This window comes from Citricoccus zhacaiensis, assembly GCF_014645315.1.
Lineage (GTDB): Bacteria > Actinomycetota > Actinomycetes > Actinomycetales > Micrococcaceae > Citricoccus > Citricoccus zhacaiensis.
Genome location: NZ_BMLQ01000011.1, coordinates 1 through 55,936, shown reverse-complemented (window position 1 = coordinate 55,936; position 55,936 = coordinate 1). Strand labels below are relative to the sequence as shown.

General features: G+C 67.4%; 53 protein-coding genes and 1 pseudogene (1 of these 54 cut by a window edge). 31 read left to right on the top strand and 23 right to left on the bottom strand.

Going from position 1 to position 55,936, the window contains the following annotated elements:
- The 3 genes from IEX49_RS15225 to IEX49_RS15215 form a co-directional block, all read right to left on the bottom strand.
- Positions 1-68 carry the 5' end (the start) of an MFS transporter gene (locus tag IEX49_RS15225; protein ID WP_229672770.1) on the bottom strand. 1,126 nt of this gene lie to the left of the window's left edge, so 68 of the gene's 1,194 nt are visible here — the first part of the coding sequence; it begins with the start codon at positions 66-68; the stop codon falls past the left edge of the window.
- Between the two features lie 105 nt (positions 69-173).
- The gene (locus tag IEX49_RS15220; RefSeq protein ID WP_188806956.1) at positions 174-2,687 is read right to left on the bottom strand and encodes an S-layer homology domain-containing protein; all 2,514 of its coding nucleotides are present in this window, start codon (positions 2,685-2,687) and stop codon (positions 174-176) included.
- A gap of 212 nt (positions 2,688-2,899) precedes the next feature.
- Positions 2,900-3,670, bottom strand: coding sequence for an IclR family transcriptional regulator (locus IEX49_RS15215; protein WP_188806955.1), 771 nt, complete (start codon positions 3,668-3,670; stop codon positions 2,900-2,902).
- A gap of 87 nt (positions 3,671-3,757) precedes the next feature.
- On the opposite strand from IEX49_RS15215, the gene IEX49_RS15210 reads away from it, so the two are divergent.
- Together IEX49_RS15210 and IEX49_RS15205 are read left to right on the top strand one after the other, a co-directional pair.
- A complete protein-coding gene (locus tag IEX49_RS15210) occupies positions 3,758-4,774 on the top strand; it encodes an ABC transporter substrate-binding protein (RefSeq protein WP_188806954.1) in 1,017 nt (338 codons plus the stop codon).
- 14 nt (positions 4,775-4,788) lie between these two features.
- A complete protein-coding gene (locus IEX49_RS15205; protein WP_188806953.1) occupies positions 4,789-6,066 on the top strand; it encodes a cytochrome P450 in 1,278 nt (425 codons plus the stop codon).
- 96 nt (positions 6,067-6,162) lie between these two features.
- On the opposite strand, the gene IEX49_RS15200 is transcribed toward IEX49_RS15205, so the two are convergent.
- Entirely contained in the window at positions 6,163-7,203 is a 1,041-nt protein-coding gene (locus tag IEX49_RS15200) for an ABC transporter substrate-binding protein (protein ID WP_188806952.1), read from the bottom strand.
- 137 nt (positions 7,204-7,340) lie between these two features.
- Positions 7,341-7,832: a MarR family winged helix-turn-helix transcriptional regulator gene (locus IEX49_RS15195; protein ID WP_188806951.1), complete on the bottom strand. Its 492-nt coding sequence runs from the start codon at positions 7,830-7,832 to the stop codon at positions 7,341-7,343.
- 49 nt (positions 7,833-7,881) lie between these two features.
- Here IEX49_RS15195 and IEX49_RS15190 point away from each other — a divergent pair, with 49 nt between their 5' ends.
- The gene (locus tag IEX49_RS15190; protein ID WP_188806950.1) at positions 7,882-9,564 is read left to right on the top strand and encodes a dihydroxyacetone kinase family protein; all 1,683 of its coding nucleotides are present in this window, start codon (positions 7,882-7,884) and stop codon (positions 9,562-9,564) included.
- Positions 9,565-9,597: 33 nt separating this feature from the next.
- Here IEX49_RS15190 and IEX49_RS15185 read toward each other — a convergent pair whose 3' ends face one another.
- Complete coding sequence (locus IEX49_RS15185) at positions 9,598-10,800, bottom strand: cytochrome P450 (RefSeq protein WP_188806949.1); 1,203 nt, start codon at positions 10,798-10,800, stop codon at positions 9,598-9,600.
- Positions 10,801-10,868: 68 nt separating this feature from the next.
- Positions 10,869-11,834 carry a LysR family transcriptional regulator gene (locus IEX49_RS15180; protein ID WP_188806948.1) on the bottom strand — a complete coding sequence of 322 codons (966 nt, stop codon included), beginning with the start codon at positions 11,832-11,834 and terminating at the stop codon, positions 10,869-10,871.
- 139 nt (positions 11,835-11,973) lie between these two features.
- Between IEX49_RS15180 and IEX49_RS15175 the strand changes: the two genes are divergently transcribed.
- Both IEX49_RS15175 and IEX49_RS15170 read left to right on the top strand, forming a co-directional pair.
- Complete coding sequence (locus IEX49_RS15175; RefSeq protein WP_188806947.1) at positions 11,974-12,303, top strand: 2Fe-2S iron-sulfur cluster-binding protein; 330 nt, start codon at positions 11,974-11,976, stop codon at positions 12,301-12,303.
- 3 nt (positions 12,304-12,306) lie between these two features.
- Positions 12,307-13,662, top strand: coding sequence for an NAD(P)/FAD-dependent oxidoreductase (locus IEX49_RS15170; protein ID WP_188806946.1), 1,356 nt, complete (start codon positions 12,307-12,309; stop codon positions 13,660-13,662).
- A 34-nt stretch (positions 13,663-13,696) separates the two neighbouring features.
- On the opposite strand, the gene IEX49_RS15165 is transcribed toward IEX49_RS15170, so the two are convergent.
- Together IEX49_RS15165 and IEX49_RS15160 are read right to left on the bottom strand one after the other, a co-directional pair.
- Positions 13,697-15,139, bottom strand: coding sequence for a GntP family permease (locus IEX49_RS15165; protein ID WP_188806945.1), 1,443 nt, complete (start codon positions 15,137-15,139; stop codon positions 13,697-13,699).
- Positions 15,140-15,302: 163 nt separating this feature from the next.
- On the bottom strand, positions 15,303-16,832 hold the full coding sequence (locus IEX49_RS15160) for an aldehyde dehydrogenase family protein (protein WP_188806944.1): 1,530 nt from the start codon (positions 16,830-16,832) through the stop codon (positions 15,303-15,305).
- 387 nt (positions 16,833-17,219) lie between these two features.
- On the opposite strand from IEX49_RS15160, the gene IEX49_RS15155 reads away from it, so the two are divergent.
- The 11 genes from IEX49_RS15155 (at position 17,220) to IEX49_RS15105 (ending at position 28,270) form a co-directional block, all read left to right on the top strand.
- On the top strand, positions 17,220-18,083 hold the full coding sequence (locus IEX49_RS15155; RefSeq protein ID WP_268237735.1) for a transketolase: 864 nt from the start codon (positions 17,220-17,222) through the stop codon (positions 18,081-18,083).
- Between the two features lie 2 nt (positions 18,084-18,085).
- On the top strand, positions 18,086-19,084 hold the full coding sequence (locus tag IEX49_RS15150) for a transketolase family protein (protein ID WP_188806942.1): 999 nt from the start codon (positions 18,086-18,088) through the stop codon (positions 19,082-19,084).
- Positions 19,081-20,172 (top strand): zinc-dependent alcohol dehydrogenase, encoded by a 1,092-nt coding sequence (locus IEX49_RS15145; protein ID WP_188806941.1) that lies wholly within the window; start codon positions 19,081-19,083, stop codon positions 20,170-20,172. The genes IEX49_RS15150 and IEX49_RS15145 overlap by 4 nt, the downstream gene beginning before the upstream one ends.
- Positions 20,169-21,698, top strand: a complete 1,530-nt coding sequence (locus IEX49_RS15140; RefSeq protein ID WP_188806940.1) for a sugar ABC transporter ATP-binding protein — start codon at positions 20,169-20,171, stop codon at positions 21,696-21,698. Before IEX49_RS15145 ends, IEX49_RS15140 begins: the two co-directional genes overlap by 4 nt.
- Position 21,699: 1 nt before the next feature.
- Positions 21,700-22,707: an ABC transporter permease gene (locus IEX49_RS15135; protein ID WP_188806939.1), complete on the top strand. Its 1,008-nt coding sequence runs from the start codon at positions 21,700-21,702 to the stop codon at positions 22,705-22,707.
- An 80-nt stretch (positions 22,708-22,787) separates the two neighbouring features.
- A complete protein-coding gene (locus tag IEX49_RS15130) occupies positions 22,788-23,789 on the top strand; it encodes a sugar ABC transporter substrate-binding protein (protein ID WP_188806938.1) in 1,002 nt (333 codons plus the stop codon).
- Between the two features lie 93 nt (positions 23,790-23,882).
- Positions 23,883-24,728, top strand: a complete 846-nt coding sequence (locus IEX49_RS15125; RefSeq protein WP_188806937.1) for an SDR family NAD(P)-dependent oxidoreductase — start codon at positions 23,883-23,885, stop codon at positions 24,726-24,728.
- 30 nt (positions 24,729-24,758) lie between these two features.
- Positions 24,759-25,538: an SDR family NAD(P)-dependent oxidoreductase gene (locus IEX49_RS15120; protein ID WP_188806936.1), complete on the top strand. Its 780-nt coding sequence runs from the start codon at positions 24,759-24,761 to the stop codon at positions 25,536-25,538.
- Position 25,539: 1 nt separating this feature from the next.
- The gene (locus tag IEX49_RS15115) at positions 25,540-26,424 is read left to right on the top strand and encodes a sugar phosphate isomerase/epimerase family protein (protein ID WP_188806935.1); all 885 of its coding nucleotides are present in this window, start codon (positions 25,540-25,542) and stop codon (positions 26,422-26,424) included.
- Between the two features lie 37 nt (positions 26,425-26,461).
- Positions 26,462-27,148, top strand: coding sequence for an NrtR DNA-binding winged helix domain-containing protein (locus IEX49_RS15110; RefSeq protein ID WP_188806934.1), 687 nt, complete (start codon positions 26,462-26,464; stop codon positions 27,146-27,148).
- Positions 27,149-27,157: 9 nt separating this feature from the next.
- Positions 27,158-28,270: an NAD(P)-dependent alcohol dehydrogenase gene (locus IEX49_RS15105; RefSeq protein ID WP_188806933.1), complete on the top strand. Its 1,113-nt coding sequence runs from the start codon at positions 27,158-27,160 to the stop codon at positions 28,268-28,270.
- Between the two features lie 88 nt (positions 28,271-28,358).
- On the opposite strand, the gene IEX49_RS15100 is transcribed toward IEX49_RS15105, so the two are convergent.
- From IEX49_RS15100 to IEX49_RS15090, 3 genes are all read right to left on the bottom strand, one after another.
- Positions 28,359-29,375 carry a sugar phosphate isomerase/epimerase family protein gene (locus IEX49_RS15100; RefSeq protein WP_188806932.1) on the bottom strand — a complete coding sequence of 339 codons (1,017 nt, stop codon included), beginning with the start codon at positions 29,373-29,375 and terminating at the stop codon, positions 28,359-28,361.
- A 71-nt stretch (positions 29,376-29,446) separates the two neighbouring features.
- Positions 29,447-30,595: a Gfo/Idh/MocA family protein gene (locus tag IEX49_RS15095; protein ID WP_188806931.1), complete on the bottom strand. Its 1,149-nt coding sequence runs from the start codon at positions 30,593-30,595 to the stop codon at positions 29,447-29,449.
- Positions 30,596-30,719: 124 nt separating this feature from the next.
- Positions 30,720-31,763, bottom strand: coding sequence for a substrate-binding domain-containing protein (locus IEX49_RS15090; RefSeq protein ID WP_188806930.1), 1,044 nt, complete (start codon positions 31,761-31,763; stop codon positions 30,720-30,722).
- A 151-nt stretch (positions 31,764-31,914) separates the two neighbouring features.
- Between IEX49_RS15090 and IEX49_RS15085 the strand changes: the two genes are divergently transcribed.
- The 3 genes from IEX49_RS15085 to IEX49_RS15075 all read left to right on the top strand — a co-directional run bounded on the left by IEX49_RS15085 (position 31,915) and on the right by IEX49_RS15075 (position 35,783).
- Positions 31,915-33,435, top strand: a complete 1,521-nt coding sequence (locus IEX49_RS15085) for a sugar ABC transporter ATP-binding protein (RefSeq protein ID WP_188806929.1) — start codon at positions 31,915-31,917, stop codon at positions 33,433-33,435.
- A complete protein-coding gene (locus IEX49_RS15080) occupies positions 33,432-34,502 on the top strand; it encodes an ABC transporter permease (protein ID WP_188806928.1) in 1,071 nt (356 codons plus the stop codon). Before IEX49_RS15085 ends, IEX49_RS15080 begins: the two co-directional genes overlap by 4 nt.
- Before the next feature lie 63 nt (positions 34,503-34,565).
- Entirely contained in the window at positions 34,566-35,783 is a 1,218-nt protein-coding gene (locus IEX49_RS15075; protein WP_188806927.1) for an ROK family transcriptional regulator, read from the top strand.
- A 353-nt stretch (positions 35,784-36,136) separates the two neighbouring features.
- On the opposite strand, the gene IEX49_RS15070 is transcribed toward IEX49_RS15075, so the two are convergent.
- The gene (locus IEX49_RS15070; RefSeq protein ID WP_188806926.1) at positions 36,137-36,754 is read right to left on the bottom strand and encodes a nucleotidyltransferase domain-containing protein; all 618 of its coding nucleotides are present in this window, start codon (positions 36,752-36,754) and stop codon (positions 36,137-36,139) included.
- Between the two features lie 96 nt (positions 36,755-36,850).
- On the opposite strand from IEX49_RS15070, the gene IEX49_RS15065 reads away from it, so the two are divergent.
- On the top strand, positions 36,851-38,134 hold the full coding sequence (locus tag IEX49_RS15065; RefSeq protein ID WP_188806925.1) for a pyridoxal phosphate-dependent aminotransferase: 1,284 nt from the start codon (positions 36,851-36,853) through the stop codon (positions 38,132-38,134).
- A 35-nt stretch (positions 38,135-38,169) separates the two neighbouring features.
- Here the strand turns inward: IEX49_RS15065 and IEX49_RS15060 are convergent, their stop codons facing one another.
- Entirely contained in the window at positions 38,170-38,889 is a 720-nt protein-coding gene (locus IEX49_RS15060; RefSeq protein WP_229672767.1) for a hypothetical protein, read from the bottom strand.
- Between the two features lie 83 nt (positions 38,890-38,972).
- Positions 38,973-39,563, bottom strand: coding sequence for a DapH/DapD/GlmU-related protein (locus IEX49_RS15055; protein ID WP_188806924.1), 591 nt, complete (start codon positions 39,561-39,563; stop codon positions 38,973-38,975).
- A 212-nt stretch (positions 39,564-39,775) separates the two neighbouring features.
- Here IEX49_RS15055 and IEX49_RS15050 point away from each other — a divergent pair, with 212 nt between their 5' ends.
- Positions 39,776-40,675: a helix-turn-helix transcriptional regulator gene (locus IEX49_RS15050; RefSeq protein WP_188806923.1), complete on the top strand. Its 900-nt coding sequence runs from the start codon at positions 39,776-39,778 to the stop codon at positions 40,673-40,675.
- Here IEX49_RS15050 and IEX49_RS15045 read toward each other — a convergent pair.
- Together IEX49_RS15045 and IEX49_RS15040 are read right to left on the bottom strand one after the other, a co-directional pair.
- Positions 40,647-41,399: an SDR family NAD(P)-dependent oxidoreductase gene (locus IEX49_RS15045; protein WP_188806922.1), complete on the bottom strand. Its 753-nt coding sequence runs from the start codon at positions 41,397-41,399 to the stop codon at positions 40,647-40,649. The two genes, IEX49_RS15050 and IEX49_RS15045, sit on opposite strands and share 29 nt — an antisense overlap.
- Positions 41,396-42,439, bottom strand: a complete 1,044-nt coding sequence (locus IEX49_RS15040) for a Gfo/Idh/MocA family protein (RefSeq protein ID WP_188806921.1) — start codon at positions 42,437-42,439, stop codon at positions 41,396-41,398. Before IEX49_RS15040 ends, IEX49_RS15045 begins: the two co-directional genes overlap by 4 nt.
- Before the next feature lie 178 nt (positions 42,440-42,617).
- On the opposite strand from IEX49_RS15040, the gene IEX49_RS15035 reads away from it, so the two are divergent.
- The 5 genes from IEX49_RS15035 (at position 42,618) to IEX49_RS15015 (ending at position 46,809) form a co-directional block, all read left to right on the top strand.
- A complete protein-coding gene (locus IEX49_RS15035; protein WP_188806920.1) occupies positions 42,618-43,478 on the top strand; it encodes a sugar phosphate isomerase/epimerase family protein in 861 nt (286 codons plus the stop codon).
- 13 nt (positions 43,479-43,491) lie between these two features.
- A complete protein-coding gene (locus IEX49_RS15030) occupies positions 43,492-44,037 on the top strand; it encodes a TRAP transporter small permease (protein ID WP_188806919.1) in 546 nt (181 codons plus the stop codon).
- A 3-nt stretch (positions 44,038-44,040) separates the two neighbouring features.
- Positions 44,041-45,315 (top strand): TRAP transporter large permease, encoded by a 1,275-nt coding sequence (locus tag IEX49_RS15025; protein ID WP_188806918.1) that lies wholly within the window; start codon positions 44,041-44,043, stop codon positions 45,313-45,315.
- A 71-nt stretch (positions 45,316-45,386) separates the two neighbouring features.
- On the top strand, positions 45,387-46,424 hold the full coding sequence (gene dctP / locus IEX49_RS15020) for a TRAP transporter substrate-binding protein DctP (RefSeq protein WP_188806917.1): 1,038 nt from the start codon (positions 45,387-45,389) through the stop codon (positions 46,422-46,424).
- Positions 46,425-46,518: 94 nt separating this feature from the next.
- Positions 46,519-46,809: a Dabb family protein gene (locus IEX49_RS15015; protein WP_188806916.1), complete on the top strand. Its 291-nt coding sequence runs from the start codon at positions 46,519-46,521 to the stop codon at positions 46,807-46,809.
- Between the two features lie 132 nt (positions 46,810-46,941).
- On the opposite strand, the gene aroQ is transcribed toward IEX49_RS15015, so the two are convergent.
- A complete protein-coding gene (gene aroQ / locus IEX49_RS15010; RefSeq protein WP_188806915.1) occupies positions 46,942-47,403 on the bottom strand; it encodes a type II 3-dehydroquinate dehydratase in 462 nt (153 codons plus the stop codon).
- A gap of 190 nt (positions 47,404-47,593) precedes the next feature.
- Between aroQ and IEX49_RS15005 the strand changes: the two genes are divergently transcribed.
- The 3 genes from IEX49_RS15005 to IEX49_RS14995 all read left to right on the top strand — a co-directional run bounded on the left by IEX49_RS15005 (position 47,594) and on the right by IEX49_RS14995 (position 49,644).
- Entirely contained in the window at positions 47,594-48,409 is an 816-nt protein-coding gene (locus IEX49_RS15005; protein WP_188806914.1) for an IclR family transcriptional regulator, read from the top strand.
- 51 nt (positions 48,410-48,460) lie between these two features.
- Positions 48,461-49,306: an aldo/keto reductase gene (locus IEX49_RS15000; RefSeq protein WP_188806913.1), complete on the top strand. Its 846-nt coding sequence runs from the start codon at positions 48,461-48,463 to the stop codon at positions 49,304-49,306.
- Positions 49,307-49,431: 125 nt separating this feature from the next.
- Entirely contained in the window at positions 49,432-49,644 is a 213-nt protein-coding gene (locus IEX49_RS14995; RefSeq protein WP_188806912.1) for a hypothetical protein, read from the top strand.
- Between the two features lie 40 nt (positions 49,645-49,684).
- Here the strand turns inward: IEX49_RS14995 and IEX49_RS14990 are convergent, their stop codons facing one another.
- Entirely contained in the window at positions 49,685-50,731 is a 1,047-nt protein-coding gene (locus IEX49_RS14990) for an NAD(P)-dependent alcohol dehydrogenase (RefSeq protein ID WP_188806911.1), read from the bottom strand.
- Positions 50,732-50,967: 236 nt separating this feature from the next.
- On the opposite strand from IEX49_RS14990, the gene IEX49_RS14985 reads away from it, so the two are divergent.
- Positions 50,968-51,915: an aldo/keto reductase gene (locus IEX49_RS14985; RefSeq protein ID WP_188806910.1), complete on the top strand. Its 948-nt coding sequence runs from the start codon at positions 50,968-50,970 to the stop codon at positions 51,913-51,915.
- Here IEX49_RS14985 and IEX49_RS14980 read toward each other — a convergent pair.
- The 3 genes from IEX49_RS14980 to chcB1 form a co-directional block, all read right to left on the bottom strand.
- Entirely contained in the window at positions 51,912-52,808 is an 897-nt protein-coding gene (locus tag IEX49_RS14980) for an NAD-dependent epimerase/dehydratase family protein (RefSeq protein ID WP_188806909.1), read from the bottom strand. The genes IEX49_RS14985 and IEX49_RS14980 overlap by 4 nt on opposite strands.
- Positions 52,809-52,837: 29 nt before the next feature.
- Positions 52,838-53,923, bottom strand: a complete 1,086-nt coding sequence (locus tag IEX49_RS14975) for an MBL fold metallo-hydrolase (protein ID WP_229672766.1) — start codon at positions 53,921-53,923, stop codon at positions 52,838-52,840.
- A gap of 141 nt (positions 53,924-54,064) precedes the next feature.
- On the bottom strand, positions 54,065-54,886 hold the full coding sequence (gene chcB1, locus IEX49_RS14970; RefSeq protein ID WP_188806908.1) for a trans-4-hydroxycyclohexanecarboxylate dehydrogenase: 822 nt from the start codon (positions 54,884-54,886) through the stop codon (positions 54,065-54,067).
- A 92-nt stretch (positions 54,887-54,978) separates the two neighbouring features.
- On the opposite strand from chcB1, the gene IEX49_RS14965 reads away from it, so the two are divergent.
- Positions 54,979-55,776 carry an IclR family transcriptional regulator gene (locus tag IEX49_RS14965; protein ID WP_188806907.1) on the top strand — a complete coding sequence of 266 codons (798 nt, stop codon included), beginning with the start codon at positions 54,979-54,981 and terminating at the stop codon, positions 55,774-55,776.
- Between the two features lie 40 nt (positions 55,777-55,816).
- On the opposite strand, the pseudogene IEX49_RS16930 reads toward IEX49_RS14965, so the two are convergent.
- Positions 55,817-55,936, bottom strand: a pseudogene (locus IEX49_RS16930) (IS110 family transposase); the annotation flags it as partial.

Sequence of the window (55,936 nt, the reverse complement as noted above, 5' to 3'; positions counted from 1 at the left end):
GCGATGGAGACGGGCACGCGTTGGGGCGCGCCGCCGTCGGGCATCTGGGGGTTCTTCGGGGGCCTCACCAGGACAAGCTACGCCACGCCACCCCCACATCCCTTAAAACACGAGAGCGCTACTTGTCGATGACACCGGGGTGTCTCGACAAGTAGCGCTCTCGTGATGGTGGATCAGTCCAGCATGAACACGTCCAGGACCTCCGGCTGCGCGTCCGGGTTCTTGGTGTCCAGGATGAACGACGTCACCGAGCCGGCCTGGGTGTCCAGGTTGGTGAAGATGCTGTAGTCGTTCGAGGCGACGTACGGGGCGTCCTGGTCCGGGTCCACCAGGGACGCGAACGGGCGCTCGGACGGGACGATCGGCTCCAGGCCACCCGGGCTGCCCTGCTCCACGTAGTTGTCCGCGTTCCACGGCGCACCCGGGACCGGACGGGAGTCGCCGGAGAGTTCGTGGTAGGCGCCGTAGGAGTTGCCCACGTTGGAGGTCTCCAGGTAATTCACGCCGTGCTCGGACTCGAAGCGGTTCCACAGGTGGGAGTGGCCGTTGAACACCAGGTCCACGGTGGTGCCCTCGGCGTCGATCAACGGAGTGAGGTCGGTGAGGAGCTTGTTGTTCTTAGCCTCGTACTCGTAGCGGATGCCGGTGACGTTGCCCTCGGCGTCCTTCTCCTCGATCTTCGTCGGCTCCGCGAAGGCGGGGGTCACGTTGTCACCCAGGCCCTGCGGTCCCTCGTGCATCATGACGACCACGTTCTCGGCCTCGGTGGTGGCGTCCGAGGCCAGCTCGTCCTGCAGCCAGCGGTACTGGTCCGAGTCCACGGCCAGGGTCTCGAAGATGAACGAGCCGTGGCCCTGGGCCATCGGGTCGTCCAGCGTGTCCGCGGCCTCTTGGAAGCGCGAGGCGGCCTGGCGTGCCGCCGGGTCGGAATCGGCGGTGCCGGAGCGCCAGATGCGCGTGGAGTAGAGCGAGATCAGGCGGGTGTTACCCACGGTGGTGGCGTAGTACTGCTCACCGCCGGCCTCGGACTCGGGCAGCGAGAAGAGCTCCTCGTAGGTGGTGGTGGAGAAGGAGTTGTCCTCGATCCACTGCTCCTTGACCTGCTCGTCACCGGACGGGTTGACCTCCCCTGCGACCTTCTCGTACTCAGCCTCGGCGACCTCGCGGGGGACCGGGGAGTTGAAGGACTCGTTCAGGGAGGTCATGCCGTCGATCCGGCCCTGGACCTCATGGTTGCCGATGGCCGTGTAGAGCGGGGCGTGCTGGATGATCTCGCCGCCGTCATAGGTCTCGCCGTTCGGGGCCTCGAATCCGGCGTTGCCCTGCAGGCCGGGGAAGAAGGCCAGGCCGTTCTCGGAGTCGAACCACTCGGAGGCGCGGTCCGGCACGTTGGCCAGGTCGCCGGCCATGAACACGGCATCGATGCCGCCGGGGCCGAAGACGGTCTCGGCCCACTCGAGGTTGGCCGGGGTGTTGTTCTTGGCCTGGTGGTCCGAGGTCAACAGGATGTTGGCGTCCTCCTCGGCGGTCTTGGCGTCCTCGAGGGTGAATGTCTCGGACAGCACCGGCTTGCCGTCCAGCAGCGACACCACCCGGTATTCGACCTCCCCGGCGTCTTCGAGGCCGGTCACGGTGGCCTCATGGCGGAAGATGTCCCGGGATACGATGCCGTCTTCCTTTGCCGGGGCGTCGGAGAGCACCGAATCCGCGTCCTCGGCGGTGCGGGACAGCTGCGTGGTCTCGGCCTTCGTGACGGTGAACTGCGTGTTGTTCGCTTCGGACTGGAAGACGCCGGAGCGGGAGTTGGTGGCCTTGTCCACGGTGGGCATGAGGTCCTCAGCGGTCAGCCCGTAGACGTCGCCGGTGATGACCCAGTGCTGACTGCCCTTGAGCTCGGTGAACCACGCGACGTTGGTCTGGCCGACCTCGGGGACCTGCAGGAACGGGTCGGTCAGCAGGACCGGCTCGCCGGCGGGCATCTCCGGCTCCGGAACCTCGGGGTCCGGTGTGCCCGGGTCCTCGGGGTTGATGACGCCGTCGAGGCGGCTCATCAGGGCGGCGACCTCGCCGCGGGTGATCGGATCCTTGGCCTTGAAGTTGCCGTCCTTGTAGCCGGTGGAGATGCCCTCGGAAGCGAGCCAGATGATGGCGTCGTGGTGGGTGTTGGACTCGGCCACGTCCGGGAAGTTCACGTCGGGGTCGGCCTCGGTGGTGGGGTCCAGGGCGCGGTAGAGGAAGGAGGCGAACTCGCCGCGTTCCACGGCACGCTCGGGCTGGAAGGTGCCGTCTTCGTAGCCGGTGGTGATCTCTTCGGCGGCACCCCACTCGATGGCCTCGAAGTGGGTGGAGCCGGCCGGGGCGTCGGGGAAGCTGGCCTCGCCGGGGGTGAAGTCCTCGTTCAGGTAGCGGTAGACGAAGGCCATGGACTCGCCGCGGTCGATGTCGGTGCCCTTGCGGTAGGTGTTGTCGGCGTAGCCGGTGGTGATGCCGGAGCACTGCATCCATCGGACGTGCTCGAAGTACTGAGAGCCGGCCTGGTTGTCGGCGAAGTTCGCCGCGGTGCACTCGGCAGTGGTCCCGGCGGGCTGGCCGGTGGCCGATTCAGTGGGGGTGGCTGTGGCGGGGGTTGCCAGGAAGCCGATGGTCATGAGTCCGGCCAGGGCGGCCGCGGGTAGCTTGCGCTGCATGTTGGGGGCTCCGATGTTCAGGCCTGCGCCTGTCCGTGCGAGAGCCAGGCGCGAGTGATGAGCGGTGGGTGTCCCCACCGTGACCTGGTCAGTTCACCGGTCGCCGTCAACGCGCAGGAGAGCGTTCGGTGAACACCACGCTAAGAACGGTGGACATCGGCGCCATGCCCGTAGCCGGATCCGGTCAGACTCAGGGCTGTACCCGGGCCGGCTCAGGCCCGGCGGCCACTGGTCAGGGCCGCGTAGTCCCGTGCGATCGCCGCGGCGGCGGTCTGCAGGAGGCTGACGTAGGGCAGCACGGGAGCGGCGTCGTTGGGGACGATGACGGAGAGTGCGCCCAGCAGGTCATCCTGATGCCCGCGCAGCGGCACGGCGATGCCGCGCGCGGCCGTGTGCAGGAACCCGTCGTTGACCACGTGACCGGTGCGGCGGATCTCGGCCAGGCGGCGGCGGATCTGGGCCGGGTCCGTCACGGTCATCGAGGTGAATTGCTTCAGCCCGGCGGCCAGGGCGGCCTCCTGTTCCCGCTCCGGCAGCCACGCGAGTTGCACGAGGCCGGAGGAGGAGGCCAGTGCGGGCAACCGCTGGCCGATCACCGAATAGTTCACGACGGCGTCCGGCGCGGACAGGCGTTCGATGAACAGGACGTCGCGGCCCGAGAGGATCCCGATCTGGGCGTGCTGCCGGACGGCATGGTGGACCTTCTGCAGGTGGGGCAGGGCCGCGGCCCGCAGGCCGGCGGCTCCGGGGGAGCGTGCCGACCATTCCCAGATCCGCGCCCCGAGCCGGTAGGTCCGGTCCGGGGCGCGTTCGAGCAGACCGAGCGAGGTGAGCTCACCCAGCAGTCGGTGGGTGGTGGACACCGGGCTGCCGGTGCGTTGGGCGATCTCGGTGGCGGTGAGGAACACCGAGTTGGAGTCGAAGGCGTCCAGCAGGTCCACCGCGCGGCTCAGTGAGGACCGGCCCGCGGACGTTCTGGCCATGCGTTTCCTTTCAAAGGGAGAACTCCGATGAAAACAGTGTGACATGACTCATAGTCGAAGGCATCCCCGTCAATCAAGGAGACCACGATGCCCACACGAGAACTCCTGGATGCCCGGCGCCGCAGCCTGCTGGCCGCCGGCGTCCTGTCCGCCGCCGCGCTGTCCCTGACCGCCTGCGGTTCCGGCTCACCCAGCAGCGCCGAAGCGGACACCGCCGGATCGTCCTCCGCCGCCGGGGCGGGCTCAGGTGCGTTGGAGACCGTCAACATCGGTTATTTCCCGCTCGTGCACACCTCCACCCTCGTCAATGCCGATGAGCAGGGGTACCTCGAGGACGCCGGCATTGATGCCGAGCTGACCCAGACCCAGGGTGGCGCGGCGGCCATCCCGGCTCTGGCCTCCGGCAATGTCGACATTACCTACGCCAACTACACCTCGGCCCTGCTCGCCGCCCAGCAGGGGCTGCCCATCGTCCTGATCGCCGGCAACGATGTCGGTGCCGACGATCACGGCATTTACGTGGGTCCGGACTCCGGTATCGAGGAGATCGCCGACCTGAAGGGCAAGAGCTTCGCCGTGAACAACCTGCAGAACATCGGCACGGTGGCCCTCTACGCCCAACTCGAGGAAGCCGGACTCTCGCCGGCCGACGTCGAGGTGATGGAGATGCCGTACCCGGACATGGCCGCCGCCGTGCAGAACGGCAACGTGGACGCCATCTGGCAGGTCGAGCCGTTCCAGGCAGTCTCCGAGAAGGAGGGGCTGGTGAAGATCGGCAACCTGTTCGCGGGTCCCGCCGAGGAGATGCCCGTGGCCGGATGGATCACCACCCGGGAGTACGCCGACGCCCATCCCGAGGTCATCGACGGGCTGCGTTCGGCCCTGTCCTCGTCGATGGAGGATCTCGACGGCAACCGCGAGGCCTTCAGCGCGCTGGTGCCGGAGTTCACCACGGTCACCGCCGAGGTGGTGCAGGAGATCGAGCTGCCCGTGTTCTCCGCCGAACTGGACCTCGAAAAGCTCCAGCAAGGCGCGGACCTGATGCTCGAATATGACCTGATCGACGAGGCCCTGGACGTCCAGGGCACGGCCTACACCGACTGACAGGAGAAGCCCTCATGACTGACACCACCGCCCTCCCGGCCCGGGCGAATCCGCACGGGGAGCGCCCCGCCCCACCCCTCACGGTTCCTCCCGCTCCCGCTGGCGTCCCGGCGGTTGACCTCGACCCGTTCTCGGACGAGACGCTGACCGATCCCTACCCCATGCACGAGGCCCTGCGGGAAGCCGGGCCCGTCGCCTGGCTGCCCCAATATGGCGTCTACGCGGTGGCCCGGTACGACGAGGTGGTCCACGTGCTGCAGAACCACGAGATCTTCGTGTCCGGACGCGGTGTGGGGCTCTCGGACTACCAGAAGGAGAAGCCCTGGCGGCCGCCGTCACTCTTGCTGGAGGCGGACCCGCCCCAGCACACCCAGGCCCGCAAGGTGGCGACCTCGGTGTTCAACCCAAAGACCATGCGCCAAATCCGGGCGGAGTTCCAGGACACCGCCAACCGGATGGTGGACGATCTCTTCGCCGAGGACTCCACGGTGGAGATCGACGGGGTGGCCGAGCTGGCCGCCGCCTACCCGCTGTCCGTCTTCCCGGACTTCATCGGCCTGTCCGAGACCGGGCGGGAGAACCTGCTGCCCTACGGCAACATGGCGTTCAATGCCTTCGGCCCGCAGAACCACCTCTACGATCGGGCCATGGAGACCGGAGGTCAGGCGGCTCCGTGGATCGTCGAGCAGTGCGTGGTGGGCACCCCGAAGCCCGGGCGATTCGGTGCGACCCTGCATGAGAAGGCCGCCGAGGCGGGGATGGACGAGGACGAAGCAGCGCGGTTGCTGCGGTCCTTCCTGACCGCCGGCGTGGACACCACGGTGCATGGCATCGGTGCCGCGCTGCGCGAGCTGGCCGAGCATCCGGAGCAGTGGGCCGCGTTGCGCCAGGACCCGTCCAAGGCCCGGGCGGCCTTCGACGAGACCGTCCGCTATGTGGCTCCCGTCCAGACCTTCTTCCGCACGGTGAACGAGGACACCGAGGTGTCCGGGGTGCACCTGCCCGAAGGGTCCAAGATCCTGATGTTCCTGGCCGCCGCGAACCGGGACCCACGCCACTGGGAGGATCCGGACACCTTTGACATCAGCCGCCAGGCCTCCGGGCACGTGGGCTTCGGCTTCGGCATCCACTCCTGCGTCGGTCAGATCATGGCTCGGCTCGAGGGGGAATGCCTGCTCGGCGCGCTGGCCCGCAAGGTCGCCTCGATCGAGGTGGTCGGTGAGCCGGAGTTGCAGCTGAACAACACCCTGCGCGGCTGGGAGCGACTCCCAATGCGCCTCACCGCGGCGTAGGCGCGGGAGCACTCCAGGAACGACGACGGGCCGTCCGGTCGGATCGGCAGGATCCGGCCGGGTGGCCCGTCGTGTGGGGGTTGCTGGTGCTCCGGTCTACTCCAGGACGTCCACCACGAGTCCATCGAGTCCGGCCTCGGCATCCTCGATGATCCCGGCCTCCTCTGAGGCCTCTGAGCCGCGCAGCATGGCCTGCTCGGGGAAGCCCCAGCCGAACTTCGTGAGGATCATCGTCTCGGCAGTCTCCGGATCGATCTCCGTGAAGTTGGACAGCTCGGTCCGGAACTCATCCGGGTGCTCCGTGGCATATTCCTGAGACTTCTTGACGACCTCCACGAAGTCCTTGACGAACTCCGGGTCCTGGGCCCACTTCTGCTCCGAGGTCAGGTAGACGGCCGTCACGAACTCCGGGTCCACATCGATGTAGGGGTCCGCGATCAGTCGATGTCCGGCCTCCTTGGCATTGCCGAGGAACGGCTCCGAGGTGGAGATGGCGTCCACGGAGCCGCGCTCCAGGGCCGGCTGCATGTCCGGGAGGGCCAGCTCGAGGAAATTCACCTGGTCGGGGTCTCCGCCGGCCTTCTTCACGGACTGGCGGATAGCCGCCTCGTGGAGTCCCTTGACCGCATTGACGGCCACGGACTTGCCCTCGAGGTCACCGGCATCCTGGATCTCCGAATCCTCCGGGACCACGATGCCACCGTGGTCAGCGCCGGGCTCGCCGGTGGTGCGGCCGCCCTCGGCCACGGCGATCACCGGAAGCCCCTTCTCGCGGGCCTGGAAGGCGTTGACACTGCCGGTGTAGACCACGTCGTACTGGTCCTGCAGCAGGGCCGGGATGGAGATCGAGCTTCCGGTGGTGAACTGGATGTCGATCGTCATGCCCTTCTCGGCGAAGAAGCCCTTCTCCTCGCCGAGATAAATGGCCGCCACGTCAACCACGGGCACGGCGGCCACGCGAACGGTCTTCAGTTCGCCGTCCGCAGTGGTGCCGGAGGCGTCGGAAGTCGCAGTGGAGCCGCTGCCCGTTGCGGTCGCCTCCGAGGAGGCCGCGCCGGAGGTGGTGCCACTGCCGCAGCCGGTCAGCAACAGCATGGAGGCGGCCGCGGTGGCGAGGATGGCGCGAAGTCTGTTCATGGGTACCTGCCTTGGGTGATCCGGAGGGGGTCCGGTGGAGCATGACCGGGAGAGTCACTTTCCGAGTTGCAATTGCAACGAGTGTCGCATCTCACATACGATTCGACAAGTACCAAAAAAGTCGGTGGCGTAGTGCCTCAGGAATTCTCGAGCGAAGGCGGGGTGTTCATCAGAGGAATGTTCTCGTACATCCGCCGCAGGAAGGACTGCAGCTGGGCCCGTTCCTCATCCGAGAAGCCATGCACCATCAGCTCGGCGCGCTCCAGGGCCACGGGCAGCACCGCATCGTGCACCTCGGCACCCTGGGGAGTCAGGAACAATCGGCGGCGGGAGCCCTCCTGCTCCCAACAGATGAGTCCCTTGTCCCGCAGTCGCTGGAGCCGGCGGCTGACCACCGACTTGTCCAGGGCGACCTGCTCCGAGATGTCCACGGCCTGGCATCCCGGGCGGTTGGACAGCGTGGACAGGATGGCGAAGTCCGGCGAGGTGACTCCGAACCGCTCGTTGTAGATCCGCGACCCGCCCCACACGTGGGCGTTGTCCACCAGGGACAGGTAGGCCGGGGGGAAGGTCTCCCGGTCGATCGTGTGCTTGAGTCGGGTGCGGATCGGTTCGGCGGCGGACGTCATGTGGCCCATCAAACCATCAGTAGTGACCAACTCAGAGACGAAGGACAGCATGAAGAAGCTCATCAACAACCCGCGCGACGTCGTGGTCGAATCCCTGACCGGACTGGTACGGATGAATCCGGGCGTTCGGTTGTTGGAGGGCTCCCGCACGGTGGTGGAGGACCGAGCCTCCGAGCGTGGCCGGGTGGCGGTCCTCTCCGGCGGCGGTGCCGGACACGAGCCGGCGCATGCGGGATTCGTGGGCGCCGGGATGCTGACCGGTGCGGTCTCGGGTGAGGTCTTCACGTCCCCCTCGGTGGACGACATCCTGGCCGGCATCCGTGCGGTGGACTCCGGGGCCGGGGTACTGCTGATCGTGAAGAGCTACACGGGCGACCGGCTGAACTTCGGATTGGCCGCGGAGTTGGCCCGCGCGGACGGCATCGACGTACGGATGGTCGTGGTGGCGGACGATGTCGCCCTCGCCGGGTCCAGTGACCACGCAGGGCATCGCGGTATCGCCGGCACGGTGCTGGTGCACAAGATCGCCGGGGCCGCGGCTGCCGCCGGCCAGGATCTGGATGCTGCGGCCCGGGCGGCCCAGTCTGCGGCGGATTCCCTTGCCACCATGGGCGTGGCCCTGGGCTCGTGCACGGTGCCGGCCGCCGGCAGTCCGAACTTCGAGCTCGGTGAGGACGAGGTCGAGTGGGGCCTGGGGATCCATGGAGAGCAGGGGGTGGAGCGCTCTGCGCTGGTCACCGCCACCGAGGCCGTGGACCGGTTGCTGTCGGCCTGCCTGACGGTCGGTCGGATTCCCGACGCCGGCCGGGTCGCCCTGCTGGTCAACAACCTGGGTGGCAGTTCGGCGATGGAGATCTCCCTGGTGGCCGACGCCGCCCTAACCTGGTTGGCGGAGCGTGGCCTCGACGTGGTCAGGGCCTGGTCCGGCACCTTCTTGACGGCCATGGAGATGGAAGGCGTGTCCTTGTCACTCCTGGCCGTGGATGACGACCTGCTGGAGCTCCTGGATGCGCCGGCCGGGACGTCGGCGTGGCCGGCCCTGTCCGGCTGGGTGAACACCGAGCCGTTCCTGGCGGCACCGCCGGCCGAGGCGTTCGGCCTGGAGGGTCCGGCGCTCGCCGGCCCGGGACGGACGGTGCTGGACGGTGTCCTTCAGACGATGCAGGACGCGGAACCTGAGCTCACGGCCATGGACCAACAGGTGGGCGACGGCGACCTCGGCCACAGTCTGCACCGCGGCGCCCGCGCGGTGCTCCAGGAACAGGCCAGTCTGCCCTGCCGTCCGGACCTCCTGCTGCGGCGGATCTCCGCGGTGGCCCGCAAGAGCATCGGTGGCACCTCGGGGCCGCTGTATGCGGTCTTCCTGCTGAAGGCCTCCGAGGCGCTGGCCGGCATCGAGCACCCGGCATCCGCTGACTGGGCCAGGGCACTGGCTGCCGGTCAGCGAGGGATTCAGGATCTGGGCGGGGCCCGCCCGGGGGATCGCACCATGCTGGATGCCCTCGCTCCGGCGGCTGAGGCCTTCGCCGGTGCCGGGTCCGAACCGCTGCCGGTGGCCCTGCGCTTTGCTGCCGACGCGGCCCGGGCCGGCGCCGAGGCCACAGCGGACATGACCCCGCGCCGGGGCCGCTCCAGCTACGCCGGGGACCGCGTCAAGGGGCACCTGGACCCGGGTGCCTGGGCTGTGTACCTGTGGCTGGACGCAGCGGCCCGGGCGGTTGAGCGCGGCTGACGCGGAAGGCGGTTCCCGCTCGGCGCGGGCAAGCTACTTCAGCGTCACCCGCATCGGCATCGAGGTGTAGCCGCGCAGCCAGTGGTTGAGCTTGCGCACGGGTTCGGACGTGACCTCGAGCGAGTCCACGCGGGTGGCAAAGGCCGTCAACAGGCATTCGGCCTCCATGCGGGCCATCATCTGGCCCACGCAGGCGTGGATGCCGTAGCCGAAGGCCGCGTGGCCGCGGACGTCGCGGGTGATGTCAAAGGCCTCCGGGTCGGGCCAGCGGCGCGGGTCTCGGTTGGCGGCGGAGAGGCAGGTGATGATCTTCTGCTCTGGTTCCAGCACCACGCCGCCGAGTTCGGTGCGCGTGCCCACGGTCCGGCCGATGTAGGGACTCGGGGCATGGCAGCGCAGCGTCTCCTCGAAGACCGTGCGCGCCAAGGACGGGTTCTCGCGGAGGGCGGACCAGGCATCCGGGGTTCGGGACAGGGCCAGCAGGGCGTTGCCGATCCCGAGCATGGTGGTGTCCAAGCCGGCGGAGAGGAAGGTCCGCACCAGCAGTCCGGCCGTCTCCTCCGTGATGGCACCCTCGTCCGCCGCGGTGAAGAACTTGCCGGCCAGCTTGGTCTGGTCCAGGTTCTCGCGGCGCATCTGCCACTCCACGTACTCCGTGGCCTCGGCCGCCTGGATCATCGCCTCCTCGTAGAGCGCATCGTCCCGGGGCCCCATGGCCTGGAAGTTCAGGTTGGCGTACTTCAGCAGGTACTGCCGCCCCTCGGGAGCCAGGCCGACGGCGTCCGGCAGCACCCGCAACGGGTAGGCCTCGGCAAGGTCCGTCACGGCATCGAACTCGCCCTGGGCGCAGACCTCGTCCACCACGGCGAAGGCCTCGGCCTGGAAGTCCTCCTTGAGTTGCTTGACGACCTTGAGGGAGAGCACGGAGTTCATGAGCTTGCGCGTGGCGGTGTGCTGTGGCTGGTCCTGTTCCAGGATCACGCTAGGCTTGCGCCAGTTCGCCTCCAGCGCGGTGTTCGTCAGGCCGGTGCCGTGCGAGGAGATGAAGGTCCCCTGGTCCAGGAAGATCTCCTGGACCAGGTCTGCCCGCCCCGTGGCCCAGATGCCGTGGGACTCGAGCCAGACGATCGGGCCGGCCTCGCGGATCGCGTCCTCGACGGGGTGTGGGTCCTGCAGCGAGGGGACGGAGAAGGGGTCCACGTCGAGAGTGGGCGCGCCGCTGGCCACGGTGGTCATGGTCTCTCCTTCACCGGCCCAGAAGCCGCTCGTTGCAATTGCAACTCAGTTTGCCATGAGTCACTACCTCAAGCAATGCCCGAGGTCTTGCGTAGGCGCCGCTCCTCGTCGATCCGGGCGATGTGGGGCGCGAAGTTCGCCTCCGCGAAGGTGACCATCTCGGTGATGCGGCGCGGGGGCCGGCGTCGGGCCTGGGGTTTGAGCCAGGCGATGTGGACGAAGACGTTCCCGTCCTCGACGTGCAGGGGGACCTCGACCACCGGGTGACCGTCCACGGTCCACGGCGAGGCGTCCGGCTGCACCAGGATGGCCACACCCAGGCCCTTGCCCACGAGGGCGCGGGTCAGCGGCAGGGACGAGGTGACCCAGGCGATGCGCTCGTCGTCCTCCGTGGTGTCCAGGTCCCGGAGCGTGTTGGCCTTGCTGGGGGCATCGCCGAGCAGGATGATCTTCTCCCCGGTCAGATCCTGCAGCGTCACGGAGGGCTGGGCCGCCAACGGGTGGTCAGCCGGCATCAGGACGTAGGGCGGCCGCTCGAGGATGGGCTGGTGGTCCACCTCGGCCGGGACCTCATGGAGGTAGGTGAACCCCACGTCGATGGCACCGGAGGTCAGGCCGGCCATCAGCTCGGCATGCTGGACCTCCACGAAGGACAGCTCCACCAGGGGGTGCTCCGCGGCGAAGTCCCCCAGGAGCAGGGGCAGCACGTAGGGGGCCAGGGTCTGGTAGACGCCGATCGTCAACGGGCCGCGCAGCTGACCGTCCCGCTCCTGCAGGATCCGGCCGGCTTCCTGGGCGGTGTGGAGGACGACCCCCGCCTCGCGGTGCAACTGGCGGCCCGCGGCGGTGGGCCAGGCGCCTTGGGCCTTGCGGCGGACGAGGAGACGCTGGCTGACCTGCTTCTCGAGCTCGTCGATCGCGGAGGACACCGAGGACTGGGCCGTGTGCAGGTCACGGGCGGCGGCGGAGAGGGAGCCGGTGCGCACCACGGCATCGAAGATCTCCAGCTGACGCAGGGTGAAGGGCAGGGCCATGCGGCTCCTTTATCGGCAATAGCGATGAACTACCCCTAATCTTCCACTTTGCGCCGATGTGGTGTCCAGCACATTCTGGAGGTCACACCACCCTCAGATCCCGGCACTGCCGCCGGGCCGATCCCCCCAGGAGCCCACCATGCCCACCATCACGTATCACCAGCCCGGCGGCGACACCCAGGTCATCGAGCTCGAGAAGCCCGACCGCATCATGCAGGCGGCGCTGAAGAACAGCGTCCCCGGCATCGTCGGGGAGTGCGGCGGCCAGGCGATGTGCGCCACCTGCCACGTGTACGTCCGCGAGGAGTACCTGGACGCCCTGCCGGAGATCGGCGACGACGAGGAGGAGATGCTCGAGGTCACCGCCTCCGAGCGTGATGAACGCCGCAGCCGCCTGGGCTGCCAGATCGAGGTCGGCGGCAGCGGCCCGGAGGCCATCGAGGTCGATATCCCGGAAGAGCAGGTCTGAGCCATGAGTGCGCACCAGTATCAGGACCAGAGCCAGAACCAGACCCCGTCCTCAGTGGCAGATCCGGACGCCCGCGGCGTCGTCATCATCGGCGGCGGCCAGGCCGGACTGCAGGCCGCAGCGTCTCTGCGCTCCGAGGGCTTCACCGGCAAGGTCACCATCGTGGCCGAGGAGCCAGGCCTGCCCTATCAGCGGCCGCCGCTGTCCAAGGACTACCTGAAGGCCAGGCTCACTGACGGTGCTGACGGTACTGACGGTTCAGGCGGTACCTCGGCCGCGCCCCTGCCCCTGCGCGGTGCGGCGTTCTTCGCGGACCACGCCATCACCCTGCTCACCGGCACCGCCGCCACCAGCGTGGACCGGCAGGCCAAGACCGTCACCCTCGCTGACGGCACGGTGCTGGGCTACGACTCGCTGGTCTTCGCCACCGGCGCCCGCAACCGCGAGTTGCCGACCCCGGGCATCGACCTGCCGGGCATCCACGGACTGCGCACCCTGGAGGACGCCGAACAGCTCGGCGCCGCGCTGGAGACCGCGCAGAACGTGGTCGTGGTCGGCGCCGGATTCATCGGCCTGGAATTCGCGACGGCGGCCCTCGCCCGCGGCTGCCAGGTCACCGTCCTGGAGTTCGCGCCCCGCCCGATGGGCCGCGCGCTCACCCCGCTGCTGGGCGACTGGTTCGCCGGCGCCCACCGGGATCTGGGTATCGACCTGAGGCTGAACGAGGGCATCGCCTCCTTCGAGGCCGGCGACGACGGCCGGGTCGCCTTCGCGGTCTCGACCACCGGGGACCGGTACCCGGCAGACCTGGTGGTGGCCGGCGTCGGGGTCCAGCCGAACGACCAGCTGGCCGCCGAGGCCGGGCTGGAGACCGCCAACGGGATCGTGGTGGACGCGAACCTGCGCACCGCTGACCCGGACATCTACGCGATCGGGGACTGTGCCGCGTTTCCCTGCGTGCACGCCGGCGGGCCGTTCCGGCTCGAATCCGTGCAGAACGCCACCGATCACGCCAGGCACGTGGCCGGCGTGATCCTCGGCGCCGACGCCCCGTATGCGGAGCTGCCGTGGTTCTGGTCCACCCAGGGGCCGTTCCGGTTGCAGATGGCCAACATCGTGCGGGCGGACGACGAGACCGTGATGGTGGGGGACCCGGATCCTGCCCACCCGAAGTTCTCCGTGTTCTGTTTCCGCGACGGGATCCTGGCAGCCGTGGAGTCCGTGAACATGCCCAGCGACCACCTCTCGGCCCGAAAGATCCTCGCTGCGGGCCTCGAGATCACCCGCGAAGAGGCCCTGTCCGAAGGGTTCTCCCTCCGGGCCGCCTATAAGGAGCGGACCCAGCCCGCGGCGGTGTAGCCGGCACCCGACACGTCCGCCGCCACCGACTGGACTAGGCGGGAAGCACCAGCGCGAGGACCACCACGATCGGCAGCGAGATGACCGAGGAGATGGACGTGGACATGGTGAGCGTCTTGAGGGAGCCCTTGGTCGTGAGGCCGAGCAGCGAGTTGAACATCCAGAAGAAGTTGCTGTTCACCTGGAGCGCGAACATCGCACCGGAGGCGATGGCCAGGCCCATCGCGATGGGACTCACGGCCACCGCGCCGAGCACCGGTGCGATGATGCCGGCCGCCGCGATGGCTGCGACGGAGACCGAGCCGATGGCCAGGTGCAAGAGCGCCGCGACGAACCAGGCCAGCACGATGATGAGGACCGTCGGCATGCTCTCATCGGCCGTGAACAGACCCGCCAGGAGCTGGTCGAGACCCGAGGCGCCGATCACGGCACCGAGCGAACCGCCCACACCGGTGATGAGCAGGATCTCGCCGGTGGTGTGGAAACCGGACTGCAGAGCCTCCTGCGTGGTGTCATTGCCGTTCGTGATCCGGGACAGCAGGTAGGCGCCGAGCAGGCCGATGAACAGGGCTATATTGGCGTCCCCGAAGAACTCGATGACCGGATTGGTGAACTCGAAGAGGCCCGCGAAGGCCCCGAAGGCGATGAGGACCAACGGCACGATGATCGGCAGAAACAGGACGATCAGCGGCAGTTCACGCGCCGCCGTCGCCGTGCCGGCAGAGCCGGCCGTTCCGTTCGAATGGGTGGACCCGGCACCGCCAGCATCGGTGGTTCCGCCGTGACCGGTGGAGCCCGAGTGAGCCGCCTGGACGCGCGCCTCCTCGAGCTCCGACGCGGGCGCCGTGCCCTCGTCGGTCGCGGGCTTCCAGTAGTTCGTCCGCAGGATGAGGCGCATCACGAGCGTGGTGAGGAGAGCCGTGACCGGCCCCAGGACGAGGCCGTAGAGCAGCCATTGACCCAGCGGGATGCCCATGAGCCCGGTGATGGAGATGGCTGCCAGACCCGGGACGACGAATACGTAGCCCGAGAAGATGCCCGTACCGAGTGCCGCCGCCAGGAGGGGTAGACCGTGCTTGCCGATCTTCGGAGCAGCGGATCGTGCCACGGGGGCCGCGAGGACCACCTGGACATCCACGTAGATGGACGGCATCACCACGGACAGCAACGCCGCCAGCGAATACGGCAGCCGATGCGCGCCCACCGTCCGCACGAGGACCGTCACGAGTCGGGTGAAGGCGCCGCTCGCGTGCAGCTGCGAGCCGATGAGCACGCCGAAACCGATGAGCAGCCCGACCTCGATCATGATCTCGCCGAACCCAGTGGTGATCGCCTCGACGGTGCCAGCCAGGCCCACTCCGGAGGCGATCCCCAGGTACAGGCAACCGAGGACCAGGCTGATGACCGGATCCACCTTGAGGCGGATGATGAGGACGACGATCACCAGGATGGCGATGAGGGTGTGGACGGCGATCATGGTGTTACCTTCCGCACGGGATGGAGGCGTCATTCATCGTGCGGAGTCGAATGGCCCTGGATGCTGCGACTCGCCGACCCTAGCAAGCGAGTGAGCTGCGACACAAAGGAACCCCGCGGCCTCGATCGGGCCGCGGGGTTCCTGACTCGCCTGAGCGGAGGGGTCAGCCGACGGGCGTGCTGTCTGCCTCACCCGACGAGGGCTCCTCCTTCAGCAGGCCCAGGGCGTGTGGCTCCTGGAAGTTCCTCAGGCCGATCGTGCCCATCTCGCGGCCGATGCCGGACTGCTTAATGCCGCCGAAGGGGGCGCGCTGGTCCAGCAGGGCGGGGCCATGGGTGTTGTGGAAGACGTATCCGGCCTGCAGCCGGGAGCCGACCTCGATGGCGGTCTGCTCGTCCGCGGTCCACACGGAGTTGCACAGGCCGTATTGCGTGTTGTTGACCATCCGGATGCCGTCCTCGAGGTCCTCGAAGGTGAGGATCGGGATGGTCGGCCCGAACTGCTCCTCCGTGACCACGCGCAGGGCCGGATCCGGATCCAGCACGAGCGAGGGGCGCATGAAGTGCCCCTCGGCCCATTCGCCGCCCGGTAGCTCGCCGAACTCGCGGACCTCGGCGCCGGAGTCCTTGGCCTCCTGGACCAGGGCCTGCACGAACTCGAGTTGAGCCTTCTGGTGGAAGGGGCCCATGGTGGTGGAGGAGTCCGTGGCCGGACCGAGCTTGACCTGCTCCAGGCGCTGGGTCAGTTCCGCCACCAGCTCATCCTTCTTGGAGGAGTGGACGTAGATGCGCTTGGCGTTCATACAGACCTGGCCGGTGGTGCCGAAGATGCCCATGAACAGCAGGTCCATGCTCTGCTCGGTGAACTCGGCGTCCTCGAGGATCAGCACGCCGTCATTACCCCCGAGCTCCAGGGTGACGTTGGTCAGCGTCTGCGCGGCCATGGACATGATCTTCTTGCCGCCACCGACGGAACCGGTGAAGCAGACCTTGGCGACGTCCTGGTTGGAGACCAACGCCTCGCCGATCTCCGCGTCCTCGCCGGTCACCACATTGAGTACCCCGGCGGGCAGCCGCTCCGCCACGCGCTGCACGGCGCGAGTGGTGGCCAACGGGCAGGAGGGCGGCGGCTTGACCACCACGGTGTTCCCGGCCATCAGGGCGTAGGGCAGGGAGGCGCCGAGGATGGCGATGGGCCAGTTGAAGGGCACGATGATCGTCACCACGCCCATGGGCTGATGGGAGATGCGTACCTCGGTGGGCGGCCCCGGAAGGGTCTCGACGGCGTCCACCTCCTCGGCGAGGCCGATCGCCAGTTCGAAGCGCTGGACCAGGCCCATCAGGTCAAAGGTCGATTCCCCGACGACCTTGCCGTTCTCAGAGGAGAGAATGGCGGCCTCCTGTTCGGAGCCCTCCATGATGGCGGCCGCGGCCGCGGTCAAGGCCTCACCGCGTTCAGGTCCGGACAGGGCGGCCCACGCCGGGAAGGCGTCCTGGGCGACGGCGACGGCGGCCAGCGCCTGCTCGCGCGACGCGGCGGCCGCCTGCCCCACCACCTCGGAGGGTTTGGCGGGATTGACGACGGTCAGCTTGGACTCGCTCTGGTGCTCCCGCCCCCCGTAGTACAACGGCGTGCTGGGACGATCGTGGTCCTCGACGCTGCCCGGCGACGGGGAGGTGGTGGTGTCAGTCATGATGCCTCTTTCAGGGATGATGAATGCGGCCGATCTGAAGTGGAATGCCTAAAGTGAATGCGGTGAAAAACAGTTCCGCGGTGAGACGGTGGGCCCCGGTGACGCAGGCGCGGCAACGTGAGCAACATTACTTCAAGGATAGTGAACCAAAGCCGTTCGGGGTACGTCAAGGAGGGGGCCTCTCCGAGTGGTCGTCTTTGGTGTCACGGAGCCGGGGCGGATGGATTGGTGGGTAAATGGCCACGTCAAACGGCTTTGAACGCAGTTAGCGCAAATTTGCGTGAAATACCCCTTTACGCGGGCCCCTGAGGGAGCCTATGGTCTCCGGAGACATAGATCACATCTCAGCGAAGTGGCTGGGGTAACGCGATTTCCCTGGGGGAACACATGGCGGCAACGATCACCAGACCGGAGACTGACGTTTCCGAGTTGGAAGACCTTTCGTACGAACTGAGGGAGAAATTACTTCTTCTCTGCGGAGAGTATGACGGTTCTGTGCACATAGGCGGCGACCTTTCCTGTGCTGACATATTGACCTTGTTGTTCCAGTACGGGATGCACGTGGACCCACAGGACCTACGCAACCCCGAGCGGGACCGGTTCGTCCTGAGCAAAGGCCACGCAGCGGTCTGCATGTACATCACGATGGCCATCCGCGGGTTCTTCGACTACCGGGAGATCGTGGACACCTACGGCCAGCTCGGCTCCGCCTACGGAATGCACCCGTGCAAGGTTCAGCTGCCCGGTGTGGAGGTGTCCACCGGCTCCCTCGGCCACGGCCTGCCACTGGCCACCGGCATGGCCCTGCACGGCAAGCGCAGCGGCATGGACCACCGCGTCTTCACCCTCATGGGAGACGGCGAGACCGGCGAGGGGTCCGTGTGGGAGGCCGCCCTGGCGGCCCACAGCAACAACCTGGGCAACCTGGTGGCGTTCATCGACCGCAACCGCCAGCTGATGACGAGCTTCTCCGAGGAACGCGTGAAGCTGGAGCCCTATCCGGACAAGTGGCGTGCCTTCGGGTGGAACGTCATCGAGGTGGACGGCCATGACATGGCTGCCCTGGTGCAGGCCTTCGACTCCCTGCCGGCCCCCGATTCGGACGTTCCCACCGTGGTCATCTGCGACACCGTCAAGGGCAAGGGCGTCGACTTCATGGAACGCAACCTCGCCTGGCACGCCGGCTCCCTCAATGACACGGATCTGGCGCGAGCCCTGGCCTCGCTGGCCCACGGACGAAAGGCGGCGTGATCATGTCCACCGCAGCCAAGACAGTCACCGCACCCGGCACGGACCAGATCACCTCCTTCACCTTCGGGGAGCTGCTCTCCTCCCGGACCGTGATCGGCCAGACACTCAAGGAACTCGGCGAGACCCATGACAACCTGTGGGTGCTGACCCCGGACATCGGGGCCACCCTCGTGGAGTTCAGGGACACCTACCCGGACCGTTTCGTGGATGTGGGCCTGTCCGAACAGGCCTGCGTGGGCATCGCCGCCGGCCTGGCCAACGAGGGCAACATCCCCGTGGTCTCCGGCATGCTCCCGTTCCTGAGCATGCGCGCCCTGGAGCAGGTCCGCTCGGACATCTGCTATCCGAACCTGCCCGTGAAGATCGTCGGGACCCACGGCGGGCTCGTCGGCAACGGCGGCTCCACCCACTACGCCGTGGAGGACCTGGGCCTGATGACCTCCCTGGTCAACATGACCGTCACCTCGATCGGGGATCCGCTCATGGTCGGCGAGGTGCTGCGCCAGTCGATGGCCATGACCGGACCGCTGTACATCCGCCTGGCTGTGGGCAAGAAGGACAAAGTGGTCTACGAGCCCGGCTCCGTGCAGATCGAGATCGGCAAGGGCATCACCGCGCGCGAGGGCACCGACCTGACCCTCTTCGCCCACGGCGAGACGGTGTCCCAGGCCCTGGACGCCGCGGGCATCCTGGCCCGCGAGCACGGCATCAACGCCCGCGTGGTGGACATGTTCACCCTCAAGCCGATCGATGAGGACCTCATCCTGCGCTGCGCCGAGGAGACCGGCCGCTTCGTGGTGGTCGAGGACCACCTGACCTACGGCGGGCTCGCCTCGCAGATCGCGGACGTCATCGCGGACCGAGGCATCCGGCTCGACGGTTTCCGCCGCCTGGGCATCCCGCAGGTCTTCGCCGGCTTCGGCGAGGACACCGAGCTTCGGGACAAGCACGGCTACGGGCTGCAGGCCACGGTGGACGCGGCCCTCGCGGTGACAGCATGACGGCCGTCGAGACCGTCGCGGTCACCCGCATCGGCAGCCTCCGGGCGCCCGACGCCGGCCAGCGCGGAACCATCGGCGTCGTCACCTTCCCCGCGGACGAGGTGGGCCCGGAAGACGTGCGCATCACGGTCGCCTACGCCGCGATCTGCGGCTCAGACCCGCACCTGGCCGAAGGGTTCTTCGGCACCGAGGTGCCGATCGGGCTGGGACATGAGCTCTCCGGCGTCGTGGCCGAACTCGGGCCGAAGGTGCGCCGGACGGACCTGCGGGTGGGGGACCGTGTCTCGGGTAACTTCGTCCGCTTCTGCGGTGCCTGCCAGCCCTGCCAGGACAGCCGCCAGCAGTTCTGCGAGCACCTCGGCGACTACAACCGCCCGGGCATGGCCCGCTCCGTCGTGTGGCACGAATCCCAGGTATACAGGCTCCCGGAGGAGGTCTCCCTGCTCAAGGGGTGTCTGCTGGAGCCCACCTCCGTGGCTGTGCGGATCGCGGACAAGTCCCGGGTGCGCCCGGGCGACCGCGTGGCGATCTGCGGTGGCGGACCCATCGGCCAGCTCACTCTGCAGCTCATGGCGCGGTACGGGGCCACCTCGCTCACGCTCATCGAACCGATCGCGGAGCGCCGCGAACTCGCCCGGCGCTTCGGGGCGCGGCACGTGATCGACCCCAAGGACGAGTCCCTGGAGGATCGGACGGGCGAGATCACCGGTGGGGCCGGCTTCGACGTCGTGATCGATGCCTCCGGTTCCCGGCACGCGGTGGCGGGGTTGCTGGACATCGCCGCTCCGGGTGGCACCGTGGTCTATGGGGCCATGTACCCGGAGGACTACGAGCTGCCGCTGAACCTCTCCGACTACCTGTACCGCAAGGAGCTGACCCTCACCGGGGTCTTCGTCTCCCCGTACACGTTCCCGCGGGCCGTGCGGCTCTTGGATGAACTGGACCTGGAGCCCTTCCTGCAGTCGGTCTTTGACCTGGAACAGGCCGCCGAGGCCTTCGAGACGCACGTGGGCGGGGCCTTTCCGAAGGTCATCATCCGTTGCAACGACCTGGCGGACGACGGTGCTGAGAGGGCTGGGCGACGATGAGTGCCTCCACCGCAGAACCCATCGCGCCGCCGGTCGGACAGCTGGCGTTGCAGGCCACGGCCATCTCCAAGCACTTCGACGGTGTGGCTGCACTCACGGACGCCCGGCTCGACGTCCGGCCGGGAGAGATCCACGCGCTGCTGGGTGAGAACGGGGCGGGAAAATCCACCCTGATCAAGATCCTGACAGGCGTGTACCGCCCGGATGCCGGCTCCATCGCCTCGGATGGCGAGCCCGTGCATTTCGCCGGGGTGAAGGACGCCCATCAGGCCGGTGTGGTGGCCCTGTATCAGGAGTTGTCGATCGTTCCGACGATCAGCGTGGCCGAGAACATCCTGCTCGGTGAGCGCACTCCGAATACCGCGGGCCTGGTCCGGTGGCCCGAGGCCAACCGTGAGGCCCGCAGGCACCTGGACCGACTCAACCAGCGCATCCCCGTCCGCCGTCTGGCCGGACAGCTCTCGCCGGTGCAGCAGACGATGGTGGCCGTGGCCCGTGCTCTGGCCGCCGACGCCCGCGTCCTCATCCTGGACGAACCCACCGCCTCTCTGACAGATACCGAGATCAAGGACCTCTTCGCCGTGCTGCGCAGCCTGCGCGACGAAGGAGTCGGGATCGTGTACGTCTCGCACCGACTGGAGGAGGTGTTCGAGCTGTGCGACCGGGTGACGATCATGCGCAACGGATCGACCATCTCCACCCGGGACGTCGCGGACATCACGATCGAGGGTGTCATCTCCACCATGGTCGGCCGCGACCCGGGGGAACTGTTCCCGGACCGGGGTACCGCGACGGACCGCGCTGTGGTGTCGGTCGAGTCGCTGACCGGTCGCCGGGTCCAGGATGTCTCCTTCACTGCACATGCCGGCGAAGTCATCGGTATCGGCGGCTTGGCCGGCTCCGGTCGCAGCGAACTCCTGTGTCTGCTGGCCGGTGCCCAGAAGGCCACCGGAGGCACCATCACGGTGGCGGGGCGGGTACTGCCCGCCAAGGGCGACGTCGGTGCAGTGCTCGACGCCGGCATGGTCCTGGTTCCCGAGGAACGCCGCAGTCAAGGCGTGTCCCTGAACGCCTCGATCCAGGACAACATCGCCCTGGCCAACCTGGAGAAGGTCAGCTCCGGCGGATGGGTGTCAGCCCGCCGCGTGACCGAATTGGCGCGCCGGAGTATGGAGAACCTGCGCATCAAGGCGCGCGGCCCACGTCAGCACGTCGGCTCGCTCTCGGGCGGCAACCAGCAGAAGGTCGTCCTGGCCAAGATGCTGGCCCGGGAGCCGCACGTGCTGCTGCTCGACGAACCCACCCGGGGAATCGACGTCGGCACCAAGGCCGAGATCTACCGGCATATCCGCGAGCTCGCTGCCCAGGGGACCACGATCATCGCCGTGAGTTCCGAACTCCCCGAACTGATCGGTCTCTCCGATCGGATCCTCATCATGCACGAGGGACGGATCTCCGGGCAGGTGCCCGCCGAAGGCGCCGACGAGGAACTCCTTCTCTCCTACTGCTACGGAAGGAATGCCTGACATGGCAACCACCGAAACCGTCTCGGCAGCGCCGTTGCCCCAAGATCGGCCCGACGAAGCCCGTGACGAGCGCAAGTCCCTCTCTCAGATGGTGCTCCAGAGCGGCACCATCATCGCCCTCGTGGGGCTGATCGTCATCTTCGGCATCATGAGCCCCAGTGGATTCCTCAGCCTGGGGAACCTGACGAACATCCTGGCCCAGGTCGCCATCCTGACCATCATCGCGGGAGCCCAGACGATCGTCATGGTCACCGGGCATTTCGACCTCTCTGTCGGCACCACGGCCACCCTCTCCGGAGCCAGCGCCTCGGCTTTCATGCTGTCCGGCCTCCCGGTCCCCGTCGCCATCATCCTGGGGCTGCTGGTCGGCCTGGGAGTGGGCATGATCAACGGCTTCCTGGTGGCCTTCCTGAACATCTCGGCCATCGTGGCCACCCTGGCAACCCTGACCACCGTCGGCGGTCTCGCCTTCATCGTCACGGACGGTACCACGCTGTACGGCATGCCGGAGGTCTTCTACTGGGTTGGCCAATCCCGCATCGCCGGCCTGCCCATGCCCGTGGTCATCGCCGTGGTCGTCGCCCTGGTCATCTGGATCGTGTTGAAGTACACCACGGTCGGCCGCCGCTGGTACGCCGTCGGCGGCAATGCTGACGTCGCCCGGTTGTCCGGCGTCAGCGTGCGCGGCAATGTGTTCTGGGCCTTCGCCCTGGCCGGCCTGGTCTCCGGGATGGGTGGGATCGTCCTGGTCAGCCGACTGTCCAGCGCCAGCGCCACCAGCGCCAACGACTACATGATGCTGGCCGTGGCAGCGGTCTTCCTGGGCATGACGCTCTCCAACTCCGGCCAGGCCAACCTTGGCGGGACCCTCGTAGGCGTTGGCATCATCGGCGTCCTGCAGAACGGCCTGAACATCGTGGGCGTCAACACCTACGTGCAACAGGTGCTGACCGGCATCATCATCGTCGCCGCCGTGCTGCTCTCCTCCTTCAAATCACGCCGGGCGTGACGCCCGTCAGTAGTCATCTCCATCACCCCCTGTCACCCTCTATCCCCACACCACGGTGTGCCCTACCTCGGGAGAAACCCATGCGCACTCGACTGAAGATCATCACCGGCCTCGCTGCGGCCGCCATGCTCGGCCTGACCGGCTGCTCCGGCCCTGGCACCGGCTCCGAAGCAGGTGGAACCTCCGGAGGCTCCGGCGATGACGGCACCTTCAAGGTCGCCGCCTTCACCGCCGGCTACGCGACGCCTGGCGGCAAACTGACCCTGGACAAGTTCGTGGAGGAGGGCAAGGCCAAGGGCTGGGACGTCACCCTCTACACCTCCGACTTTGACTACGACAAGATCAACTCGGACATGCAGTCCGCCATCACCCAGGGGGCAGACGTCATCCTGGCGGGCTTCCCCGATCCACGCCAGATCGCCCCGCTCGTCAACGCCGCCGAGTCCGCGGACATCCCCATCTTCTCCATCGATGGCGGGGTGGAACCCAACGAGGACTTCGTGGAGGACGTCACCTTCGACCAGGACCAGCTCGCTTCACTCACCGTGGGCGCGCTCGAGGAAGCCATGGGCGGCCTCGAGGGCAAGGACGTCATGGTGATCGGCCACGATCCCCACATCGGCATCATGACCCGCAGCAACCTCGCCTACGACATGCTCGAGGAGGCCGGGGCCATCATCGCCGGCGGTGAGATGAAGCAGGCCCTGAACCCGGGCACCTCCCAGGAGGAGGCGCTGAAGTTCGTCACCGACTTCCTGCAGGCCAATCCGGAAGGCTTGGACGGGGTCTGGGTCGGCTGGGACCACGCCGCACTGGGCGCCGCCCAGGCCATCAACGAAGCCGGCCGGGATGACATCTACGTGACCGGCGTGGACGCGCTCGGCGTGGCCGTCGAGGAGATCAAGAAGGACGGCCCGTTCTACGCCTCCGTCCACCAGGACTGGTTCTCCGTCGTCGACGTCGTGGTCGAGGACATCGAGGCCTACCGGGCTGACGGCACCCTGCCCGAGGAGAACTTCGTCGAGGTCGAGGGTGAGCTGATCGACCGCAACAATGCGGCCGACTTCACCCCGTCCATGTGACCCCGGGGGCGTGTCTGACCCGGCGGCAGTTGCACCGCCGCCGGCCGGCCACGCCCCCACCCCCGGAGAACGATGAGAGAGAGGCCCGTATCCATGACGTCCACCACTGAGCATGCCCGACCCGCCCACGGAACCGACCGGCTGCTGGACCTGTTCTCGATGCGCGACGACATCGTCGTGGTCACCGGGGCCTCGAGCGGCATCGGCCGCGCCGCGGCCGAGATCTACGCCGACGCCGGCGCGACCGTCGTCGTCCTCGGCCGGGATCAGCGCCGGCTGGACGAGGTCAGGGACGCGATCGCCGCCACCGGAGGCAAGGCCCACGCCTACGCCGTCGACCTGGCGGCGCCGGGCGCCGTCGACGAGGTGCTGGAGCGGATCGTGGCCGAGGTGGGCTGCCCGACGGTGGTGGTGGCCAATGCCGGCATCGCCGGCGGCGGCAGCTACCGCACGGAGGACGGGGCCATCGGCCGGTACACGGACGAGGAGTGGCGGGACGTGGTGGCCACCAACCTCAACGGCACCTTCGAGACCGTCCGCGCCGCCGCCCGCGTCCTGCCGGACCACGGCCGGATCCTGGTGACCTCCTCCACCGCCGGGCTGCGCACCGACCCGATGGTCTCCTACGCCTACGGCGCCACCAAGGCCGGGATCATCAACCTTGCCCGGCAGGCCGCCCTGGAACTCGCACCCCGCGGGATCCGCGTCAACGTCATTGCCCCCGGCCCCTTCAAGGGCACCCGGATCGGCGGAGACGCCGTGCTGGACGAGGCCGGTGAACGGATGTGGGAGGAGACCATCCCGCTGGCTCGGATGGGCACCATGGCAGAGATCCAGGCTCCGATGCTCTTCCTCGTGGCCCCCGGCAACTCGTTCGTGACCGGGGCAGTCCTGGCTGTGGACGGCGGGGCGCTGGCCCTCTCCCACGGCATGTTCTGACCGATTTCCCCTTCGACCCAAGGAGCTTCCATGACCACCCTGACGGACAAAGTCCTGCTCATCACCGGCGGAGCGAGCGGCATCGGCCGCGCCACCGTGCGCCGCTGCGCCGAGAAGGGCGCCACGGTGATCGTGGCAGACCTGAACCTCGACGGCGCCAAGGCGGTGGCCGATGAGGTCGCCGCAGCCGGCGGGACAGCGCATGCGGTGGCCGTCGACGTCTCGGACTTCGCCGCCGTCGAGCGGGCCGTGCAGTCCGCCGTGGACGCCTTCGGACGACTGGACGGCATCTTCAACAACGCGGGCATCGCCGGCGGCAAGCCGCTGCTGGACCACGATCCCGAACGGGATTATCACCCGATGATCCGGATCGACCAGGACGGCGTGTACTACGGCATCCTGGCCGCCGCACGGCAATTCGTGAAGCAGGGCGGTGGCGGGGTCATCGTCAACACGTCCTCCATCTACGGCGAGCAAGCTGCTGAATTGTCCTTCACCTACAGTGCCGCCAAGGCCGCCGTCATCTCCTTCACCCGCTCGGCCGCCTACGAACTGGCCGAGCACGGTACCCGGGTGCTGGCGATCACCCCGGGGCGCGCGAACACCGCGATCATCCAGCAGTTCCCCCAGCACCTGCGGGACCTCTTCGCCTCCGAGCAGCTGCGCAACGTCATGACCGAGCCGGAGGAGATCGCCAACGTGGTGGCCTTCCTGTTCTCCGAGGAGTCCAACGCCATGAACGGCACCGTGGTGAACGTGGATGACGGCTACTCGGTGTTCAAGCACCGCTTCGAGCTGCCGGAGTTCTGAGATGTCGCTGCCCGCCTCAGCCGCCGAACCGCTACAGGATTCCAGGGTGCGGGTGGACCTGGCCTGCCAGAGCGCGGCCTTCACCACGGACCCCTTCAGCATGGAGTTCGCCGCGTCCCTGCCCGTGCTCCGGGATGCCGGCTACCGGCGGGTGGTGCTCGGGCCGCTGGATCCGTCCAGTCGCGGGATCGAGTCCCTCGGACAGCGGATTCACGACGCCGGCCTGGCCCCCATCACGATGGCCGTCCAGTCCCCCGAGGCGAACGTCATGTCTGACGAGCCGACCGTGCGCCGGCGCGGGTTCGAGCAGCTGCGCCGGTTCGTGGACATGACGGGGCGGATGGGTGGGGACCAGCTCAACGGGGTGCCCTACGGCGTCCACGGTGACACCACGGCTCGGCCCGCGGAGGGAGCACTCGCCAACACGGCGCAGCTGGTGGGTGACGTGGCTGATGAGGCCGCCGCCGCCGGGATCCTGATGACCTTCGAGGTGGTCAACCGGTACGAGACCTCCGTGCTGAACACGGCGTCCCAGGCCGTGCGGTTCGTGGAGCTCTCCGGGTCGAGGAACCTGAGGATCCACCTGGACACCTTCCACATGGCCATCGAGGAGACGGATCTGCTCGGGGCGGTCGCCCACGCCCTGCCGCACCTGGGGTACCTGGAGTTCGGGCAGTCCTCCCGCGGGCTGCTCTCCACGGGTTCCCTGGACCTGCCCCGGATCCTGGAGGAGGTCGAGGCCCTGGGTTATGCCGGGAGGTTCGGCGTGGAGGGGTTCAGCCGTGCCGTCATGCAGGAACCGGTGGCCGATGCGCTGAAGATCTGGGACACCACCTTCCGCACGGGCGAGGAGTTCGTCCGTGACGCTGCCGCTCTCTTCGCCTGACGCGGGCCCGGCCCCCGGGCTGGATAGATTGGGAGGCATGTCCCCGGAACGCGATGACCTGCTGGCCTATCCCCGCCCGTCCGTGGCGGCCGACGTCGTACTCCTGACCGTGGCCGACGGGGAACTGAACGTGGTCCTGCGGAGGCGGGACCAGGGCAGCCATGCGGGGGAGTGGATGCTGCCGGGCACCATGCTGCGTGAACGCGAGCGGCTGGGTGACGCGGTGCTGCGGTGCCTGGACACGCGGATGCACATCCAGGGCCGCTCGCCAAGACAGCTCCATGTCTTCGACGATCCCGGGCGGGACGAACGTGGCTGGGTCCTCACCGTCACCCACCTGGACGTGCTGCCGTTGTCCGAGTTGACGCTGGGGCTGGAGCACGGCCACGGCCAACTGCGGCCGGTGTCCGAGGTGCACGGCCTTCCCTTCAGTCATGACGAGATCATCGCGTGGGCCGTGAAGATGGTGCGCTGGGAGTACGGCCAGGCCCCGGACCCGTGGAACCTGCTGGACTCCCAATTCACCATGACCCAGCTTCGCCAGGCCCATGATGCCGTGGCGGGAACCGTCCATCAGAAGGACACCTTCCGGCGGACCATGGAGCCGCTCCTCGAGGCACTGGAGGAGCGGGCCGTGCCGCCGGGTGGCAACGGACTGGGCCGTCCGGCCCGGATCTACCGGAAACGCCCGGACGGGTATCAGCCCGTCCTGATCATGGCTTAGGAGGCCACCGTGAAGATCGAAGCACTGGTTGTCGCAGAGAAGAACGCCCCCTTCGTCCTGGAGGAGCTCGAACTCGAGCAGCCGGGCCCCGGTGAGGTCCTGGTGCGGGTGGTGGCCTCCGGGGTGTGCCACACGGACGCCATCACCCAGGCCGGGGACATGCCCCTGCCGCTGCCCGGCGTGCTCGGCCACGAGGGCTCGGGGGTGGTGGAGGCCGTCGGCGAAGGTGTGGACTCGGTAGCGGTGGGTGACCACGTCATCATGGGCTGGCCCTACTGCGGCCAATGCCGGAACTGCCGCCGTGGCGAGCACCGCTACTGCGACCTGCTCGGTCCGGCCGTGGCCAGCGGACAGCGGTTCATCGGCCCCCAGGCCGGAACCTCCGCATATACCCGTGCGGACGGCTCCACGCTGTCCGGGCACTTCTTCGGCCAGTCCTCCTTCGCGACCTATGCGCTGGCCAACGCCAACTCCCTCGTGACCGTGGACCCGGAGGTCCCGCTGGAGTTGGTGGGCGTGCTGGCCTGCGGCATCACCACCGGTGCGGGTGCCATCCTGAACACCGCCCGTCCCGCCGCCGGGGAGTCCGTGGTCATCTACGGTGCGGGGGCGGTGGGACTCGCGGCGATCATGGCGGCCCGCAACACCCCGGCCACCACGATCATCGCCATTGACCTGCACGATTCCCGCCTGGACCTGGCGACGCGGTACGGCGCCACCCACGTCATCAACTCCGGGCGGGAGAACGCGCTGGAGCGGATTCTGGAGATCTGTGGCGGCCCCGCGGACTATGCCGTGGACTGCACCGGGGTGGTGGCGGTGATCGAGGAGGCCGCCGAGGCAGTCGGGATGCTCGGCACGCTGATCCTGATCGGTGGGGCGCCGGCCGAGGCCCGGTTCAGCCTGGATCACCAGCGGACTCTGTGGGGCAAGCGCGTGGTGGGCACCCTGGGCGGCTCCGGCACCTCGCAGGACCTGATCCCCGCCCTGATTGCGCTCTACCAGCAGGGTCGGTTCCCGTTCGACGAGCTGGTCCGGTACTACGACTTCGACCAGGTGGACCAAGCCTTCGCCGACTCCGCCTCCGGCGAGACCATCAAGCCGGTGCTGCGGATCGGCTGACTCCCAACCAGGGATCACGGCCGCGCCAACTGTCGATTCTTTCGGCGTTTCTCGACGGGTAGCGCGGTCGTGATCTGGGGGATCCGGGTCAGGAGCCGGACGGTCGGCGTTGCTCGAACGCCGCGTCGAAGGACGCGGACGGTGCCGGGAAGTCCAGCTTCCTCAGCACTGCGAGGGCCTCCGGTGCACCGTGCAGCCGGTCCATCCCGGCGTCCTCCCATTCGATCGAGATCGGGCCGTCGTAGCCGATCGCCACCAGCGAGCGGAACGCATCCTCCCACGGCACATCACCTCGTCCCACCGAGACGAAGTCCCAGCCGCGCCGTGGGTCGCCCCACGGCAGATGTGAGCCGAGCACGCCGTTGCGGCCTCCGCCCATCCGCATCCGCGTGTCCTTGCAGTCCACGTGGTAAATCCGGTCGGCGAAGTCGGAGATGAACGCCACCGGATCGATCCCCTGCCACATCATGTGGCTCGGATCCCAGTTCAGACCGAACGCCTCGCGGTGATCCACGGCCTCCAGCGTCTTGACCGTGGACCAGTGGTCGTAGGCGATCTCGGTCGGATGCACCTCATGAGCGAAGCGCACCCCGCACTCGTCGAAGACGTCCAGGATGGGGTTCCACCGGTCGGCGAAGTCCCGATAGCCCGCCTCGATGACCTCCCCTGGCACGGGCGGGAACAGGGTCACGTACTGCCAGATCGAGGACCCGGTGAATCCGACGACGGTGTCCACTCCCAGACGCCGTGCCAGCCGTGCGGTGTTCTTGAGCTCCTCGGCCGCCCGCTGGCGGACACCCTCCGGGTCGCCGTCGCCCCACACCCGGCCGCCGACGATCGCCTGGTGGCGGAAGTCGATCGGATCGTCGCAGACCGCCTGGCCCGTCAGATGGTTCGAGATGGCCCAGACGCTCAACCCATACCGCTCCAGGATGCCGAGGCGCTCGGCGATGTAGTCGTCATCGTCCCAGCGCCAGGCGTCGAGGTGCCCGCCGGAGACCGCGATCTCCAATCCGTCGTAGCCCCACCCGGCCGCGAGGCGGGCGACGTCTTCGAGGGGCAGGTCGACCCATTGGCCGGTGAACAGGGTGTAGTTGCGTGCCATCCGGTTGCTCCTTCGGTTCGGTGTTCTGCGGTGCGGCATCGGTGCTGCGGCTCGGTGCTGCGGCGCCGCTGCTAGCCGGTCGCTGTCCAGGCGCTGCCGTGCTCCGCGCTGTGCTGGATGCCGTCGAGGACGCGCTGCACCTGGTAGCCGTCGGCGAAGGAGGGCTCGGGCTGCCTGCACGCGGTGATGGCTTCGATGAAGTCCCGGGCCTGGTGCACGAAGCCGTGCTCATAGCCGAGGGCGTGGCCGGTGGGCCACCAGGCGGACATGTAGGGGTGCTCGGGCTCGGTGACCATGATGTCGGTGAAGCCCTGGCGGGTGCTGGGGGCGGTCGCGTCGTAGAAGCCCAACGAGTTGTAGTTCTCCAGGTCGAACGCGATCGCGCCGAGGGATCCGGAGACCTCGATGCGCAGGGAGTTCTTGCGTCCGGTGGCCATGCGGGTGGCCTCGAAGGAGCCGATGGCGCCGCCGTCGAAACGGGCGGTGAACAGCGCGGCGTCGTCCACGGACACCTGGCCGCGCTCTGACGCCGAGTCCGGGAGTGGCCGTTCCTCGACGAACGTGTTCAGGATGCCGCTCACGCCGGCCACCTTCTGGCCAGTGATGAACTGGGACAGATCGACAGCATGGGCGCCCAGGTCACCGAGCGCGCCGGAGCCGGCATGCTCCTGCTGGAGCCGCCAGGTCAGGGGTGCCTCGGCGTCGTACAGCCAGTCCTGCAGGTAGGCGGCACGGACCTGGCGGACCTCGCCGATCGCACCCGAGCGGACGAGGTCACGGGCGAAGGCCGCGGCCGGCACCCGGCGGTAGGTGAACCCGACCATGGCGAAGACATTCGCCCCGGTCCGTTCCGCGGCCGCGGCCATCGCCGCGGCCTCCTCGAGGGTGTTCGCCAGTGGCTTCTCGCACAACACGTGCTTGCCGGCTTCCAGTGCGGCGATGGCCATCTCGGCGTGCGAGCCGCCGGGGGTCACGATGTCCACCACGTCGATGTCCTCCCGCTCGACGGCGGCGCGCCAGTCCGTGGCGGTCTCCGCCCACCCCCACCGGGCGGCGGCGGCCTCGACGCCGGCGGCGTGGCGACCCACCAGCAACGTCATCTCCGGACGGGCGGACAGATCGAAGAACCGGGGAGCCACCCGCCAACCCTGCGAATGGGCGGCTCCCATGAAGCCGTGCCCGATCAGGGCGATCCTCAGGGGCGGTGCGGGGTGGGGCATGGTTTCTCCTGCAGGGGGCATCGGCTCGATGGCGGCTGGATGACGGCTGGTTGACGGTTCGTTGATGGAGGCAGGCGGGGCGGGGTGTTCCACCGGGGAACGCCTCGCCCCGCAGCGGATGGCTCTACGACTCGAACGCGGTGGGGAGGTACTCTTCAACGTTCTCGCTGGTGACCACCGGGGCGTTCAGGACGATCCGCTTGGGGACCTCCACCTCCACCAGGTCGCTCATGGCCTTGTCCTGGGCGATCAGCCGTGCCAGCCGGACGCCGTCGGCCGCCTGGGTGGACGGGTAGATCACCGTGGCCTCAAGGACACTCTCTCCGGACTGGATCTCCCGCATGGCGTTGGCGGAGCCGCCGCCGCCGACCATGATGAACTCGTCACGGCCGGCATTGTCGATGGCGGACAGGACGCCGATGCCCTGGTCATCGTCATGGTTCCAGAGGGCATCGATCTCCGGGGCGGCTGCGAGCAGCTGGGACGTGGCGGCCTCGCCACCCTGGACCGTGAAGTCTGCGGCGACGCGGTTGTCCACGTCGAGGCCGCAGGACTCCAGAGCGTCGGCGAAGCCCTGGCTGCGGTCCTGGGTCAGCGGCAGGGAGTCGACACCGGCGACCTCCGCGACGACGGCATCCGGCGTGTCACTCATCTGCTCGCAGATGTAGTTGCCGGCGCTCTGGCCCATGCCGTAGTTGTCCCCGAGGATGGTGGTGCGGGCCGCTGCCGGGCTGGAGAACTCGCGGTCCACGTTGACCACCGGGATCCCGGCTTCCATGGCCTTGGTGGCGACGGCCGTGAGGGCGGCACCGTCGGTGGGGAGCAGGACGATGGCATCCACGCCGTCGTTGATGAACTGCTCGACCTGGCTGATCTGCAGGTTGGCGTCGTTGGTGCCCTCGGCCACGCGGAAATCGATGTCCCCGTATTGGTCCGCCTCGGCGGTGGCGGCGGCGTTGATGGCCCCGAGCCAGCCGTGGTCCGCCGCGGGGCCCGAGAAGCCCACGACCACGGTCTCGCCCTCCTCGGTGTTGCCCTCCACCGAGGCATTGGTGGGCTGGGTGCTGTCACCGGCTGATCCGGATGAGCAGCCGGTGACGAGTGCACCGACCGCCAGGAGGGCGCCGGTGGTGACGAGCATTGACCGTCCGGTAGGAACTGCGAGCATGTCTGTCTCCTCGATGAGTGGGTGCGTCTCCGTCGAGGGAGCCTGCTTCCAAGAGACGGCTCATCGACGTGACGTGAGTCACAATAACAGAACCAGGGAAGAAATCGACGCCCTTGTACCGATGATCGACGTAATGTGTTAGCTTCGTCACATGTCGGAACATGATCAAGCGTCGCCGCTGATGGAGGTGCGCGGACTCTCCAAGCGCTTCGCCGCCGTCCAGGCGCTCAAAGGAGTCGACCTCGACGTGCGCGCCGGGGAGGTCCACTGCGTCATGGGCCAGAATGGGGCCGGCAAGTCCACCCTCATCAAGACGCTCTCCGGCGTACATCGACCGGATGAGGGCGAGATCCTCTGGGAGGGCCGTGCCGTCGAGCTCGATAGCCCCGCCGCAGCGCTGGAACTGGGCATCGCCACGATGTACCAGGAGCTCGACGTGGTCGGCGGGCTGACCATCGCCGAGAACATCTTCCTGGGCCACGAGCGGTCGACCGGGGGCGTGTTGCACGTGAAGAGGACGAACGCGGCCGCGCGGTCCCTCCTGCATCGGCTCGGCCACGGCAGCCTCTCCCCGTCGCGGGAGGTCGGCTCGCTCTCCGCCGCGAACCAGCAGATCGTCAGCATGGCCCGCGCGCTCTCGCGGGACACCAAGCTGATCATCATGGATGAGCCCAGTGCCATCCTGGACTCCGGCGAGGTCCAGAACCTGTTCCGGGTGATCCGCGAGCTCACGGCCCGGGGCATCGCCGTCGTCTACATCTCGCACCGCCTGGAGGAGATCCGCCAGATCGGGGACCGCATCTCCGTCATCAAGGACGGACGCAGCACCGCGAACGGCCTCCATGTCACCGAGACCCCGAAAGCGGAGCTGATCAGGCTCATGACGGGCCGCGAGGTCGCGAACGTGTTCCCGGCGCGGACGCCCGTCGCGGCCGATGCCCCCGTGGCGCTCGAGGTGGACGGCCTGGGGCTGGAAGGGCACTTCGAGCCGGTCAGCTTCACGGTCCGCGCGGGCGAGATCCTCGGTCTCGCCGGACTGGTCGGTTCACAGCGCTCGGAGATCATCGAGACCATCTACGGCGCGCGGAAGGCGACCGCAGGACGCGTCAGTGTGAACGGCCGGAGGCTCACGCCCGGCTCGGTCAGTGCGGCCGTGGGCGCCGGCATCGGCCTGTCCCCCGAGGAGCGCAAGAGCCAGGGGCTCATCCTGGACGAGTCGCTCTACCGGAACGTGACCCTCTCCACCTTCGGGCGCTTCGCGCGCGCAGGCCTGCTCGACGAGTCGGCCGAACGCCAGGCGGCACGGGAGCAGATCGACGCCCTGGAGCTGCGCCCGGCCGATCCCGACCGTCCGGCACGGACGCTCTCCGGTGGCAACCAGCAGAAGATCCTCCTGGCCCGGTGGCTGGTGCACGGCACCCCGGTGCTCCTGTTGGACGAGCCGACCCGTGGCGTGGACGTGGGCGCCCGCGCGGAGATCTACACGCTCATCCGGCGGCTCGCCGCGGCCGGCACCGCCATCATCGTCATCTCCAGTGAGATCGAGGAAGTCCTCGGTCTGGCTGACCGCGTGCTCGTCATCGACGACGGTCGCGTCCTGGCCCAATCCGACGCCAACGACATCGACGAGCACGGAGTGCTCGACCTCGTCATGGAGGGAAGTTCCGCGTGAGCGAGCAGAAGACACCCGTCGCCGAGCGGCACCCGGCCCCGGCCTCCAGCCACATCGCCCCCGGCGGCAGGACCCCCGGGCGGAACCTCCTCCACGGCTCCGGTGCCCGCAGCCTGGGACTGGTCATCGCCTTGGCCGCGCTCGTCGCCATCGGCCTGATCACCAGCGGAGAGAGGTTCCTGGCGGTCGAGAACATCCTCACCATCCTGCGCCATGCCTCGATCATCGGCGTGATCAGCATCGGCATCACCTTCGTGATCACGGCCGGCGGCATCGACCTGTCCGTCGGCTCGGTCATGGGCCTGACCACGGTGGTGGCCAGCCTGGCCAGCGTCCAGCTGGCCGCCACGCAGTCCACGTGGCTGGTGATGGTGCTCGTGGCGCTCCTCGTGGGCGGGATCGCCGGACTCGTGAACGGTGTGATCATCGCCTACGGAAACGTGGTGGCCTTCATCGCCACCCTCGCCATGCTGGTGGCCGCGCGTGGACTCGCCGAGCTCATCTCCGGGCGCAGGACGCTGATCGTGAACAACGGCGATTTCCTGGACTTCATGCGCGCCGACTTCCTCGGCGTCCCGGTGCTGGTCTGGATCTTCGCCCTCGTGGCCGCGGCCGGTTGGTTCCTGCTCAACCGCACCACGTTCGGCCGCCGCACCGTCGCGATCGGCGGCAACCTCGAGGCGTCTCGCCTGGCCGGCGTCAAGGTCAAGCGTCACCTCGTCTACCTCTACGTCCTGGCCGGGCTCGCGGCCGGCATCGCCGGGCTCATGATGATGGGCCGCACGACGGCCGGCACCTCCACGCACGGCCTGCTCTACGAGCTGGACGCGATCGCCGCCGTGGTGGTGGGCGGCACCCTACTCATCGGCGGCCGCGGCACCATCATGGGCACCGTGCTCGGCGTGCTGATCTTCAGCACCCTGACCAACGTGTTCACGCAGAACAACATGGACACGTCCGTCCAGGCGCTGGCCAAGGGCCTCATCATCGTGGTGGCCGTCCTCCTGCAGCAACGCTTCGCCGCCCGCAATGAGCGCCGGGCCACGGCCAAGCCACTCAAGGTCTAGGGTGATCCGCGCGAAGGGAGGACCGGTGGGCCGTTGCGTCGAGACGTGTGCTGTAATGAGTCGATGAACGACATAAGCAGGTTCGACGGACTGGACGGATCCGGCGGATCGGGCGCCAGCGAACTGTTCCAGATCCTGCGGGACGGACACCCCCGCACCAGGACCGAGCTGGCGGAGCGCATGGGACTGTCCCGGTCCACCGTGACCCTCCGGATCGAGGCGCTCATGGAGCTGGGCCTGGTCGGCTACGTCGACGAGGCGGTCCCCACCGGCGGCCGCCCGTCCTCACGCATCGCCCTGCAGGCAGGCAGCAAGGTGGTTCTCGGCGTGGACATCGGCGCGTCCCACCTGCGGCTGGCCGTGACGGATCTCGCCGGCCACCGCCTCCGGGAGAGCACTCGCACCATCGCGGTGGCGCAGGGCCCCGAGGTGGTGCTGCAGGCCGTCGTCGAACTCGCCACCGGACTCCTCGGGGAGTCGGAGCGCACCACGGGCGACCTGCTGGCGATCGGCGTCGGCGTCCCCGGCCCCGTGGAACACCGCACCGGCCGGCCCATCAACCCACCGATCATGCCCGGCTGGAACGGCTTCGATGTGCCAGGATTCCTGCAGGACCACTTCCACGTGCCGGTCCTGGTGGACAATGACGTCAACATCATGGCCCTCGGCGAGCGCAACGTCGCCTGGCCGCAGGTGGACGACCTGATGTTCGTGAAGGTGGCCACGGGCATCGGCGCCGGCATCGTCGCCAGCGGCCGGCTCCAGCGCGGTGCCGACGGCGTGGCCGGGGACATCGGCCACATCCGCGTGCACCGCGGCGGCGGCGTCCCCTGTCACTGCGGCAACCTGGACTGCCTGGAGGCCGTGGCCTCCGGCCCGGCTGTGGCGGCCCAGCTACGCGCGCAGGGTCTGGACGCCCACACGGGCGAGGACGTGGTGCGCCTGGTGCAAGCCGGTCACACCGAGGCGGTCCACGCGGTCCGGCAGGCGGGGCGCGACGTCGGCGAGGTCCTGTCCGCCTGCATCAGCCTCATCAACCCGTCCGTGATCGTGATCGGCGGCTCCATGACCCTGACCGGCGAACACTTCATCGCGGGCATCCGTGAGGCGGTGTACTCCCGGACCGTCCCGCTGGCCACGCAGCACCTGCAGATCGTCCAGTCGGGCTCCGGGCTGGACGCCGGCGTCCTCGGCGCCAGCATGCTGGCCATCCACCACGCCATGTCCCCGCAGCGGATCGACGCCATGGTCAACGGGCTCACGGCACCGGCCGCCGGCTGATTCATAGGGCATGATGCCCAGGTTCCAGCTCCCAGCCTCCAGGCATCATCCCCTCTTAGCCCCAATGGCCGGCCAGTATTGACGGGCCCTATATCTGGCATGAGGACGACGTCCTGGGGACGTTGAACTTCATCGACGACGTCCAACGGTTGGAGGCCGCCCGGCCGGTTCGAACGGAGCGGACGTTCTCCGACCCACCAGGAACAGCGTGACCGCGCTATGGGTGCGGGACCGGTACCGTCATCACTGCTACACCAGTTCGGCCGCAGCGAGGAGGGCTGCAGCCTCAGCGAACTGCTGGGCCTTGTTCCACCGACCGCGTCGGACTTCTGCGCCGGCACTTCGCAGGGTCGTCACCCGCGAGCCAATCGCCGAAAGGCCAGCCGATCTCCGAGGACGGTGATTCCCTCGTGGATGACGTCCTGGAGAGCAGGTTCCGCGGACTCGTTGCCGCGAGCCTCTTCGGCCGCGAACTCGAGTACCTGGACGTCATTGCCCGTCCATCGAGAAGCCGCCTCCTTTATGGAATCCACGTCGTCATCCCAAGAATCACCAGCATCATCCGGTCTGAGGAGGAAGAGGTCCAGGTCACTCTCGACAGTCATGGTGCCGCGGGCTCCCGAACCGAAGAGCGCCGCGTAGACGGGGGGGGGGGGGTGGGTCCAAGCCGACATCTCGTCATGCAGCCTTCTGATGAGCGTGGTGCGGAGGTCCGCAAGCTCGAGGAGGGCAGGGGCGGCGAGATGGTCTCGATTCAAGCGATAGAGCCTGGACCGGCCACCGGACATCAACTCGACAAGTCCTTCAGCCGCAAGCCGGATCAGGACCTTTCGAATACCATCCGGTGACCCCTTGCCAATCACCCCCGCGAGTTGGGGGACGGTGAACCACTGGTCTGCCCGCGCCAGCGCGGTGAGCACGTCGCCGTCCAGGGTGGGCGTCACGGTGGCGAAGGGCGATTGGAGCCGCATGTGCACCCCTACCCTTGTCTACTTTTGTCGGTTTATAACGACTATAGTCGTTATAGAACGATTATTGTATGGCTGGATGCGTCGTAGGCTCGACCCATGGAACCCCAGTCCTCTCACGGTGGCCTCGGCCCCTCCTCGCGCTCGCAGGTGCCCTCCTTCCAGGTGATGACCATCCTCGGCCGGGTGGCGGAGTTGCGGGCGGCCGGGGCCGACGTCGTGAGCCTATGCGCCGGTGAACCCGGTGGAGGAGCCCCCGCGGGGGTCAGCGCCCGGGCCGCCGAGCTGCACGCGTCCGGACGAGCGCTGAACTACACGCCCACCCTCGGCATCGAGGAGCTGCGCACCGCGATCGCCGGCCACTACGCCCACTGGTACGGGGTGGACGTGGACCCGGCGCGGGTGGCAGTGACCACCGGCTCCTCGGGGGCGTTCATGGCCGGGTTCCTGGCCGCGTTCAACCCGGGGGACCGGGTGGCGATGGCCCGCCCCGGCTACGCCGCCTACCGCAACATCCTCGCCGCGCTCGGCTGCCAGGTGGTGGAGCTCGACGCCGGCCCCGCCGTCCGCTTCCAGCCCACCCCCGCGCTGCTCCAGGAGGCGGAGTCCGTGCACGGTCCGTTGGCCGGCCTGATTCTCGCCTCCCCGAACAACCCGACCGGCACCATGGTCACCCGGGTCGAGATGGCCGAGCTGGCCGCGTGGTGCGAGGAGCGCGGCGTACGCCTGGTGTCCGACGAGATCTACCACGGCATCACCTACGGGGCCTCCGGCACGGTCGGCGGGGATGACGCGCTCAATGAGGACAGCCCGGCGGGAGCGTCCGGTGACCGGGCCGGCGTCGAGCGTGGAGTCTGTGCCTGGGAGTACTCCACAGCGGCGATGGTGATCAGCTCGTTCTCCAAGTACTGGGGCATGCCCGGCTGGCGCATCGGCTGGATGCTGATGCCCGAGGACCTGGCGCCGGCGATCGGCGGGCTCTCCGGCTCGGTGTCCCTCTGCCCGCCGGCGCCGGCGCAGTATGCGGCGGTCGAGGCCTTCTCGGAGGAGTCCTACGCCGCCTGTGATGCCCAGGTGGCCGGCTTTGCCCGGGCCCGCGCCCTGGTGCTGGAGAACCAGGACCGGCTGGGCTGGACCGACGCCGCGCCGGCGGACGGCGCCTTCTACTTCTGGGCGAAGCCGGGGGAGGCCATGCTCGCGCGGTACGGCACCTCAACTGCCTACTGCGAGGCGCTGCTGGAGCGGGCCCATGTGGCGCTGACGCCTGGCACCGACTTCGACACCGCGCACGGGGAGCAGTATGTGCGGCTGTCCTTCGCCGCCGGATACGACGCGGTGGCAGAGGCGATCGAGCGGATCGTGACGTTCCAGCTGGACTCCTAGTCAGCCCTCAGTCAGACCCTGGTCAGGCCGCACCATCACGGCCGTCCATCGGGGCTCCTGCCAACCTGGTCGGTGTCCTGCGGTGACTCGCCCCGCAGGAAGTAGGCGCCGAGCGAGCCCGCGAGCGTGGCGAAGACGGCCACGGAGTAGACGGCCAGGACCAGGTGCAACACCTTGGAGAGGGCGTCCTCGGTGGTGAACCCGCTGCCTGTCACCGTGGCCAGGGCCGCCTCGTACAGGGCCGTTGAGTAGTCGGTCTGGATCTCGAAGGCGTACAGCAGCTGGCTGGAGGCCAGGATCACCACGGCGGTCACGGCGGCCAGCCAGCCGATCCTGCTCGACAGCAGCCGTCCGGCCGAACGGGAGCCTCGCACTCCGGCGGAGACGATGCTGCCCACCCGCGCCACCCGCGCGACGCGAAGCAATCGCACCGCCTGCAGCGCCCGGACGAACCGCAGGAACGGCACCAGCAGGAAGATGACCTGCCACCAGTTGCGGCGCCAGAAGGCCGCCTGGAACCGAGCGATAGAGGCCCGCAGCAGGAACTCCGCCACGAAGAGGGCCCAGAACACCCACCCGGTGATCCCCAGGATGCGGGACCACCCCGGGTCCGTGACCAGGAGTTGGCCCAGGAACACGAAGAGGAACAGCACCCCCAAGACCCCCATTGGGCGGTCGAGCCGGGCAGCCAGCGCCTCCGCCGCTGCGGCGGACTCCGCCTGTGCGGACGACTGGCGTGTCGATGAGCTGCTCACGGTCGGGTGACCTCCGGGGATCGGTCAGCGTGGTTGCGTGCTGCCCACTCTACGAAGAGAGGCCGCGCCGGGATATCCGGAGGTCACGCAGGCCTGACATCCGGCTCCCCGGTCACGGACCGCACCACCCGGGCCGGGGAGCCGACGACCACGGAGTCCGCCGGCACGTCCTTGGTCACCACGGCGGCCGCGGCCACCACGGCGTTGTCCCCGATGGTCACGCCCGGCAGGATCGTCGCGTTGGACCCGATCCAGACGTTGTCCCCGATCACCACGGGCGCCGGGAGCATGTCCAGGCGGCGCACCGGATCGAGGGCGTGGTTCAGGGTCGCGATGACCGTGTTGTGCCCGATCTGGCAGGCGTCGCCGATGGTGATGCCGCCCTGGTCCTGGAAGGCGCAGCCGGAGTTGAGGAAGACGCGCTCGCCGAGGATGGTGTTCTTGCCGAAGTCGGTGCCGAACGGTGGGAACAGCATCACCGAGTCCGGGACCGGCCTGCCGAACAGCGCGGACAGCAGCTCCCGGACCCGGGCCGGCTCGTGGTAGCCGCCGTTCAGTTCGCCGGTGATGCGCAGTGCCTCCTGGCTGGTGCGGTGCATGACCTCGTGCAGGGGCGAATCGCCCGTGATGGTCTCGCCGGCGTTCAGCGCCGCGAGCAGGTCCTCGAGTTCCATCGCTTCTCCTTGTCGGTCAACAGCTTCGTTTTCAGTCGAGTTTGGGTGGGTATGTGGGCCAATCACCCACCCAAACTCGACTGAAAACGAAAAGGGTGGGGCTCCTTGTCTGGCTTCAGACAACCACGCGTCACCGGGGGCGGGGGAGTCCTGGCTGGGAGGGGTACCGCGGGGAACTCCTTCAGCCCTTCCGGCCTGGCTACGCTGACGTCATGGATAACAAGGCCGAGGTCCGCGAGTTCCTCATGTCCCGTCGCGCCAAGGTCACCCCGGAACGCGCCGGGCTGCCGGCGGGCGGGAACCGGCGGGTGCCGGGGCTGCGCCGCCATGAGGTCGCCACCCTGGCGGGGGTCAGCGTGGAGTACTACACGAAGCTGGAGCGCGGCGCGATCGCCGGGGCGTCGGCCTCGGTAGTGGATGCCCTGAGCCGCGCCTTGATGCTCAATGAGACCGAACGGGCCCACCTGTTCGACCTGGCCCGCGCCGCCGACGGCATTCCGACGTCCGGGCGCCACCGCAGGCCCGCCTCCGCGCCGCGGCAGCCACGGGAGAGCCTGCAGTGGACCTTGGAGTCCATGCAGGGCGCCGCGGCCTTCGTGCGGAACCAGGTCCAGGACCTGGTGGCCGTCAATCGGCTCGGGCGCGCCTTCTACTCGCCCGTGATCGGCGACGGCGGCCGCACCCCCAACCTGGCCCGGTTCCAGTTCCTGGATCCCGCCTCCCGGGACTTCTACCCCGAGTGGGACCGGTTCGCGCAGATGTGCGTGGGCAGCATGCGCGCCGAGGCCGGCCGGGACCCCCAGAACAGGGCCATCCAGGACCTAGTGGGCGAGCTGTCCACGCAGAGCGAGACTTTCCGAACGCTGTGGGCCGCCCACGATGTGCGGACCCATGGCGCCGGCACCAAGCGCTTCAACCACCCTCAGGTCGGCGAGCTGGTGCTGGCCTACGAGGAGCTGGCAATCACCGCCGAGGAGGGGCTGGCCATGGTGGTCTACACGGCCGAGCCGGGCTCGGCTTCGGCGGAGCGGCTGCAGCTGCTGGCGTCCCTGGCGGCGAGTGAGGTTGATGATGGAGCTTCCTCTACGAGCCCGCGTAGCGCCCGCCGCTGAGATCCAAGACCTGCCCGGTGGTATAGCTGCACTCCGCGGACAACAGCCACGCGGCCAGTGCTGCAAACTCCAACGGCTGCCCGATGCGTCCCATCGGTACGCGGGAGAGGAGGGCCGCATTGCGCTCCTCGCTGAGGTGCTGCAGCAGGGGTGTCTGGAACATCGAGGGCGCCACGGCATTGATGGTGATCCCGTCGGCGGCAGCCTCCTTCGCTACGGACTTGACGAGGGCTATGACTCCTGCCTTGGACGTGGAGTATGCGGACATCGAAGCATTCCCCTCGCGCCCGGAGATCGAGGACAAGACTGCCACCCGCCCGTAGGACTGTCGCTTCATCGTGGGCATTACCGCCTGAAGGCCAAGGAAGCATGAATCCAGGTTAATGCGCAGCGTGCGTTGCCAGTCTTCCAGAGCGATACGCTCAACGTCGGCTTCTGGTCCCTGCGCACCGTGACACATGAGCAGGCCATCGAGGCGTCCGAATTGCTCGACGGCGGAATCAACGGCAACCCGCCAATGATCGGCACGGGTGACGTCCAGTTCCATCGTCAGGAAGGCGCCGCTATGCCCTGCGAGGTTGTCCGGACTCTTTAGGTCTGTGGCAACGACTATGGCACCCTCGGCGGCCAGTCGCTCAACTGAAGCGCGGCCGAGTCCGCCAGCCGCTCCCGTGACCAAGATGACCTGTCTATCAAAGCGATTGGTCCACAGGGGGGCCGTCACAGGGCAGCCTTCCGTGAGGCGGGAACATCTGACGAAGAGTCGATGGAGAGGGCCACCTGGAGACTCTGAAGGGCATCTGCTGCCGTGATGAGAGGGGTGGCCTCCTTGCGGGCGACCGCGCCGAAATGCTGCAACTGGGTAACGTAGGGGTTGGCTTCGACCCGAGGAAGAATGCTCTGCTTCAGAGGAACCTGCCAGTGGGGATTTCCATCATGGCGGGAGACAGTGAGGGAAGGCAGGGAAATTGAGGCTTCCGTGCCTGAAATGAAGTAGACATCGCCTGCCGGCGGATCCGGGAAGTAGGCGCCGTATCCGGAGGTGAGATCCCAGCACCAAGGGGATACGGCCGCATCGCTGGCCAGCGCGGTGCCGATGGCCCCGTTGGCGAACCTCATGACTGCGCCCACGGTATCGGCTATCTGGAACCCCCGCGCCGTGGATGAGCCCAGGGACACCACGCTCTCGATGTCGCCGACTAGGTGGCGAATGGCATCGATGTCATGGATGAGGTTGATCAGGACAGGTCCGGCGCCTGGGGCCGTCCGCCACGGGGCCTGGAAGTACTCCTCGTTCTTACGCCACGTGCTGAGAATGGCGACGGAGACCACCTCGCCCACACCGCCTTCATCGATGAAGGCCTTGGCTGCGGCGATGTCCGGGGCATACCGCCTCTGATGACCCACCAGAACGGGTACCCCGGTCTGTGCAGACTCGTCCACAATGCGCTGCCCGGCTTCGAGTGACTCAGCCAGCGGCTTCTCCACCAGTACCGGCAGTCCCGCAGCCATCGCCGCCAATGCCACGTCGGTGTGCATGGCATTGGGAACCGCTGCGATGACTGCCTGGACGTCCCCGCTCCGGAACATCGCACCGTAGTCGGTGAAGTGGGAAACGCCGTACATCTGGGCCGTCTCGGCGGACTCCGGAGAGGGGTCCGCAATGCCGGCTAACTCCACGCCGTTGGCGATTCCGCAGTATTTGGCGTGTTCACGTCCGATCAGTCCTGCTCCAACCAGCCCGATCCTGATGTCAGTTGTCATGGTCCAAGTTCCTTTCGTGCGCGGTATGCCCGTCTGCGTGACGGGAAGTCACCGCGAGCAGCGCTTCCGTGATCTATGTCTCAACCAATGCCGGTCGAGTGCTACTGTACTCAGCTAGAGCGTCAAATATGGAATGACGTTCCAGTATTTGATCAACTATTTGTGGAGTGGAGTGTCGATGTCTCCCGAAGAACGCATCCCGTTGGGGGTCGCGCCCTTGAGTGCCCTGGACTTGAGTCCCACCGAATACATCCGGGCCGCGTCAGCAGCGGGGTTCTCCGCCGTCGGATTGCGCGCTTACCCCGTGGGGGATGGAGATCCGGAATTTCCGTTGGATACCTCTACGTCCGAATTTCGTGACATCACGTCCGCATTGAGTGAGAGCGGTCTGGAGGTCTTGGATCTGGAGGTGTTCTCTGTTAGCCCGGAAACCAGCCAGGACGATTGGTTGCCAGTCCTCGATGTCGGAGCGGAACTCGGGGCGACCTATCTCAACGTCGTGGGGATCCACCCTTTACTCGATGCCTTCGAAGAGATCGTCGGTCGGCTCACCGAGGATGCCCGAGATCGAGGCATCCTTCCTGTCCTGGAGCCGGTGGCCTACCGACCACTGAACGACTTCACCGAGGCCGTCAGGATCGCCCGAACGGTCGGATGTGCTGTCGAAATGGATGTCCTGCACTTCATCAGGACCGGCGCCAGTCTGGACTTGGTTGCCGCGAACCGTGATCTGTTTCCTATCCTCCAGCTCTGCGATGCTCCTGCCAGCCTGAGTGATCACGGTGCACGACTGGAAGAGATTGCTGCGGAACGCGGCAGCGACGAACTTCAGGTGATTGAGTCTCGCTCGCTCCGGCTGCTTCCAGGTCAGGGTGACGGACCGATCCGGGAACTGCTCGCGATCCTCGGTGACGCCACCAGGTTGAGCGTCGAAGTACCCAATGTCCTCCTGCGGGATGGACTCCCGGCCGCGGACTACCTTCGCCTGCTGCACGAGACCACGCACGCTTTTTTGTCAGCTGAACTACAGACGCACTGAAAGAGACCGGCTCATGACGGACACACCCCACACTCCACCCCCCGACGCCCCGCCCCAGGCGCGTCCTTTCTTCCGATGGTTGGCACGAATCGAACTGGCCATCGCCGTGTTCTTCCTTTTCACGCTCGCTGTCGGAGTCCTCTGGCAGGTACTCGGCCGCTATGTCCCCGCAGCCAACTGGGTCGGAGCCGGAGAGATCGCTCGCTTCTCTCTCATCGGCATCACCTTCATCACGGTCGGATACCTCATCGGACAACACGGCCAGATCACCGTGGCGGTCATCGACGGCATCGTCAAGGGGCCCCGCGGGAGGACCGTAGTGCGGGCGGTGTCCGCCATTCTCCTGACGCTGATCTGTCTCGCACTCACGTGGGAGGCCTGGAGCATGGTGGAAGACGGATTCCGAAGGGTCAGCCCCGTGCTGGGCATTCCGCTGGGGTACCTCTACTTGCTACCGCTGATCGGCTTCGCTTCGGGAACCGTCATGGCCATTGGCCGACTCGTCCGCGCCAACTACGACGAGCCCGATGCGCTCATCGCCGAAGAAGCTGAGGTCTAAACCATGGAACTTCTTCTCCTTTTCCTGGGCATTCTGGTCCTGATGTTCCTCCGGGTTCCAGTTGCGTTCTCCATCATGGGCCCGTGCCTGGTGTACTTCATGGCCAATGGCCTCTCAGCTGGCATGAGCCTGAAGATCGTCTTCGATTCGGTCAACTCCTTCCCTCTGCTCGCCGTGCCCTTGTTCATCCTCGTGGGTGTAACGGCAAACAAGGTGGGCGTTGCAGATCGGCTGTTCGAGTTCTGCCTGGCGGCCATGGCACGTGTGCCCGGCAACCTCGCGTACGTGAACGTCGGCACCAGTGTGGGATTCGCGTGGATGAGCGGTTCGGCGCTGGCCGACGCCGCTGGCTTGGGCAAGATTCAGGTTCCCGCCATGACCAAGGCCGGGTATCCGTTTCGCTTCGCGACGGGGTTGACGGCCAGTTCTGCCTTGATCAGCCCGGTCATGCCGCCGAGTATCCCCGCCGTGATCTTCGCGGCAGTGGGCACGATCTCCACGGGCGCTCTCTTCGCCGCTTCGGTCGTCCCCGCATTGCTCATGGCTGTTGGGCTGTGCGTCTACATCGCCATCTGGATCAAGCGGCATCCAGGGTTCGAAAGCCAGCCCTTTGACCCGGCCCGATTCTGGAGAGCCGCTGTCAATGTGATCGCTCCCTTGGGTGCCCCGGTGATCATCCTGGGTGGCATTATGGGCGGACTTTTCACGCCGACAGAGGCGGCTGGCATCGCCGGGCTTTACATGGTGGTCCTCGGTTGCGTCTACCGGACGATCACATGGCGCGGCATGTGGCAGGCCGCCAAGGAGACCGTCTTCCTGACGGGCGGGATCATGCTCATCATCGGCGCAGCCGGCATGCTAGGCCGTGTCCTGGCGCAGGAGCAGGTGGCCCAGCAACTGTCCCGGCTGATCTCCGATTTCACGGAGAGCCCACTGGTGTTCCTGATCCTGATCATCGTGCTGATGTTGGTGCTCGGCATGGTCATTGATGCCACGGCGGTCATCCTGGTGGCCGTTCCAGTGCTCCTGCCTCTGGCCATGACCTTCGGCATCGACCCAGTGCACTTCGGCGTCGTGGTGATCATGTCGCTGATGATCGGGTTGCTGACGCCTCCAGTCGGCAGCGTCCTGTACGTCATGAGCTCCGTGACGGGCAGGCCGGTGGACGAGATTTTCCGCGGCATCGTCCCGTTCCTGACCCCCATGATCATCGTCCTGCTGATCGTGACGTTCTTCCCTGACGTCGTGATGTTCCTTCCACGCATGCTCGGATTCTGATCCGGCCGCTCGCGACGTTCCGTTTCATCATCACTCCACCCACCAACCCCGAGATTATGAGGAGATACCCCATGAAGACCACCCAGCGCACCGGCCGGCTTGCGGCAGCTGCAATTTCCGCCGTAGCCATCACCGGCCTGCTCGCCAGTTGCGGCAACGGCGCCGCCGATGAGGGCGGCGACGGAGCCGGCGGCGACATCACGTTGTCGTTCTCCAGCAGCCAATCGGAGGCCACGCCCAATTACTACTGCGGCATGGAACTGTTCAAGGAGCGCATCGAAGCGGAGGATCTCGGCATCACCGTAGACCTCTTTCCCAACAGTCAGCTGGGTCCGGATACCGAGCGAGTGGCGTCCCTGCAGTCAGGAGACTTGGACATGGACCTCCAGGAAGCGGGCATGGCGTCCGTGTACCCGCAGATCGGCATCTTGGGTGCGGCCTATGTCTTCGACGACGTGGACCATGCGTTCAACTGGATCGACAATGATTCGGAGGAATTTCGCACGAGCTTCAATGAGCAGACCGATATGACCATCATCGACGGATGGTTCTATGGCAACCGCACGTTCTCGTCCAACGAACCGATCCGTTCACCCGAAGACCTTCAGGGCCAGCAGATCCGATTCCCGGACACCCCGCAGTACTTGGAGAACGCGCGTGCGCTCGGGGCTACCCCGGTGGCCGTGGCCTACGAAGAGATCTACGTCGCCCTGCAGCAGGGAATCGCGGATGGCCAGGAGAACCCGGTGGTCGGCACGAAGTCGGCCAGCTATGACGAGGTGCAGGAGTATGTCAGCCTCAATAACCATCAGGTGAGCATTCACTGGGTCACGCTGTCCGACGCGACACTCGAAAAGATGAGCAAGGAACAGAAGGACGCGGTGTTCGAAACCGTCAAGGAGATCCGTTCTGAGAACCGCGAATGTGTTGAGCAGGAGACGGACGAGATCCTGCAGGACTGGCGGGACAACGGGCCGCTCACCGTGATCGAGGAGGACGAGGTCGACCGCGAGGCCTTCATCTCTCAGGCTGAAGAGCACTTCAAGAACTACTACACCGGTGATGACCTGGCTCTGTACGAAAGCATTCGCGCCAGCGCAGGGCAGTAAGGCCAGCTCCGCCTGCCGGTCAATCATCTGAGAGGGCGTTGGCCCCCGGGCTCATTGGAGTCCGGGGGCCAACGCCATGACGAAAGGATCACCCATGATCAGACATGTCGCCGTGTTCCGCTTCAAGCCGGAATTCACGCAGGAACAGCGCCAGGCCTGGATCGACATGATCAAGGACCTGCCGCGGAGCATTCCGGAGGTCAAGGCTCTGAGCATCGGCACGGACGTCCTTCGGGGGCCGTCGTCCTATGACGTCGGGCTCGTTGCCGATTTCGAGTCTCTCGAGGACCTCGACGCCTACTCCCGTCATCCGAAGCATGATGAGGTCCTGGCCGTCTCCGGGCCGGTCAAGGAACACCTGGCCATGGCCGACTTTGAGTTCTGAGCTCTCGCAGTGAAGGACATGCCGCAGCCGGGACCGGTGAAACCGGTCCCGGCTGAGATGGTTATGCGACTGGGTTCAACGATTCAATGGGGTTCAGCAGGGTGTGCTGGCGCGGACCTAGGGCGGGTCTGATCAGTCAGCGCGCAACAGCCGGGCCATGTGACTCAGTGCGAGCTGATAGCCGTGGGTTCCTGCACCCGCGATAACACTGGTGGCCGCCTGCGAGATGTAGGAGAAGTGCCGGAAGGCTTCGCGACGGTGGATGTTCGTGACATGAACCTCGATGATGGGCAGCGCAACGGCCAGCAACGCATCCAGTGTGGCAATAGAGGTGGAGGTGAGCCCCGCCGGATTGATGATGATGCCGGCGGCCTTCTCCCGTGCCTCCTGAATCCAATCAATCATCACGCCTTCGTGATTGGTCTGTCGAAACTCGATGACCAGGCCCTCTTCGTCGGCCCGTTCCCGGCAGAGTTGTTGCACATCGGCCAAAGTTGCTGATCCGTAGGTCTGCGGTTCCCGCACTCCCAACAGGTTCAGATTGGGCCCGTTCAGGACGAAGACGGTGTCTTTTTCAGGGCGGGAAGTGGGCATCTCATCAGCCTTTCGTCAGCGGGTGCGTGCTGCGTTGGTCACGCTGCTGCAGTGTCATCACGTTAGCACCAAAAGTGGAATGACGTTCCACTTATGTTAGCTTGGTGTCCGTGGACCTCCGCAGTTAGCCTGCGTGCGGTAACAGCATGCCGGAGTGCACTCGCCTCGGCCCGAGCAAAGGGGATGGGACGTGTCTACTGCGATCAGCCGAGGACTTGGCATTCTGCAGATGTTGACTGGTCTGCCGGAGGGACTGGCGCTAAAGGAAATCGCCACACGACTTGACGTGGTCAAGAGTTCGGCCCACCGTGCCGTGAGTGAATTGGTGGACTTGGGGTACGTGCGCCAGGATCAGGACACTGGCAAGTACATCCTGGGACTGAAACTGATCTCCCTGGCCCAGCGTCACCTGGCCACGATTCCTTTGGTCGACCTTGCTCAGTCCTTCCTGGACCGACTTTCGGCCACGTCCGGCGAGTTATCCCGGTTGAGCATCGTCGATGAATCGACCTTGGTCTGGGTGGCCAAGCGGGAAGGCAGCAAGTCCGGTCTGCGCTTCGATCCGGACGACGGCCAGGAGGTGAAGCTCTCCTGTTCCGCCAGCGGCCTGGCGTGGCTGTCCACCATGTCAGATGAGCGTGCGTTGGAACTGGTTGAGCTACAGGGCTATCCGGCGCCGGATGAGTACACTCCCATCGCGCCGAGGACGCATGCCGAGTATCTCGCGTTGCTGCACGAAGCTCGAGACCTGGGATTCGGATATGTGGCGGATCTCTTCGAGGTGGGCGTCGCCGCCATTGCGGTCCCCGTCATCTTGAGGCCGGGTGAGGAGGCGGTCGGTGTCTTGAATCTCTGTGGTCCGAGCGCTCGACTCGACCGAGATCGCTGCATCGCTATGCTTCCCGATCTACGGCAGGCCGCCAAGGAGCTGGCCACCGTCTTCCGGGATGAACACGTCCGGGAGTCCACGCTGAAACGTCATCGCTTCGGGTCAGTCGACGCCTAAGCCGAGCCAAGCTCAACTCAGCCATCAACGAAGTCATCAAGGGAGACAGGCATGAACAGCATTGCCCCGCACGCGACGCTCACGGGTTCCGGGGTGGATGGCGTCGACATCCCCATCGTGGGGATCGGGACCTGGCCCCTTACGGGGAGTGAATGTACGGCATCGGTCACTCAGGCCCTCGCTCTCGGGTACCGGCACGTCGATACCGCGGAGAACTACGGCAACGAGGACGCTGTGGGCCTCGCCGTTCGCGAGTCGGGTTTGGCTCGCGAGGACGTCTTCGTCACCACCAAATTCAACAAGGACTCGCACGGCGACGCCGCCACGGTGCGCCAGTCGGCGGAGCGTGCCCTGAAACGCATGGGCTTGGACTATCTCGATCTCTTCCTGGTTCATTGGCCAAACCCAGCGCAGGATCTCTATGTTCAGACCTGCGAATCGCTGGTTGGCCTGGTAGAGACCGGTCTAGTGCGAGCATGGGGCGTCTCCAACTTTAAGCCGGTACACCTCCAGCGAGTCTTGGACGCGGGGATGGTTCCACCCGTGAATCAGGTCCAGGTGGATCCCGAGCATGCTCAGCATGATGTGGAGCAGTTCAATGCTGCATCCGGAGTGGCCACGGCTGCTTATAGCCCGCTGGCCCGAGGCAGCGAGGTGCTGAACCGTGCGGAACTGGTCGACCCTGCCGCGCGGGTGGGTCGCACACCGGCGCAAGTTGCCCTCCGCTGGCATCTTCAGCAGGGGCGCATTGTTGTGCCTCGTTCGGCCAACGAGGAGCGCCAGCGGCAGAACCTCGACCTCTTCGACTTCGCGCTGACGGAGGAGGAGATGGCAAGGATCGATGCCTTGGACACCGGCGAGGGGCCGCGGCTGGATTCTGACGAATTCGGGCACTGATGCACGGGACCGAGGGCGATTGAGGTCCACGACGCTGGTGCCGAGTGCTTCAACCACCGTCGGCTCGGCGCGACTCCGGGGCTGACACTCATCGGAACTGACAAAAGTTACATTCTTCTCCAGGCGTGACATTTTCTGGAAGTCGCCAGCACACGGGGCACGTGCGCTTCGGAATGGTCATCGACCCCGTGACCGGCGACGTGGTGGTGGAGATCGCGCTGGCCGCCTCGCGCCCGGTGTGGCAGATCGTGGCCGAGGTGCAGGTCGCCGTGCAGGCCACACGCCAGGACTCCGGCACCGGCCGCGAGGTCCTGGTCCGCGTCCAGTCGCTGTCCTGACCCGCCGCTGCGTGATGCAGGCACGCAGCGGCGGTTCAGGTCAGCCCGCGAACGTGGAGGCGTCGATCACGAAGCGGTAGCGCACGTCCGAGGCCAGCACGCGCTCCCAGGCCTCGTTGATCTGCGCGGCTTCGATGACCTCGACCTCGGCGGCGATGCCGTGCTCGGCGCAGAAGTCCAGCATCTCCTGGGTCTCGGCGATCCCGCCGATCATGGAGCCGGCGTAGGTGCGGCGTCCGCCCAGGAGGGAGTTGACGTTCAGGCTCATCGGCTCGGCCGGGGCGCCCACGTTCACCAGGGCGCCGTTGACGGCCAGCAGGCCCAGGAAAGCGTCCACGTCCACCGGGGCGCTGACCGTGTTGATGATCAGGTCCAGGCTCTTGGACAGGGTCTTGAAGGTCTCCGGGTCACTCGTGGCGTAGTAGTGGTCCGCGCCCAGGCGCTTGCCGTCTTCCTGCTTGCGCAGGGATTGGGAAAGCACGGTGACCTCGGCACCCATGGCGTGGGCGATCTTCACGGCCATGTGCCCGAGCCCGCCGAAGCCGACCACCCCCACGCGCTTGCCTGGCCCGGCACCCCAGTGCTTGAGCGGGGAGTAGGTGGTGATCCCGGCGCACAGCAGCGGGGCGGCCTTCTCGAAGGGGATCGACTCGGGGATGCTCAGCACGAAGTCGGCATCCACGACGATCCCGGTGGCGTAGCCGCCCTGGGTGACGGTGCCGTCCCGGTCCGTGGCGCCGTAGGTGCCCACGGCACCGTTCAAGCAGTATTGCTCGTCTCCATTGGCGCAGTTGGTGCAGTCGCCGCAGGAGTTCACCAGGCAGCCGACGCCGGCCCGGTCGCCCACCTTGAGGGTGGTCACGTCGGAGCCGACCTCTGCCACGATCCCGGCGATCTCGTGGCCGACGGTCAGCGGGTAGGGCTGTGGACCCCAGTCGCCCCGGACGGTGTGGATGTCTGAGTGACAGATGCCGGACCAGTGGATATCGATCCGCACGTCATGCGGGCCGACCAGGCGCCGTTCGATGGTCCCGAGGGTCATCGGGTCGGTGGCGTTGGCGGCGATGTAGGCGGGAACAGCAGTCATCAAGGTCCTTTGCGCGGTCTGTCCGGATGGAAGTGGCCGCCGCAGGGGTTGCCCGCCGGGGCCACCGAACCAGTCAACCACCGGACTGACAGGGCAGGGAGTCTCTGGTGGTACCCCTGTGATGGAGCCCTCAGGACAGGGTGAGCCCTGCCATGCAACGCCATCACGCGGCATCATGGGGACGACGACGTCGGCCGTTGCCTGACCGACCGTGAGCACTACCGGTAAGGAGCCCCATGAAGACCGTGCCCCTCGGCAGCACCGAGACCCCAGTGCCCAACATCATCGCCGGCATGATGCGGATCGCGGACAAGACGCCCGAACAGGTGCGGGCGCTCTACAGTGCGGCCCGGGACGCCGGCGTCGACTTCTTCGACCACGCCGACCTCTACGGCTTCAACCACCCCGGTGGCTATCACCACTGCGAACGTGTGTTCGCCGAGGCGCTCCGCCTCAGCGGCGCCGAGCGGGAGCAGATCACGCTGCAGACCAAGACGGGAATCGTGGACGAGCAGTGGCACTATGACTCCTCCTACGAGCACATCGTGGCCTCCGTCGAGGACTCGCTGCGGGCGCTCGGCACCGAGTACATCGACGTGCTGCTCCTGCACCGCCCGGACGCCCTCGTGGAGCCGGAGGAGGTGGCCCGCGCCTTCGACGAGCTCGAGTCCTCCGGCAAGGTGCGGGCCTTCGGTGTCTCCAACCACACCCCGCGGCAGATCGACCTGCTGAAGACCGCCGTCCGCCAGCCGCTGCTCGTCAACCAGGTCCAGCTCTCCCTCACGCACTCGGCGATCGTGGCTCAGGGTTTGGCCTCGAACATGGCCGGGCAGGAGGACTCCCTGACCCGGGATGGCGGGGGGATCGTGGACTACTGCCGTGTCCAGGGGATCACCCTCCAGGCATGGTCGCCCTTCCAGAAGGGCGCCGAACCCGGCGTGTTCCTCGGGGCCGAGGACTACCCGGAACTCAACACGGAACTGGACCGACTGGCCGCGCTGTACGGCGTCACCCCGCTGGCGATCGCCACCGCCTGGATCACGCGTCACCCCGCAAACATGCAGGTGGTGCTCGGCACCACCAACCCGCAGCGGATCGCCGACGCGGCCGCCGGCTCCGACCTCCCGCTCACCCGGGGTGAGTGGTACGGGCTGCTCCAGGCCGCCGGACACCACGTGCCCTAGGACTGCTGCCCGGATCCTGTCCCGTTCCGGGCGGCGATGAGGTCGCCGTAGCCGGACTGAAAAGTGGGATGCTCCAGGGTGCCGAGGAATTTCAACAGCTGTGTGCCGTCCAGGACGGTGCCGGTCTCCTCTTCCGGCTCGACGGCCGGCGGTGGCGGAACGCCGAGTCGGTGGGCGATGAACGTGATGACCTCGCCCAGCGGCGCCGGCGACTGGTCCACCGCGTGCAGCAGGCGGGGTGGCTCCTCCGCAGTCAGCAGGGCGTGCAGGGTGCGGACCAGGTCGTCCTCATGGATGCGGTTCGTGCGGCGGGCGTACTGGACCGGGGCGCCTTCGAGGGCCTTGCGCAGCAGCATCTCGCGTCCCGGCCCGTAGATCCCGGCCGGGCGGAGGAGGTGCGCGTTGAAGAGCTTCGTAGCCAGCCGCTCACCCTCGAGCAGGGTGGCGGCGCGCGGACCCACCGGGGCCGGGGCGTCCAGTTCGGTGAGGGGTCGGCCGTGGGTGTGGCCGCCCAGGACCCGGGTGGAGGAGACCAGAACCACGCGGGGTGGGACCTGCGGCAAGGCGGCGGCGAGATTCCGCAGCGAGGCGAGGTAGCCGTCGTCGTGCCATGGACGAGCGGACGCAGAGCCGAGCGCCGGGCCGGACACCGGGCCGCCGGGAGGAAGGGTGATGACCATGGCGTCCACGGCCGGCAGCGCGGTGCGCACGGGTGCCTGCAGGTCCACCGGCAGGGCGGTGAAGGCGGCGGGAAGCCCGGCCGTGGTGCGGCGCAGGGCGAACACCTCCCCGCCGTCCGCGGTCAGGCGCTCCCCGAGCCGGGTGCCGAGTACGCCGCAGCCCACCAGGAGGGTCCGGTTCGGCACGCGAGGAGACGGGGAGGGCAAAGGCATTCCGGCAGTCTATCGACGCCGGCTCCCGGTCAGACGCTGAAGAGCTGCCGGTCGGCGGCCAGGGTGTACGGACCGTCGTAGAACTCGGCGATGCCGGCCAGGTCGGCGTCGGAGAAGACCCCGGCCATGTGGCTGACCACCACCTTCTTCACCTCGGCCTCGGAGGCGATCCGTCCGATGCCCTCGGGCGTCGTGTGGCTGGACTCCAGGTGGTGCAGGAACTCCTCGGTGAAGTCCTGATCCCGGTAGTAATCCATGTTGACGACCTCGTGGACCAGGAGGTCGGCGTCCCGGCTGAGGCCGACCATGTTCGGGGTCTCGGTGGTGTCCCCGGAGAAGGCGATGACGCCGTGCTCCGTCTCGAAGCGGAAGCCGAAGGACGGGAAGACCGGAAGGTGCTCCACCAGGGTGGCCTTCACCCGCACGCGGTCGTCCTCGTAGATGGTGAACGGCTCCATGTCCGGGACGGGGTTGCGGTCCGGATCCGCCCGCGGGCGCCGGGGCAGGTCGATGTCCACGCCCTCGAAGAGCTCATCGAGCGGGATCCGCGCCTCGTCCGTGGTGCGGATGTTGATGTCATAGGCGTTGGCACGCATCAGGTTCTTGATGACGTCCTTCATGCCCGTCTGCGGCGGGGATACCACCGGCCGGATGCCCCTCGGCAGGCGGGCGCGTCCCGGGCCCATGATCCCCACGCGGGAGGTGACGCCCTGGACCGGGGTGTCCCAGTTGTACAGCATGTAGGCGCTCAGCTCGGAGATGTGGTCAGAATGCAGGTGCGTGACGAACGCCTGACGCAGCTTGTTGCCGGTCAAGCCCGCCTCGGAGGCCTGGCGTGGCATCCCCAGCCCGAAGTCCACCAGGTAGTGCAGCCCATCGACGACGACGGCGCTCGCGATCCCGTGCCGGGTCCCGCGGATCGCCGGCCCGGCAGCGGTTCCGAGCGTCACCAGGTGCATGCCGGTGTCCGGCACGTTCTCGGCCGTGGCCAGGACGGGACCGGTGGCGGCGGTGGCGGGGCCCGCGCTCAGGATCGGGGCGCTGAGGGCTGCGATGCCGCCGGCGCCCAGGAGGGTGCGGCGGGGAACGCGTGAGGTGCGAGGAGTGGACGGCATGATTCCTCCGGGGTACGTGGCCAGGGCATCGCGTGCCGGATGATCATGTGATGCCGGTCACGCGCCATCATCACTATGGATGAAGGTGCGGGGAGGTGCAAGGCCCGACTCCGGGTGTCCGCCGCTCGCCGGCCGTCAGCTTCAGGAATCCCGCCGCAGGTTGTTCCCGGCCGTCTCCCCGCCGTCGATCGCAATAGAGGCGCCGGAGACGAACCGCGACTCGTCCGAGGCCAGGTAGAGCACCAGCGAGCTGATCTCCTCCACCTGTGCCGCCCGACCGGCCGGGACCTGCCCGAGCCCGCGCTTCAGGCCGGCGGTCAGCGGCGTCTCCACGGAGCCGGGGTGAATGGAGTTCACGCGGATGCCGTCCTCCCCGAAATCCAGCGCCGAGGTCTTCGTCAGTCCCTGCACGCCCCATTTCGCGGCGGAGTAGGCGGCGCGGTTCTTGAAGCCGACCAGCCCGGCGATCGAGGAGACGTTGATGATCGAGGAGGTGTCCTGCTTCTTCAACTCCGGCACTGCGGCCTTCATCCCGAGGAACGTTCCGGTCAGGTCAATGTCGATGGTCCGGGACCAGTCCTCCACGGAGGCATCCTCCACGTTGCCGGGCGTGTAGATCCCCGCGTTGTTCACCAGCACATCCAGCTTCCCGAACTCCTGGACACAGTGCCCGACGGCGGCCGTCCAGGCCTCGAAGTCCGTCACGTTCAGCGGCGTGAAGGCGGCGGCCGTGCGGCCGACGTCGGTGTTGATCTCCTCCGCCAGGGCGGTGCCGGCCTCCTCCTGAAGGTCGCCGATCATGACGTATGCGCCGGCGGCAGCCAGCGCACGGGCGTGGGAGGCACCCATGCCCTGGGCTGCCCCCGAGATCAGGGCGACCTTGCCGGCCGCCCGGCCGGAGCCGGCGTCGTGAATGGAGCCGTGGAGAGTGGACGTGACCGGAGTGCTGGGGGGAGTGCTCATGGGGTCACCCTAGGAAGGTGGGGCCGGAGGATCGCGGGTGTGTTCCGTTGATCGGTATGATCGAGGTCACCTCTTCGATGAAAGGCAGGTTCGTGGCCAACTCGCCTTCCGGGGAATCCGTCATCCACCGCGTGGTGCGGATCCTGGCTGCTTTCAGTGACGACACCCCGGCGTTGCACCTGCGGGAGCTGGCCCGGGCGGTCGGGCTGCCGGTGTCCACGGTGCACCGCCTCGTGGCCGAGCTGGAGGTAGAAGGGCTGCTGGTCCGGGACGATTCCGGCCGGCTGCGCCACGGGCACCGGATGTGGGAGATGGCCTCGCGGGGATCGCGGGCCTCGTCCCTGCGGGAGGCCGCTTTGCCCCCCATGGAGGACCTGCTCAACCACACCGGCAACCACGTCTCGCTCGGCGTTCTGGAGGGCACGGACGTGCTCTACCTGGAGCGGCTTGCCGCGGACGACGCGACCATCAACATCACCCGGATCGCCGGCCGCCTGCCCGTCCACGGCTGTTCGGCCGGGCTCGTGTTCATGGCCTACGCCCCGGAGGAGGAGCAGGAGCGGTTCCTGAGCCGACGTCTGGAGAAGCTCACCCCGGACACCGTGACCGACCCGGACCAGCTGCGGGGGATTCTCGCGGACATCCGCCGCAACGGCTACGTCTCCATGGCAGGGATCATCGTGGAGGAATCCAGCGGGATCTCCGTGCCGATCTTCGTGGAGGACCAGCACGCCGTGGGGACGCTCACCGTGATCGTGCCCCGGGGCGAGGAGCACCTGGCGGTCACCATCCCGCAGCTGCAGTTCGCCGCCCGGGCCATCACCCGCCGCCTCGGCTACGAGCCCACCGCCCGCGGCATGCAGCGCCGCAGTGAGCCCCGCCCCCGCTAACCCCACGCTGTGAGTCGAGTTCGGGACTCTTCTATGTCTGTCAAGCCGTGGTCGGGACTGTGGCTGAGGTGTTGAGGGTCCGGTAGACGCGGCGGGCTAGGTAGCGTTTGATGCAGCGGCGGATTTCCTTGTCGGTGCGTTGCTCGTTCCGTCGTTTCTC

Excerpts from the sequence above, each read along its gene's own strand:
- IEX49_RS15220 (WP_188806956.1), bottom strand. The coding sequence starts at position 2,687 with ATGCAGCGCAAGCTACCCGCGGCCGCCCTGGCCGGACTCATGACCATC.
- IEX49_RS15215 (WP_188806955.1), bottom strand. The coding sequence starts at position 3,670 with ATGGCCAGAACGTCCGCGGGCCGGTCCTCACTGAGCCGCGCGGTGGAC.
- IEX49_RS15210 (WP_188806954.1), top strand. The coding sequence starts at position 3,758 with ATGCCCACACGAGAACTCCTGGATGCCCGGCGCCGCAGCCTGCTGGCC.
- IEX49_RS15205 (WP_188806953.1), top strand. The coding sequence starts at position 4,789 with ATGACTGACACCACCGCCCTCCCGGCCCGGGCGAATCCGCACGGGGAG.
- IEX49_RS15200 (WP_188806952.1), bottom strand. The coding sequence starts at position 7,203 with ATGAACAGACTTCGCGCCATCCTCGCCACCGCGGCCGCCTCCATGCTG.
- IEX49_RS15195 (WP_188806951.1), bottom strand. The coding sequence starts at position 7,832 with ATGACGTCCGCCGCCGAACCGATCCGCACCCGACTCAAGCACACGATC.
- IEX49_RS15190 (WP_188806950.1), top strand. The coding sequence starts at position 7,882 with ATGAAGAAGCTCATCAACAACCCGCGCGACGTCGTGGTCGAATCCCTG.
- IEX49_RS15185 (WP_188806949.1), bottom strand. The coding sequence starts at position 10,800 with ATGACCACCGTGGCCAGCGGCGCGCCCACTCTCGACGTGGACCCCTTC.
- IEX49_RS15180 (WP_188806948.1), bottom strand. The coding sequence starts at position 11,834 with ATGGCCCTGCCCTTCACCCTGCGTCAGCTGGAGATCTTCGATGCCGTG.
- IEX49_RS15175 (WP_188806947.1), top strand. The coding sequence starts at position 11,974 with ATGCCCACCATCACGTATCACCAGCCCGGCGGCGACACCCAGGTCATC.
- IEX49_RS15170 (WP_188806946.1), top strand. The coding sequence starts at position 12,307 with ATGAGTGCGCACCAGTATCAGGACCAGAGCCAGAACCAGACCCCGTCC.
- IEX49_RS15165 (WP_188806945.1), bottom strand. The coding sequence starts at position 15,139 with ATGATCGCCGTCCACACCCTCATCGCCATCCTGGTGATCGTCGTCCTC.
- IEX49_RS15160 (WP_188806944.1), bottom strand. The coding sequence starts at position 16,832 with ATGACTGACACCACCACCTCCCCGTCGCCGGGCAGCGTCGAGGACCAC.
- IEX49_RS15155 (WP_268237735.1), top strand. The coding sequence starts at position 17,220 with ATGGCGGCAACGATCACCAGACCGGAGACTGACGTTTCCGAGTTGGAA.
- IEX49_RS15150 (WP_188806942.1), top strand. The coding sequence starts at position 18,086 with ATGTCCACCGCAGCCAAGACAGTCACCGCACCCGGCACGGACCAGATC.
- IEX49_RS15145 (WP_188806941.1), top strand. The coding sequence starts at position 19,081 with ATGACGGCCGTCGAGACCGTCGCGGTCACCCGCATCGGCAGCCTCCGG.
- IEX49_RS15140 (WP_188806940.1), top strand. The coding sequence starts at position 20,169 with ATGAGTGCCTCCACCGCAGAACCCATCGCGCCGCCGGTCGGACAGCTG.
- IEX49_RS15135 (WP_188806939.1), top strand. The coding sequence starts at position 21,700 with ATGGCAACCACCGAAACCGTCTCGGCAGCGCCGTTGCCCCAAGATCGG.
- IEX49_RS15130 (WP_188806938.1), top strand. The coding sequence starts at position 22,788 with ATGCGCACTCGACTGAAGATCATCACCGGCCTCGCTGCGGCCGCCATG.
- IEX49_RS15125 (WP_188806937.1), top strand. The coding sequence starts at position 23,883 with ATGACGTCCACCACTGAGCATGCCCGACCCGCCCACGGAACCGACCGG.
- IEX49_RS15120 (WP_188806936.1), top strand. The coding sequence starts at position 24,759 with ATGACCACCCTGACGGACAAAGTCCTGCTCATCACCGGCGGAGCGAGC.
- IEX49_RS15115 (WP_188806935.1), top strand. The coding sequence starts at position 25,540 with ATGTCGCTGCCCGCCTCAGCCGCCGAACCGCTACAGGATTCCAGGGTG.
- IEX49_RS15110 (WP_188806934.1), top strand. The coding sequence starts at position 26,462 with ATGTCCCCGGAACGCGATGACCTGCTGGCCTATCCCCGCCCGTCCGTG.
- IEX49_RS15100 (WP_188806932.1), bottom strand. The coding sequence starts at position 29,375 with ATGGCACGCAACTACACCCTGTTCACCGGCCAATGGGTCGACCTGCCC.
- IEX49_RS15095 (WP_188806931.1), bottom strand. The coding sequence starts at position 30,595 with ATGCCCCACCCCGCACCGCCCCTGAGGATCGCCCTGATCGGGCACGGC.
- IEX49_RS15090 (WP_188806930.1), bottom strand. The coding sequence starts at position 31,763 with ATGCTCGCAGTTCCTACCGGACGGTCAATGCTCGTCACCACCGGCGCC.
- IEX49_RS15085 (WP_188806929.1), top strand. The coding sequence starts at position 31,915 with ATGTCGGAACATGATCAAGCGTCGCCGCTGATGGAGGTGCGCGGACTC.
- IEX49_RS15075 (WP_188806927.1), top strand. The coding sequence starts at position 34,566 with ATGAACGACATAAGCAGGTTCGACGGACTGGACGGATCCGGCGGATCG.
- IEX49_RS15070 (WP_188806926.1), bottom strand. The coding sequence starts at position 36,754 with ATGCGGCTCCAATCGCCCTTCGCCACCGTGACGCCCACCCTGGACGGC.
- IEX49_RS15065 (WP_188806925.1), top strand. The coding sequence starts at position 36,851 with ATGGAACCCCAGTCCTCTCACGGTGGCCTCGGCCCCTCCTCGCGCTCG.
- IEX49_RS15055 (WP_188806924.1), bottom strand. The coding sequence starts at position 39,563 with ATGGAACTCGAGGACCTGCTCGCGGCGCTGAACGCCGGCGAGACCATC.
- IEX49_RS15050 (WP_188806923.1), top strand. The coding sequence starts at position 39,776 with ATGGATAACAAGGCCGAGGTCCGCGAGTTCCTCATGTCCCGTCGCGCC.
- IEX49_RS15040 (WP_188806921.1), bottom strand. The coding sequence starts at position 42,439 with ATGACAACTGACATCAGGATCGGGCTGGTTGGAGCAGGACTGATCGGA.
- IEX49_RS15035 (WP_188806920.1), top strand. The coding sequence starts at position 42,618 with ATGTCTCCCGAAGAACGCATCCCGTTGGGGGTCGCGCCCTTGAGTGCC.
- IEX49_RS15030 (WP_188806919.1), top strand. The coding sequence starts at position 43,492 with ATGACGGACACACCCCACACTCCACCCCCCGACGCCCCGCCCCAGGCG.
- IEX49_RS15025 (WP_188806918.1), top strand. The coding sequence starts at position 44,041 with ATGGAACTTCTTCTCCTTTTCCTGGGCATTCTGGTCCTGATGTTCCTC.
- dctP (WP_188806917.1), top strand. The coding sequence starts at position 45,387 with ATGAAGACCACCCAGCGCACCGGCCGGCTTGCGGCAGCTGCAATTTCC.
- IEX49_RS15015 (WP_188806916.1), top strand. The coding sequence starts at position 46,519 with ATGATCAGACATGTCGCCGTGTTCCGCTTCAAGCCGGAATTCACGCAG.
- aroQ (WP_188806915.1), bottom strand. The coding sequence starts at position 47,403 with ATGCCCACTTCCCGCCCTGAAAAAGACACCGTCTTCGTCCTGAACGGG.
- IEX49_RS15000 (WP_188806913.1), top strand. The coding sequence starts at position 48,461 with ATGAACAGCATTGCCCCGCACGCGACGCTCACGGGTTCCGGGGTGGAT.
- IEX49_RS14990 (WP_188806911.1), bottom strand. The coding sequence starts at position 50,731 with ATGACTGCTGTTCCCGCCTACATCGCCGCCAACGCCACCGACCCGATG.
- IEX49_RS14985 (WP_188806910.1), top strand. The coding sequence starts at position 50,968 with ATGAAGACCGTGCCCCTCGGCAGCACCGAGACCCCAGTGCCCAACATC.
- IEX49_RS14980 (WP_188806909.1), bottom strand. The coding sequence starts at position 52,808 with ATGCCTTTGCCCTCCCCGTCTCCTCGCGTGCCGAACCGGACCCTCCTG.
- IEX49_RS14975 (WP_229672766.1), bottom strand. The coding sequence starts at position 53,923 with ATGCCGTCCACTCCTCGCACCTCACGCGTTCCCCGCCGCACCCTCCTG.
- chcB1 (WP_188806908.1), bottom strand. The coding sequence starts at position 54,886 with ATGAGCACTCCCCCCAGCACTCCGGTCACGTCCACTCTCCACGGCTCC.